Below are 57671 nucleotides of genomic sequence, written 5' to 3' on the forward strand. Positions count from 1 at the left end.
TTAATTAACACAGGTTTATAATTCGGTTGGTTACTGATCTCAGCCAGCACATGTGTCGCTAATGACGCTTTAGGTTTAACGATAATTTGTCGTATAAGAGCAGTATATGCTTGGCTAAGATTACCAATAGTCGCCTTATTAAATAACCCAGTATCAAACTCCCAGTTGAGTTCAATACTTGAATCATGTTGGATAATATCTAGGGTAAGATCAAACTTAGCAATCCCCACAGGGCTGTCTTGAAGTTGGCTAATCAATTGATTGAACTTCGGTGCTCTATCAGCTTGGTGGCGGAAACTGAACATTATTTGGAATAAAGGATGGTAACTTAAGCTGCGCTCAGGCTTAAGAACCTCTACTAGCTTTTCAAACGGATATTGCTGATTGGCTAACATAGCACTATGTTGTAATTTATCTTGTTCTAATTGAGCGATAAAACTACGAGAAACATCAACTTGAGTGCGTACTACCAACGTATTAACAAGATAACCTACAAGTGACTGCTGCCAACTTTCTGTGCGATTTGCCACCGGAGATCCCATAACAATATCACTCTGTTGGCTATATCTTGCCAACAAAATGGCAAAGCTACTTTGTAATAATTGATATACAGTCGTATTTTGTTGCGCTGCTAATGTGCTAAGTGATGTTAATACACTAGCATCAAGTTCAGTACGAAGGCTATCACCACAAAATTGCTGTTGTGATGGCCTTTGATAATCTGTAGCAATCTGATGCAATAGCGGTAAATCAACTAATTTCTGCTGCCAATAATGCCCTTGTTGCTCTATTGCTGAAGATACATCCTGCTGCTGCAACCATGATGTAAATTGCGCATAATTAACTGCAATAGGTTGCAAAACTTCATCGTTATATAATGCGGCTAACTCTTCAAGCAACAAACCAACCGATTCGCCATCGACAGCTATATGATGAAAACACAATAAAAGCTGATATTGATTCAGACCATAATGTAATAATTTAGCTCTAACCGGATAATCAGCAGCTAAATTAAATGGCAGCAATGCCATTTTATCAATCTCGGCTTCCAGCCATACAAAAACATCACACTTTTCTGGTAATTCGTCGTATTTCAACACAGTTTTGGGTACTGACAGTTTACTAACAGTCAGCATATCTTGTTGTTGATACACAGTTCGTAAAATAGCATGACGTTCAATTAGTTGGCATAAAGCCCAATCCAACTTATTCTGATCAACCACTCCCTTTAAGTCTAGGGTCAGTGGAATATGATACGCCGTTGATTGTTGCTCTAATTGACATAATAACCACATCTGTCTCTGTGCTGCAGATGCCAAGCTCGACTCGGTTAAACTAGATGCAGAAACAGATGTTAGTGTTTGCCCCTGTTCGTCTAACCAAGCTGATAATTTCTCTATCGTCGGATTATCAAATAAATGGCGAATAGTACACTGAACACCCCTTTGTTGTGTAATAGCACTAACCACTCTAGCGGCTAGTAACGAATGACCACCTAAAGCGAAAAAATTACTATCAATTGATGTTTGCTCTATTTCCAGCTGTAAATACTCGGCCCAAATTTGCTGTAATAAAATTTCAGTACTCGTTGAGGCTGCTTTAAACTCAGTATTAATATACTGCCAGTCTGGTAACGGTAAAGCATTACGATTAAGCTTACCGTTAACACTACGTGGTAGTTCTGAAACAGTAACAAAATACCCTGGCACCATAAAAGCAGGCAGTTGTTTAGCTAAAATTTGCCTTAATTCATATTCGGCTAGTGCATTGGCCTGTTGTAAAACATAATAAGCGACCAATACAGGCTGATCTGCGCGATCTTGTAGCAATAATACCGCTGCTTCTTTAATTTGTGGTTGTTGACACAAACAAGCTTCAATCTCAGCCAGCTCAACTCGATAGCCTCGAATTTTTACCTGATGATCTTTTCGGCCAATAAACTGATAATCCGATTCAGAAGTTAAACGAACCAAGTCACCCGTTTTGTACAATCTCTCATTGGCAATAAAAGGATTATTAATAAAGTTTTGTTCTGTTAACTCAGGACGATTTAAATAACCTCGGCCGACAGCCATACCTCCTATATATAACTCACCAACGGCACCTACTGGTAATGGTTGCAAGGCATCATCAAGCACATAGAGTCTGACAGTTGGTAATACTTGGCCTAGCGTAATGCGCTGTTTGGGCATGATACGGCCTAAAGTAGCCGCGATTGTGCATTCTGACGGCCCATAAGCATTATATAACGCATAACGCTCAGCCCATTTCCACGCCTGCTGCTCATTACATGCCTCTCCCGCAACTAATAACGTCTGTAAGCTATAATCATCGCGACAAAGTAAATGTGGTAATATGGCCGGAGGTAGTACTGCGTGTGAAATCTGCTCTTGCAACAATTTCTTCTCGAGAGCTAGCATATCTAGTCTTTGCGTCTCATCACATATATGTAATGAAGCACCACTACAAAATGCCATTATCAACTCAAAAGTCGCAGCATCAAAACTCACAGTAGCGAATTGTAATACTCTAGATACTGCGGTTATCTGTAAAGGTTCCCGAAGTGATAAACCTAACTCCAATAAGGCGCCACGCTGTAATAATGTGCCTTTCGGCTTGCCTGTAGAACCAGAGGTAAAAATAACATAGGCAAGTTGTTCAGAATGAAACATGATATCTGGCGTATCAATGGAGTAATTTGCTAAATTAAGGTGGTCTAACGCTATCGTATCAATAGTCGTTGGTAGTTGAGCTTGTAAACTTTGTTGAGTTAATACTAGCTGACAATCACTATCGGTGAGCATATGTTCAATACGCTCTTCTGGATAAGTTGGATCAATAGGTAAATAAGCACCACCAGCTTTAAGTACAGCCAAAATTGCAACCATAGTTGCAATGGACCGTTCAGTACAAACCGCAACAATTTGTTCTGGCTGCACTCCTTTATTAATTAAATAATGCGCTAACTGTGAAGATTGTTGATCTAATTCTCTGTAGGTTAATTGCTTTGAATTAAACTGGATAGCGACTTTATCTGCATAAGTAGCAGCCACTTTGGTTAAATGTTGGCCAAGCTCAATACCACTGCTAATAAAGTGTTCTGTACTTGGTTTAGCACAGCTAGTATTTGCAATCATCGCTAGCTCTGCCAGTGGTCTATTCAACTGTTCAGCCAAGGTGTCTAATAAATAACAATAGCTATCAGCAAGTGCTTGAATGGTCTTTTCTTCAAAGAGATCCGTGGCGTAAGTCCAACAACATCTAAAGCCCGCTTTACCAGATACTACTTCTAAAGTCAGATCAAACTTAGCTTCTTCGCTGGCATTTTCAGCCAAGGTGGCGGTTACATCATCAAATAACGTTAATTCATTATTGAATCCGGCATCGCGAAAACTAAACATTAACTGAAACAAAGGATGATAGCTTAAGCTGCGTTCTGGGTTGGTTAAATCTACAATGTCATCAAAAGGTAGGTCTTGATTATCCAGCACCTTCAACAAATAATTTCTAGCTTGCTGTAAAGTCGTAACCAAACTTTGCTGCATAGATAATGGCAAACGAAGAGGCAAACTATTAACAAAGAAGCCTGCAATATCTTCAAACTCGGGTAATAGACGATTAGCAACAGCTGTCCCCACTACTACATCGTCGGTAGCACTAAATCTAGCAACAAGTATTGTAAATAATGTTTGTAAAACACAAAACGGGCTTAATTCTAATTCAGTACACAATTTATTAAGAGTATCTGAAGCATTAATAGATAAAGCGCTATGCAACTGACGTCCAGCATAACTTTGATGCTGTGGTCGAACATAATCGGTCATTAAACTATGTAATGACGGAGCCCCTAGCAACTGACTCGACCAAAATTCTCTTTGCTTATCAGCTGCGTCGGTTTGAAGCCATTGCTGTTGCCACTGAACATAATTAGCATAATGCCATGGAGCTTCGGTTAACTCTGATACAATACCTGCACAATGCTGATTGTAATAATGTGCCAATTGTTCAAGTAACAGGTCCATACTCCAACCATCAGTTATAATATGGTGACAAGTTAGAATTAACACCTTTTTCTCTGAGAAATGAATCAATTCAGCTGCGAACAAAGCTTGATTAGATAAGTCAAAAGCTATTTGACTTTTCAATGTAATGTACTCATTTAACACTGTTTCAGTGTTTGTTTTATCAGTCCAGTCTTGTTGTTGCAGTATCGTTGTAGGTACCGGTAAGGTTTCTTGCCATAATTGATTACTTGCACTATCCATTAAAAACCGAGTACGTAATTGTGGCTGACTATATACTAGTGATGTTAATGCTTGCTCAAGCGCAATTAGCTGCAAAGAGCCCTCGAAATAAATAACCGACTGGACATTATTTATTTCTTTTTGCGAAGATAAGCTGTTGCTAAGCCACATACGCTGCTGGCCGGACGACGCTAAAAACCTTTCGGGCACAGGCATTTTTTGCAATATACTCTGATTCTTCTTTGAATTTTGCTCCAACCATTTAGCTAGTTTTCTTACGCTGTTACATTCAGAGAACTGAGCAAAACTTAACTCAACACCATATTGTTGTGTCAAACGGCCCAACATTTTAGTTAATTGAATTGAGTGGCCACCTAATTCAGAAAAACTATGGACAACACTGACTAGCTCAACTTGTAGTATATCTTGCCAAATCTTTGCTAGCTCGGTTTCGAGCTCTGTTGCAGCATATTCTTGCTGAACTAATATTGGTGTAGCCATTTCGTGCGTAAGCAAATGTTTTCTATCAACTTTACCGCTACTCAATAATGGGAACTCTTTCAACCAATAGCCTTGCTCAGGTAGCATATAACGCGGCAACTTAGTTGATAACCAAGTACGTACCTCTAACCATCCAGGTTGAAGCGAACCAGCCGGTCGAATAAAAGCAATTAAACTATCCTGTTTAGAATGTTTAACAATAGCTGTTTCCGCGATTGCTGGATGACTATTAAGCTGGTTTTCAATTTCACTAACCTCTACCCTAAAACCACGTACTTTCACTTGTTGATCGCGTCTACAAATAAATCTAAGCAATCCTGAAGCATCACGCGTGACAATATCTCCTGTACGATACCAGCGCCCTTGTTCGTCTTCATAGAACACGTCTTTAGTTTGTTCCGGCCTATTAATATACCCCTCAGCAAGACAATCCCCACCAAGGTGTAACTCTCCTTCGTGTGCCGCAAAACCATCAACAGGTACGACTCTACACAACCTAGGTTGTAAAACTTTACCTATAGCTACCGCAGTAGCTTGCAAATCCTTTGCGCTAATATTATGGTAACAAGCAGAAATAACTGCTTCAGTCGGACCATAAGCATTTAATAAATGACAACGTCCAAACAAATGATATTCTTGCCAAAAGTCAATAATTTGCCTTGGTAATACATCTCCCCCTACAACAATTGTTTTTAACGAAGTAGATGCCCAATAAGCTTTGGCGCCATCTCCTTCAAGTAATAACCCTAAATAAGCAGGTGGAATATCAGTCATAGTGACCTGATACTTCTGAGTATAGCGGTAAAAATCAGCCACACTAAATTGTTGCAAATGTTGTAAATGTAAATTGCAACCATGAAGTAAACTTAACCAAAGTAATTCCAGCGAAGCATCAAAGGTTAAAGAGTTTAAATGCAGTAATACATCAGAAGATGATAAAGAAAATTGTCGCGAGATCTGTTGCACATGCTTCAGTAATGCTGCGTTACTAACTAAGACTCCTTTAGGTGTACCAGTACTACCTGATGTATAGATTATATACCCTGCAACATCTAAATTTTTCCATTCATTATCAATAAGATAATCACAACCATTAAGATTAGTTGTGGATACTTTAAATAACTTACAATGCTGTTCTGGCTGGTCTGAGATAAGAAGCTTTAATCCTGCATCTTGAATAATGAATCGTGTTCGTTCAGCTGGCGCTTGAGGATCTATAGGAACAAAAATCGCATCTAATCTGCATATAGCTAAGTAAACTACAATGTAATCAATAGATTTTTCTAAAACTAAACCAACTGTACTTCCTGGCGTAATACCTAGTTTCTGCAGCTTTTCTACAAATAAACTCACTCTTTGAGTTAACTTTTCATAACTTATAGAATCACTTTCAGAACTTATCGCAATACAATCGGCAAATTTAGTACTTGTTGCCATAAAAGTAGGATATATAGTTAATTTTATTTCATTACCCACAATTAATTCCCTTGATAATACATTTTATAATTATAATTATGTAAACATCATCAGTTAACTTAACTACATTTTCAATCGCAAATTAACAAAACAACGACACACCAACCACCATAAGAACAATACAGTAACAAAATCCAATAAAAAATACACCGATTAACATCTGTTGACTAAAAATTCTTTTTTAATTACAGTTCCCACCGTACTTTGTAAACAAACGTGCAATTTTGAGTTAAATGTTAGCTCATTGTGCTCAGTTAAAAGCAATGTTGGTAGCAACAAGGGAGCGCAGTGCAAACACGCTGCTAAGAAGTAATACAATGAATATTGAGTATTTGATCGGCAAAGCAGAAAAACATGATATCGAATTATTTTTAGATAACGGTAAGCTAGGGTATCGAGCTTATAAGGCACAGCCAAGTAAGGGTTTGCTGCAAGAGTTATCAGAGAATAAAGTGGCAATTTTGCAGTATTTGCAGCAGCAGGCTGTAAGTACAGCGGATTACAGCCAGCCTATACCAGTTTCAACTAGTCAACAAAGAATTTGGACGATTGATCAGCTTGAGCAGGGTAGCACCGAATTTCATATACCAACTGTCTTCTTACGTTCCAGCTCGACTGATTTATTAGTATTAATTGAAAGATTAAAATCTATTGTTGAACAACATTACGTATTACGTTGTAACTTCATGGAAAAGGATGGGGAATTATATCAACAAGTTGAAAGTGTTAATAAATTAAAAATTACTCAAGAAGACCTGAGCCATCTTGAGTACCAAGATGCTATCACTCAAGCTAAAGTACACATAGAGGAAGATAACCAGCTAGCATTTAATTTAGCAGATGACCTTCCGTTGCGAGCAATATTTTTTCGTCTACCACAGCAGCATGCTATTATTTATATTAATATTCATCATATTGCAGTAGATGAAAACTCAGTTAATTTATTACTTAACCAGTTATTTTCTGAAGAGTCTGCTGAAAAATCAAACTCACTTTCCTATCAATATGCAGATTACGTCTATTGGCAACAAGCACATTTGCGTTCATATCCATTTAAACAGAAATTAGCAGCTTATGCAGAACAGTTAACTGGGGCTCCTGCTTTGCATAGTTTGACACTTGATTTCCCATATAGTACCCAAACCACTAATGCAGCGGCTCAACATAAAATTAAACTCAACCCAGTCTTAACTCTCGCTGCTTTTAAATTATGTCATCAACAACAAATCACCCCCTTTATGTTATTGCAAGGCGCACTATCGGCATTTCTTAGTGTTTGGACTCGTTGTGATGATATTGTTCTTGGTACACCGAGCATATTGCGACCACAAGATAAGTTTGAACAGGTAATTGGTTGTTTTTTAAATTTATCAGTACTTCGCAGCCAGTTTAACGAGGGAATGACAGCGTTAGATGTGATAAAGCAAGCTAAGAAAGTAAGCCTTAATTTACTAGATTGGCAATCTATCCCCTTTGAAACCTTGCTAGAAAAGTTAAAACCTGAACGTAGTCCTTTGTATAGCCCGTTATTTCAAATTTTGTTTTCTATGCATATGCTAGAACAACCTAAGAATGGAAGTGAAAATAACAGCATAAGCGCTATCGGGGTTAATAGATTCACAACTAAATATGATCTGACCGTTCACGCCAATGTAAGAAAACAACATATTGAATTTAATTTTGATTACAAAACAGACTTATTTTCTGCCAGCAGTATCGCTCAGCTAGCAAATGCTTTTAACTTGTTTTTAGATACTTTTATCCAAGCTCCAGCTACAGAGATAACAAAAATTAATTTGGTATCTACAAATGACGCCGTAAAAATTAGCCAGTTTAATGCGACGCAAATTGATTACCCAAGGCAGAAACGGATCGATCAACTTATTAGCCAACAGGCCAAAGCTACCCCTAATAAAATTGCAATAGAAGCAGAGCAATGCCTTACATATCACGAGTTAGAACAATATAGCCAGCGTATTGCGCAAGCTTTGGCGCTTCAAGGTGTCAGATCAGGTGAGCATATAGGAATTATGCTGGAACGTTCTGCTTTAATGGTTTGTACCATGCTGGCATTGATGAAACTTGAAGCTGCCTATGTACCGCTGGATCCTGCTTATCCAGCACAACGATTACAGTATATTTTTCAAAGTGCTCAATGCTCTATTTTAATTAGCGACATTCCAGGCGCATCGTCAATAGTAGGTGCTACAACATGCATTTCTCCAGAGACTTTATTACATAATGCATCACCTTTGACCTTACCAAATAGCGTATTAGGTAGCGAGGCTCCGGCATATCTCATTTTTACATCAGGCTCTACAGGTCTGCCCAAAGGCATCGCTATACAACATCACAATGTTGTAAATCTATTAGTTTCGATGCAGAAAAAGCCCGGTATCACTAATCAAGATAAATTACTTGCCATTACTCCCATATCCTTTGACATTTCAGTCTTAGAGTTGTTTTTGCCTTTAATCAGTGGTGCTTGTTTAGTGATCGCTTCTCAAGATGCTAGGGATGGTTTTAGTTTACGACAACGTTTAGAGCAAGGTGATATTAATCTAATGCAAGCAACTCCTGCAGGCTGGCAAAGTTTAATTGACGCCGGTTGGCAAGGTAATACTCAACTAACCGCTCTTTGTGGCGGCGAGATATTATCCGCACAACTTGCCAATGAGCTTTGTCGTAGGACAGCGTCTCTCTGGAATATGTATGGTCCAACAGAAACGACGGTATGGTCCAGTGTAGCAGAAGTTAATGCAACCGATCACAAAAATATAACTATCGGTCAGCCTATTGCTAATACGGGTATTTATATAGTTAGCACTAAGCTTCAGCAATGCGCATTAAATCAAACGGGTGAGATTGCAATTACAGGTGAAGGTGTTTGTTTAGGCTACGTTTCACGACCTGAATTAACACAAAGTCGCTTTGTAAACTTAAAAACAGCAGATGGAGAAAAACGGGCTTATTTAACAGGTGATTTAGGCCGCATGACAATAGAGGGAAAATTACACTGTTTAGGCCGTACTGATGATCAGGTGAAACTCAGAGGCTTTAGAATTGAGCTCACTGAAATTGATGCAGTTATGTTATTGCAACCCAATATTAAACAGGCTGCCACGGTGATCCATCAACACAATAACGGCGCTACACTTGTCTGCTATTATTGTCCGGAGCAACAAGATATAGCTAATAACGAACAGCTATTATTACAACAGCTCAAGCAAAAACTGCCGAATTATATGGTACCTGATCGCATTGTCAGGATGTCACAGTTTCCGCTAACTCCAAGTGGTAAAGTTGATCGTAAGGCGCTTAGTACATTAACGTTAGAGCAACAGCAAACTCAACAGTTCCCGCCTGAAACCGAATTACAGCGTGAACTGGTTACCTTATGGCAGCAATTAACCGGCGAAACCGAAATAGGCATTACTGACAACTTTTTTGCTATAGGTGGTGATTCTATTTCTTCAGTAAAAGTCGTTCGCTTTTTGCGGGATCACGGCTATGACATGAATAATAAATTATTATTCAGTCATCAAACAATTCAAGAACTTACAGCGCATTTGCCTCCGCTTATAGCAACAAACACAAGCAAAATATCTGAAATACAAGTCGACGGTATTGATATGTTGTTATCTGCAGATGACGACGATAGCGATCTTGCTGCTATTTTAAAAGAATTTTCAACACATTAATTTAAACAATAATAATAATAATCAGGATATTGGTAATGACATCTACAGAAAATATTGCAGCAATCTACCCCATGTCTCCGACACAAGCAGGTTTATTATACTACTTGTTAAATGCCGATAAAAATGACTTGAGTTACCGCGAGCAATTAAAATTTACTGTCGATAAAAATTTATGCTTATCTAAATTAAAACTTGCTTGGCAACATGTCATCGGTCGTCATCCTGTATTAAGATCAATATACAGCTGGCAAGATAAGTCAAAACCATTTCAAATTGTACTTAAACATGCTTCTTTAGACTGGAAGCAGCATGATTTAAGTCAGCTGAGTAATGATGATGCCCAACAATGCATACAAGAAATAGCCCGGCGTTCTAGGCAAAATCCATTACAACTCGACCAAATCCCACCGTTACAGATGGACTACTTCATACTAGCTGATGGTAGTGCAGAATTAATTTTTAGCTTTACTCATTTACAATTAGATGGCTGGTCAATGGCGCTAATTAGTAACGAAGTAGAAGCTGTTTTAACCCAGTTATTAACTTCCGATGAACCAAGACTACCAGAAGTTGGCGAGTACAAAGAATACGTAAAATGGCTACTTTCTCGTGATCAGACTGCCTCATTGCAGTACTGGCAACAACAGCTAAATGGATGCGATCCTACACCGCCTATACATGTAAAACATCAAACTGGACAAAATGAAGAGATCAACCATGAGCAATCAGTACTTAAACAGCAATTAGATGCCGTACAAAGTGAAAAAATACAACAATTTTGTCGCCAAAATGGCGTAACAGTAAATGCGTTTATGCTAGGTGTATTCGGTTATCTCAATAATCTAACAAGTAACCAATCACAAAGTATTATTGGATCGGTTGTATCTGGTCGCCCAGCAGAAGTTGAAACGATCGAACGCACAGCTGGCTTCTTTAGTAATGCTTTGCCTACAGTTATAAAAACAAATGAATTAGATGTTATAAATTGGATCCAACAGTTGCAACAACAGTTAGTAGAAGGCCGCGAGCATTCGTTTGTATCACAGGAGCAAATTAAAACAGCTGTTAATATTGCTGTCACTGAGCCTTTATTCTCAACTTTATTTATATTTCAAAACTACCCTAAAAACATAATCAGTGGTGATGGAGATCAGAAACCCAGTGTAATTCAACAACAGCAAGGTGTCGAACAGAGCCATTATCCATTAACCTTATATATTAGTGTAAAAGACACTATTAATATTTGGGCTAGCTTTGACAATCAGCAGTATCAACAGCATGAAATCTTGATGTTACTTAATTACTATCAAGAATTAATGTTACAGTTTATTGAACAAGCACAAAAACCTCTCTCTGCTTTAAATTTGCTTACCGACTATCGTAGAGAACAACTGGAGAAAGTTGCGAACGGTCCAGATAAGCCTGAGTTTATACAACAAAGCTTATCGTCAAGACTATTTCAAATACACGCTAAACCCCAACAAGTCGCTCTTATCGATGGTAGCCGTCGTTTTACTTATCAACAACTTGCCCAGCAAATCGAAACTGTGCGCCAGCATTTTTTATCTCGTGGAATTGGACCAGGTAAACGCATAGCTTTATGTCTACCCCGCAGTGCCGAATTTATTATCTCGAGCTTAGCTTGCCTGCAAGCTGGGGCGAGTTACGTCCCTATCGATCCCGCTATGCCCCCAGAACGCCAGCAGTTTATTTTTGAAGATGCTGGTGTTGCATTAATTATCAGTGATAGTCCCCCGGTTACTGAGCAATTTCCAATTTTACTAACAACGAATTTATTAACGGGTCCTCTTTGCCCTGTTCCTTCTACAGAATATTCTTTTGAAAACTCTTCAGAAGCCTATGTAATTTATACGTCAGGCTCTACAGGCACACCAAAAGGCGTCGCCGTTTCTCGAGCGTCTTTATGTCATTATGCGCTATCTGCAGCAGAATATTATCAATTAAACACGGACGATAATGCACTGCAATTTGCCTCGATAAGTTTCGATACTGCAATTGAAGAGATTTATCCGACTTTATTTAGTCATGCACGTTTGATTCTACGTGATGATTCAGTGCTTGGTACCGCAAAGGGTTTTAATCAGTTTTTACAGCAACAGCAAGTTTCTATTCTTAATCTACCAACAGCATACTGGATGCATCTAGTCACCATGCTTGAAGAAGAGCAAATTACACTTAGTCCGCAAATTCACACAGTAATTATAGGTGGTGAAGAAGCTTTACCTGGGGTTTTAAAGAAATGGCAACAATATTGTCGGCTACATAGTTTAACAACTAAGTTATATAACACCTACGGGCCAACAGAAACTACTGTCATTTGTAGTCGTACTGAGTTAAGTCAATATCAAGCTAATAACACGGCATTACCGATAGGTCGAGCCATTGATAATAGCAGCTTATATATTATAAATAACCATCTACAACTTCTTGCGCCTGGCTGTGTTGGAGAAATTGCTATTTCGGGCCCAGGATTAGCATTAGGTTATTTAAACCATCCTGCGCTTACTGCGGAAAAGTTTGTTCAATTACCCCAAGCGGGACCTGCCTACCTTAGCGGGGATTTAGGCTACTATCAAGATGGCCAATTGTTTTATTTAGGGCGTAAAGATTTTCAAGTTAAAATACGAGGATATCGCGTTGAGCTTGGTGAAATCGAACAAGTTTTGTCTACTCACCCCCAAATTAGCGAATGTGTTCTAACAAGTTTTACTGACCAAAATGACATTCGGCAGCTTGCAGCTTATTTTGTTGCTGCAGTTTCCCTATCGCATCAGCAAATCAGGCAGTTTTTAGCTGATTTATTACCTGATTACATGTTGCCATCTGCTTCGGTGCAATTAAAAAGTTTACCCAAAACCTTAACCGGAAAATATGATCGGAAACAATTGCCAACACCCCAGCTAGACTCTAGCCAGATAAATAACTTTTCTGATCCTTTCCAAGATTTGTTAGCGCAAATATGGCTAAAACTGCTTGGCGATCAGCCTTTAGCTACTGATAGCCATTTCTTCCGTCTTGGTGGGCACTCTATTCTAGTAACAAAACTCATTGCTGAAATACGTAATAATTTAGAGGTAAATCTAAGTTTTTCCGATGTGTTTCAACATCCGGAACTTGGACAACAAGCAAAGTTACTTCAACTTCAGCAAGCAAAAGCGCAGCAAACATATACATTGCCGACTATTCAATCTTATCCTGCACAACAGGATATACCATTATCATTCCAACAAGAGCGTGTATGGTTTTTACAACAACTGCAACCCGAAAATACAGCGTATAACTTTCAGATCAGTTTTTGGTTAAAAGGGCCATTACAACCTAAATTATTAGAAGAAAGTCTGACTGAAATAGTAGCTCGACAGCAACTGTGGCATACCAGCTTTCACCAACACTCGGGAATTCCCCACCAACGTGTTTGTCAGCCATTTTCAGTTGATTTACAACTTGAATCTTTGGTGCATTTAGCAGCAGATGATAAAGATAAGTATGCTAAACAAATTCTTGAGGAGCTAAGTCAAACTGCATTTGATGTTAGTCAACTTCCCCTAATTAGATGGAAGCTTCTACAGTTAGATACCGATCATTACCAATTAATTCAGGTTGAGCACCATCTGGTCCACGACGGTTGGTCTGTTGGTTTATTTTTAAAAGAGTTGCAAAGTATTTATCAAGCTAAATTAAACCGTACCGAGCATTCATTACCCAACTTGCAAGTTAGCTATGCTGATTTCTGTTTATGGCAACGTGAAGTATTATCAGGGCCTTACTTCAATCAGATGGAACAGTACTGGTTAACAAAGCTAGCTGATTGCCCAACCCAATTAGCATTGCCTTATGATTATTCTCGTCCTACTACGCCTAGCTTTCGTGGCGACTCTGAAATGTTTCATTTACCCGACTCACTTTATAGTCAATTACGCCATTTTAGTAAACAACAAGGCTACACACTGTATATGACTATGCTAGCGGCTTATTATGTTATGTTGTATCGCTACTCTCAGCAAACAGACATTTGTGTTGGTGCCGGTGCCGCATCTAGAAACTTACCAGAGTTACAACCTATCATAGGCATGATGGTTAATAGTATCGTGCTTCGTACTGATTTAAGTGGCAACCCCAGCTTTTTAGAGTTATTAGATAGGGTTAAAACTACCTGTTTAGGCGGCTACTCCCACCAAGATATGCCTTTCGAACAACTAGTTAAAAAATTATGTCCCAACCGTATTGGTCATGCTAACCCGCTATTTCAAACCATGTTCAGTTTTCATGATTCAGAAGTACCTGATTTAAATTTCGGTGGACTTGAAGTAAAAGCACAGGTGAAAACCAACAAGTCAGCTAAGTTAGATTTAAATATTATTGTTGCACCACAGGCTGAGCAGAGGGTAGGAAAAATAAGCTCTCGTCCTGATTACGCGGTGGTGACATGGGAATACAGTACTGAGTTATTTAATCGTAAAACTATACTAGATATGATTGATACTTACTTGCAACTGTTAGATACACTAACGAAACAACCGCAAGAAGCAATCAACCAGATTAATGCCGTTAGTCCTGAATCAATGCAAGAGCAAATATTCTCTTTAAATAAGACTGAGCGAGTACTACCTGATGCATCTATTCCTACATTATTTGACCAGCAGGTAGCATTAACACCAAACAAAATAGCAGTATTTTGCCCTTTAGCAGGTGAGGTAAGTTTTCAACAGCTTCAGCAACGCTCATTACAATTAGCGACTTATTTACAACAAAAAAATGTTAAATCAGAACAAATTATTGGCTTAGCTATTCCTGCTGGTATGGACTTATATGCTGCTATGCTTGCGTGTCTTCGTATAGGCGCTAGCTATATGCCTATTGATTTAACCGCGGGAGAGCTACGTTTAAACGCTATGTACTCTGATTTACAGCTGCAACAGCATTCCGTTATTTTATCGCATCAGCCCCAACTTGAGCACTGCCCTGAAAAAATTAGCATACTGAGTGTACCAGAGACTTGTCCCGCCAAAGTATCAATATTTGATGCATCAAGCCCACAACAACAAGCTTACGTACTTTATACTTCAGGCACTTCAGGTCGACCTAAAGGAGTATGTGTTCCGCAACAAGCGATTATTCGTTTAGTTAAAAATAATCAATACATAACCATTACCGAACAAGATCGTATATTGCAGCATTCATCAGTGTACTTTGATGCTTCAGTACTAGAGATTTGGGGAGCCTTACTAAATGGTGCTTGTCTTATAGTTCCAGCTCAACCTAAATTAACATTAGAAGAGCTTGAGCGGTGTATAACCCAAGATAATATAAGTATTTTGTGGCTTACTGCCGGTTTATTCCATGCTTTTTCTGACTATATAAATGATCGTCCCTTGCCTAGTCTTCATACACTGTTAGCCGGTGGTGATGTTTTATCTGCAGATAAAGTGAGATCCATGTTACAACGATATCCAGATTTAACACTGATCAATGGTTATGGCCCAACTGAAAATACAACATTCTCATATTGTTATGCAATGCAAGCTGACAACCTACACCAATGGCAACACCTACCATCAGTGCCGCTAGGCTATGCTATCAGCAATAGTCGGGGTTATATCTTAGATCAACAACAGCAATTACTACCCTATGGCGCTACAGGTGAGTTATACCTTGCAGGAGAAGGACTAGCTACAGGCTACCTTGGGTTAAACTATGCTACTAACGATAGCTTTATCGACTTAGAGCTAGGTGAAGCTGAGTATAAACGTACTGAACGTTTATACCGCACCGGTGATTTAGTACGGTACAGCAAAGATGGTCTATTATGCTTTATTGGCCGACAGGATAGCCAAGTTAAAATTCGTGGCTTTAGGGTTGAGCCATTGGAAGTCGAAGAAGTGCTTCGGCAGCATCCTAATGTTAAACAAGCTGCAGTTGCAGTTGAAGATGATGTTCAACTTGGTAAGTCTCTATTAGCATTTGTTAGTATTGATGGCCAGGTCACTCATGCTGAGCTCATGTTATATTGTCAGCAAAAATTACAACCTTTCCAGCAACCTGCCACTATTACTTTGTTGACTGAGTTACCATTAACCGCTGTTGGGAAAATTGATAAAGCCGCATTATTAAACTTAACACGTTCAGAACCTGTTGCTGAAAACCTACAACTAGCGACCACTGATACTGAGATCCGCCTCCAACAAATTTGGTCTCAAATTCTAGGGAAAAATAATATTACCTTACAGCAAAACTTTTTCAGTTTAGGTGGTCATTCCTTAGTCGCTGTAAAAGTTATAGCCGATATTCAGCAACAATTCGGTGTCCGATTAAGCTTACTTGATTTTTTTCACCGCCCAACTATTGCTGCGCTAGCGACTTTGATAGAGCAACAACCAAAAACAGAATCGATAACCTCTAGCCCAGTTAGCCAAGCTGAAGTTGAACCAACGCCTGATGAGTTAGCTAATTTATCAGACGAACAGCTCGATGCAATGTTAGCTGCACTTACGGAGCAAGAGTAATCATGACGTCATCAATGACTCGTGCAGAAAAACTGCAAAAACTAGCAAACGCCAAAAGACAACTTGGGCCATTATTGCCGTTGACTACAAGCCAGCAAAGGTTTTGGTTTATAGAACAACTTGAACAAAACAGTGGCTTGAATAATATTTTCAAAGCTATGTTTGTCATTGAACCGCTGAATATTACTAATTTGCAACAGGCACTGTATTTAGTCACTCAGCGTCACCCTATAATGTGCAGTCGCTTTATCAATACCAAAAATGGGCCTAGGCAGCATACTGTTCCAACTTCAACGGCATTACTGACGATAATTAATGCATCAACGTTAGAAGAAGCAAAAACGCTAGCTAGTAAAGATTCTCGACGTGGATTTGCTTTATCTTCTGAGTTGCCATTTCGTGCAACGCTTTATGTTTTACCACAACAACAATATCTGATAACGCTTTGTATCCATCATATCATTGCAGATGGCTACGCTTTAAATTTAATTTTATCTGAATGGCGGCTACTATATCGTCAGCAGCAAGATGAAGAAGTTGCGATATTAGCCTCTCCTACTATAAATATGCAGCAGTTTTTACAACAAGAAAAACTGACTGAGCCTGAGGCTTTAGAACAGTTCTGGCAAGAGACTCTTAAGGATTGCGAGCAGCAACTGCAAATTAGCCGTAAATCTAATCCCTTGAATAATGAAGGGGACTACTATTATTTTAACTTACCAACCGAATTATCAGTTCAGCTGACACAATTCTGTCAAAGCCAGCATATTACCCCTTTCAATCTATTATTAGCTGTTTTTAATCTTTTATTGTACAAACTCAGTGAGCAACGAAACTTCATTATAGCTACACCAATATTAAACCGCGATCAACCACAGTTAAAACATTTTGTTGCACCTGTTGCTAATACCTTATTAATTCCTGCTTGTATAGATAGCAAATTGGGGGCGAGTCAGTATGTGCATCAATTACGTGAGCGGTTTTATCAATGCCTAGCACATCAGCAACTTAGCTATGCACAGATCTTGGAACTACTAAAGCCTGAGCGAAATATTAATCGTAACCCTCTTTTTCAAGTCATGTTTTCTTATAATGCATTACATGATGCTTTAGCGGATTCTGATAATACTTGGCAAAGTAGTGCTATTAAACGCCATTATGCAAAACTTGATTTAACCTTAGAGGTTAGCTGTCAACACGGTGAGTACCAAGGCTATTTTGAATATAATAAAGCTCTATTCGAACAAAAAGATATCAATAAATATACTGAACACTTTGTCAATTTATTACAGCAACTTATAGCAACACCTGAAAAACCGATAAGCCAATTTGCGCTCAGCTCGTTAGCACAACAACAAAAACTATTAAGTCATTTACCTAAGGTAGACTGTGGCCAGCAAGATATCTTACAGTTGCTGGCTCGAACCGTAGAACGTCAGCCACAAAAAGAAGCGCTTACCCAAACTGAAGATGAATATGTAGTTAACTACGCTGAATTATGGCAACTAGTCTTACACCATAATGCGGTATTACAACAACAGGGGGTTCAACCTGGAGATGTCATTGCTATTAGCTGTGAACATAGACTGACAACCATTATAGCAATGCTATCCGTACTGGCTGCAGGTGGCTGTTTTGTTATCCTTGATACTGATATTAGCAATGAACGTAAACAATTTTTATATCAAGATAGTCAGGCACGCTTGACACTGTCGGATCAACCCAATAGTGCTGATATCTTAATAACATTGCAACCTACTCTTCTTCTTGATTCTACCGTGCTAGCAAGCCAAGCTAATCATTCGGCTTATATCGTTTACACTTCAGGCACAACTGGCACCCCAAAAGGGGTAATGATAAAGCGTCAAGCGCTGAATAATCACGCTTTTAGTATGGTGCAACATTATCAACTTACACAGTATCGTACTAGCTTGCAAAGTTCTGCTTTATCTTTTGATTTAGCCTTAGAAGAAATTTTTCCTAGTTTACTCGCAGGCTGTCATTTGTTACTTCCACCTCAGAAAAACACATTAACTTTTACCGAGTTAATGCAACTTATTAACCAATACAAGATTGAGCACTTAAGCTTGTCCACGGCCTACTGGCAAAGCTGGGTTAATAGTCTACTAGAATCTAAACAGCATTTACCGACATGTATCCGACAAATTGTGGTTGGAACAGAGCAGTTAACCGGCCCAGGAGTGTCAAACTGGTTTGAGCTTAACTCCCAAGCAACGTTATTCAATGCCTACGGCCCCAGTGAAGCTACCATCAGTTGTAGTATTCATAAGGTATGCCCTGAAGATAAAGCAGCTTTTGAAGTACCAATAGGTAAAGCCATTGCGCCAAACCAATTATATATATTAGATACAGATTTAATGCCAGTACCAGCCAATGTTAAGGGACAATTATATATTGGCGGTGAAAATCTAGCCTTAGGCTACCAAAACCAAGCCAGCCTTACCGCTAGTAAATTTATTTATCATCCACAAAGTGGCAATCGATTGTACGCTAGCGGTGATATCGTATATTTTCGCGATGATGGCAATATATGCTTTGCTGGACGTAACGATCAACAAGTTAAGCTTCGTGGCTACAGAATAGAATTAGAAGGTATTCGCCAGCAAATCTTACGAGCAGGTACTGTCGCAGAGTGCTATGTCATGATTATTGAGCCTCAGCAGCTCGTTGCCTATATTGTTCCCCGTAGCCAGAGGTTTGACTTAGCCGAATTACGTCAATACCTAGAATTACAACTTGCTGAATATATGCTACCACAACAGTTGGTGGTACTTGACTCTTTGCCGCTAACTAGCAGAGGTAAGATAGATAGAACCAAACTACCACTACCTCATACTCATGGTGAGTCAGCAACAGCAGAAGATAGCGATGATATAATCGAACACGCTATCTTAGAAATTTGGCAACACATATTACCTAGCACACCATTGCATATGACGCAGAATTTTTTCAATGCAGGAGGCCACTCCCTACTTGCGTTATCTGTGCTTGCTAGAATTAAAGATAATCTACAAACGAGTATCAGCTTACGCCAATTTTTTCAGCAACCGACGATCCGCGCACTTGCAAAATTAGTTCGTGAACAAAGTGAACAACAGCCTGTAATTCCAGTTTTAAGACAACCAAAACAAAAAGTTTTCCCACTAACAGCAAGCCAACAACAAATGTGGGTTTTACATCAACTGGATAGCAGTGCTGCAGCATATAATATGCCTATGCTATTGTTATTAACCGGTGAGCTTGATATAGCTTGCTTACAGCTAGTTTTACAAAAAATAACTCAACAACAAGCTGCCTTTCATACAACTTATTTTGAAGATGACGGCACAATACTTCAGCGTATTGATAATAAAATCCCTTTACAGTTTACGAAACAAGACATCAGCCACTCAGCCGATAATTTAGCAGAACATTTTGCCTCAGATTCTAATTTACCTTTTGCTTTAACCGATAAACCAGCATATCGATTTATATTGTATCGACTCGCTGCCAATCGCCATGCCTTAGGTGTCGTTATACATCATATAAATGCCGATGGTAGTAGCTTCCAGTTACTGACTCGTCAACTAATTCAAGGATATCAGCAGCTAATACAAAACCAAGATTGGCAAGCTGCACAACCTCAGTTACAAATATCAGATCTTGCTTTATGGCAACAACAGCAAGATTATCAACAATGGCAACAACAGCAGCAGAGTTATTGGCTACGGCAATTAAAAGATGTACCACAATTAATTGAACTAGCAACAGACTTCTCTCGCCCACCTCAACCTAGCTTTCAGGGAGGCCGCTGCCGTTTTAATTTAAATGCAGACATTGTTAATAATTTAAAATCTCAAGCAGAACAACTTGGTTCTTCTTTGTATATGCTTAGTTTTGCAATTTGTGCTCAACTACTGCATGAATTTTCACGCCAAGATGATTTTGTTATCGGGATCCCAGTATCAGGACGAGACAATTCGCAATACAGTGAGTTAATAGGCTTACTATTAAATACGTTGCCTATTCGAATGAAATGGCAACCTGGCATGACATGCAGCCAATTGGTAGCTCAAGCAAAACAACACATTTTAAGCGGATTTGAACATCAACAGTTTCAACTACCTGAATTATTACAACAGTTAAATATAGAAAGAAGCACCAGCCATAACCCACTTTTTCAAGTGCTGTTTAATTTTAATCACAGTACATCATCAGGCCAAGAAGGGTTTGCTATAACTGACCAATTAGCTCTAACTATGCCTAATTCTGACAATCACAGCGCACGATTTGATTTAAGTTTTAGTTTGACCCTAAAAAATAATCAACTATCTGGCTTTATTGAGTACAGTCAGGATTTATTTCTAGCCGATTCAGTTCAATTAATGGTAACTAGATTAGTTCAGCTATTTAGCCAGTTTGCTCAAAATACAGATAGACCTTTAGTGCAATTAGAGCAAGAACTACAAGCTGTATTCCTAGAACAGTTACCTAAATTCAATACCAATTGTGAGCCTAAGTTTAAAGATCTATATAGCTGGTTTACTAATACAGCAAAATGTTATCCAAATAAACTCGCTGTGTTTGGTTCAGATCGTCAATTAAGCTACCAGCAACTGCTACAAGAGGCTGACTCTTTGGCTGCTAAGCTTTATAGCAATGGCGTCCGTCCCGGCGATTTAGTTGCTGTTTGTCTACCCAGAAATAGCGAATTGGTAATTACTCTTTTGGCTATTTTCCGCTGCCAAGCAGCTTACTTACCTCTGGATCCTGAATATCCACAAGAAAGGTTACAATATATTGTTTCGGATGCGGCTGTCTGTGCCATTATCACTACAGAATCGTTGCAACAACAGCTTGCTTTGCAAGGTGCCCCTATATGGTTGTTATCGCAGTTACAGCAACAAGCTGTAACTTTTTTTCCTTTATTACAAAATCAGCCACAACATTTAGCTTACTGTATTTATACTTCAGGTAGTACTGGGTTACCAAAAGGCGTTGAGGTTAGCCAACATAGTATGCTGAATTTCCTGGCTGCCATGGCAACAGAGCCGGGTATAACAGATAAAGATAAAGTACTTGCCATAACACCTATTTCTTTCGACATATCAGTATTAGAACTGTTTTTACCCCTATTATACGGTGCCAGTATGGTGCTGTTACCACATCAAAAAAATCGTGATGGTTATGCTATTGCACAGTATTTAGATGAACATCAAATCAGCATAATGCAAGCGACCCCCGCTGGTTGGCGCTTGCTACTCGAGTCTGGCTGGGCTGGTCAGTCAAACTTAACCATGCTAACCGGAGGTGAAGCTTTACCTAAAGTGTTAGCCGAGCGGCTTCTAAATAAGGGCCGCGAGCTTTGGAATATGTATGGACCAACTGAAGCAACTGTCTGGATTTCATGTCAGCGTATAACAGTTGATTCACTCGAATTAATAAGCACGGGTAAGGCGATCAGCAATAACCGACTCTATGTGATGAATCCATCTGGAGATCTGGCTGCCATTGGCAGTAAAGGTGAACTATTTATCGCTGGCGATAACCTAGCCTTAGGTTATCGTGGTAAAGCGGAGTTAACAGCCGATCGCTTTATTACCAAACAATGGCTTAATGGTAGTCAAGAACGATTGTACCGCACTGGAGATCTTGTTAAACAGTTAGCTGATGGCCGTTTACTCTATTTACAGCGGCTAGATGAACAAGTAAAACTACACGGATATCGAATTGAACTAACTGAAATAGAAGCCATCGTTGAACGTCATCCAAAAGTAAAGTCTTGTGCTGCCGTCTTGAGTAAAGCCAGCAATGGTGAACCTATACTAACTACGTTTTACACCGCTGATATACCTTTAGCTATTTCTGATTTAACAGAATATGCAGCAAAATGGCTGCCATCTTATATGCAACCCACCTCATGGCAGCAACTAGAAACACTTCCTACTACACCTAGTGGTAAGGTTGATAAAAAACAATTAAGTCAGCTTGAGCAGATTGAACAATTACCACACCAAGAACTGAGCTCCTCTACAGAGCACAAATTAGCAACGCTATGGCAAAAATTACTGGGTATAAATGTCAATAATAGTAACAGCAACTTTTTCCGCTTAGGTGGTAACTCTGTACTTGCCATGAAACTACTTGCACTAATCCGACAAGATTTTGGTGAACATTTAACACTTACACTGGGTGACTTATTTGTATATCAACAATTAGATCAACTTGCAAAACGGTTAGATGAGTTGCAATTGCAATCAGTTGATGAAGATGAACTATTGGCCCTGATGGCTGAGATAACCGGATAATTATAATTAAAAATGGATATCCCTATGGACCTAGAAGCAAAACTTAAAGCACTCTCTCCTGAACAACGAGAGCTGTTAATACAACGCTTGGCGCAACGAAAAACTAGTGCGGCGCCAGCGAACTTAAAGTTGCCCAAAGCAAAAGAAGCAGAGTATTACCCGCTATCACATGAGCAACAACGGATCTGGTTTATGTCGCAATTTGATCCCAGCAGCCCTGAATATAATATTCCAATTGTCTACTCAGTAAATGGTGAATTAGATAGTGCTCGGCTTGGTGAAGCTATGCTTCGCACCATAGAGTTTCACCCAATACTTCGTAGCCAGTACCGTGAAGTTGATGGTATAGCAAAGCAAAAAGTATTGAGCGTAACTGACTTTATCAAAAATATGGGACACTCAATTTTACCGCAAGTTGATTTTACAGAGCGAAGTGAAGAGCAAGCTAAAAACGACGCATTACGTGAAATAAAAGAAGATGGACACACACCTTTTGATCTGCAAAGTGAGGGTGTTTTTCGTAGCCGATTATTTAAGATAGGTGCTTCACATTATCTTTGGTATCTCAATGTACACCATATTGCTTTTGATGCTTGGTCTCACTCATTACTGATTCAACAAATTTTTCAATGTTACGAACAATTATCAGAACAAAGTTCTATTAGCAGTATTACGGATTATAATTATCTTGATTATGCCTGTTGGCAACGTTCTGAAGCACAAGAAAAGCTTCTATTAAACAAGTTAGCATATTGGAAAGATAAGTTAGCAGATGTACCACCACTCGAGCTTTATACCGATAGACCAAGGCCTTCCGAGAGAACTTTTAATGGTGCCTCTGTAGCAATAAAAATTGCTCCTCAACTTAGTAATCAATTAAAGCAACTTAGCCATAATACGGGAACGACGCCTTTCACAGTGATGCTTGCTGCACTGCGAGTATTATTACATAAATACAGTCGACAGGATGATTTTGCGCTAGGTACTTTAATAGCAAACCGTAACCGAAGTGAACTAGAAAATGTAATTGGTTTTTTTACAAACACTTTGGCCTTTCGCACCCATATTGATCCACAAGTTAATTTTCTACAACAATTAGAGCAAGAGAAAAATACTGTTTTTGATGCCTTTGCTAATCAGGATGTCTCTTTCGAAAAATTAGTGGAGGAATTAAATCCACCACGTGACATGAGTCGTGCAGCCATCTTCCAAGTAATGTTAATTCTTAACAATACTCAAAGTACTACTGAGGATAATCAAGCTCCTACAATGTCAGTAAACCAGGCTTTACAAATAAAGCCTCTAAATACAGAAAATCAGACCGCTAAATACGATCTGACATTTTATTTTAATGATACCGGTGCTTTAGACGGATTTATTGAGTACAACACCGATTTATTCAATAGCGATACCATATATAGAATGGCAGAGCATCTAACTCTATTGCTTGAGCGCTTATTAGCTCAACCTCAGCAAAAAATTGCTAATGTCAGCCTACTTAGTAAACAAGAAAATCTGCAGATAATACAGCAATGGAGTAAAGGCGAGTCTTATCCTATATCGGAATCTACTTTAGACCAAATGCTTCATAAACAAGCGCTTGAAACTCCAGACTTAGCTGCTGTTATCTGTCAAGATAAAACTTTAAATTACCGGCAGCTAGATACGCAAAGCACTGAATTAGCAAAATACTTAGTAACAAAAGGTATAGGTAGAGGTAGTTATGTTGCTATCGCGACTGAGCGTAGTCTCGCTATGATTGTTGCGATGATCGGCACCTTAAAAGCTGGCGCGGCATATATTCCTATTGATCTGAATTACCCTAAAGATCGGGTACAATATATGTTCGATACTGCTAGCATTGCGGCAGTGATCACCCAAGAACAACTCATTAATGCATTACCAGAAATAAAATCTGAGGTGGTACAACTTAATTCTGAAGGCCAGATTCAAAATGTTCATGTTTCATCTAATTCCTTGCAATGGCCCAAAGCACAATTAACTGATCAAGCATATGTTATTTTCACTTCAGGTTCGACTGGTTTACCAAAAGGTGTCATGCTTAATCACAAGACCGTTGTAAACTTCCTTCAAGCAATGAGTCGCTCGCCAGGAGTCAATCAAGGTGAGAAATTATTAGCAGTAACCACTATTAGTTTTGATATAGCTGTCTTAGAGATCTTTCTACCTCTAATCAATGGCGGCACAGTTGTACTTGCAGATAAAGAGCAACTTCAAGATGTAAATTGCATCTTACAGATGATCCAACAGCATGATATCAGCGTAATGCAAGCGACTCCCTCCATGTGGCGTATGTTCTTAGATTTAGGCTGGCAGGGTAAGCGGGATATGCGTATTCTCTGTGGTGGAGAAGCTTTACCCCCTGAACTTGCTGAAACTTTATTGCTACGCTCGTCTTCATTTTGGAATTTATACGGACCTACTGAAGCAACAGTCTGGTGTAGCAGACATCGTATAGAAAGTGGCGATGGCGAAAACGGAGCTGTTACTATTGGTAAACCCATAGAAAACACCCGTATGTACTTATTAGATGATGAGATGCAGCCCGTTCCTGTCGGAGTGCCAGGTGAAATTTATATCGGTGGTAGCTGTTTAGCCGACGGTTATATGGCCAGAACTGATCTAACAACAGATGCTTTTATTCCTGATCCAGTAAATAGCCAAGGCCTGTTATACCGTACTCGAGACTTAGCCCGCTATAATAATGTAGGTAATATTATCTTTCTTGGTCGAGCAGACTCTCAGGTCAAAGTTCGTGGATTTAGAATTGAGCTTGGTGAGATTGATTCCACATTAAATAAACATCCTCAATTACAGCAAGCGGTATCTGTAGTACATGAGCTAGTACCTGGTGATAAACGTATTGTTTGCTACTTCACTGCCAATGAAGTCTCTCTTGATCACGATAAACTTCGTCTTTACCTAAAAAAGCATATTCCTGAATATATGGTTCCGGCTATTTTTGTGCAGTTACAAAGCCTCCCCCAAACACCTAATGGTAAGATAAATCGTCGTGCTTTGCCTAAGCCTTCTGCCGAGCTCATTAAAAGCGGAGTACCCTATCTTGCACCTACTAACGATATAGAAACCAAATTATGTCAACTATTTCAACAAATTCTACGTGTAGAGCGCGTCGGGATTGATGATGACTTTTTTAGCTTAGGTGGAGACTCTCTGCTGGTTATTCAATTAGTATCTAAAGCAAAACTATTGGATATCAGCCTTACTGCACGTCAAGTTTTTCAACATAAAACACCGCGTATATTAGCGGAAGCATCATTGACAACACGCATTTTAAGGCAGTTAACGCCCGTAACCGGTATTGTTAATATGACGCCTGCTCAACGTCATTTCTTAAGCTTACAGCATACTAATCCTCAATATCACACCCTTGGGGTCTATCTTCAGCCTAGAGATAATGACTTTGATATTACTGCTATAGAGCAAGCCTTACAACATTTACTCTGTCGGCACGATAGTTTACGGATGAGACTGACTGACGTAGATCCAAACCAGCCATCTTTACTTTGTGATGCGCCAATTAATAAAGTAAAGTTAAAACAGATACTTATTGAAGCAAAAGATGAAGCGAACTACGAGCAACAGCTAGGTCGGCGTATCTACTCTCATGTTACAGAGTTAGATTTACAGCAAGGACCATTATTTCAAGCTTATTTATATCGTTGTAATTTAGCCATTAAACCAACTTTATTTTTATTTGGTCATTTTATGTTGGCTGATATTGGCTCTTGGCACATTATTATAGATGATTTTGAGACTTGCTATCGCCAATTCAGTCGTAATGAACCATTACAATTACCAGAAAAAGGCACTTCATTTAAGCAGTGGGTTGAAAAGCTAATCTCATGGGGTTGTAGCGATGAGATGAAAAAGCAACGCCCTTATTGGCTGCTCCCAGCGAGAAAATATGCAGCAGAGCTTAGCAAAGACTTTCCTGATGGCCAGAATTTAATGTCTAGCTCGCAAAGTGTCTATATAAATTTAGATGAACAGCAAACCTCAATTTTGCTTGACCAAGTTCCAAAAGTTACTGGAGCAAAAATAGATGCCATTTTACTAACAAGTATTGTTTATGCTTTTAAACAAAGCTGTCATTCAAACAGCTTAATGATAGATTTATTAGGGCACGGTAAAGAAGCATTATTTGATGATGTTGATTTATCTCGAACCGTTGGTTGGTTTAATACAATTTATCCAGCTTTTCTCGATTATGGCAACAATAATAACGCTGTCGCAGCCATTAAATCGATTAACGAACAACTACGTTCTATTCCTAATGGCGGGATCGGTTATGGCGTTCTGCGTTATCTCAATCAAGATCAAGAATTAATTGAGCATTTCAATAACACCCCCGAACCACAAGTTTTTTTCAATTACTTTGGCCATGACAACCAAGCCGATTTACGCGTATTACACAAAGTAGATGGTTTTGGTGGCTATGGTTTAGATAATAAAACAAAACGCTTAAGACCATTAGCCGTTGGAGTCTATATCAAAGAAGGCATATTAGCTGTTCGTTGGGAATTTAGTAATACTATTTATAGGGTCGAACGTATTGAAAAACTTGCCGCTGATTGTAAGCAATGTATTTTAGAAATTTTAAATAACTACAATAAATTATAAAAGGATAATGTCAATGTTACTGCAATTTAAGGGTGCCAGCGAAGGTATGAGAAAATACCAATTAATGTGGACTGGTCAACTTTTTTCAATTTTAGGTTCAGGCCTAACTAGCTTTGCGTTAGGACTCTGGATCTTGAGTCAAACTGACTCTGTTACATCATTCACCATGATTGCCGTCATTGCTGGCCTACCAGGAGTGTTATTAGCTCCTTGGATAGGGGCAATTGTAGATCGTTATGATCGAAAATTAGTAATGATCTTATCTGATACGGTATCGGCATTAGTTACCTTATTTATTGCAGTGCAGTATATGAACGACAACCTCGTGTTCTGGCATATTTATGTTTGTGTTCTTATTAGTTCAATTGCTACCGCTTTTCAAGCTCCGGCTAACATAGCAGCGATTACTTCACTTGTAGAACGTAAAGACTACGGCAGAGTTTCAGGCTTAATGCAAATTGCAGACTCCAGCAGTATGATTGTTGCTCCTCTATTAGCTGGTGCTTTATTAGCCTTCACTGACTTAACTACCGTTTTACTTATTGATCTAGCAACATACTCCATTGCCATGATTACGCTAATACTCGTTAAAATTCCTAAGGCTAAAGCTTTTAAAAAAGATACAAAAGGCTCCAGTCTGTGGCAGGAGTTTAAATTAGGCTGGTCATATTTATTTCAACATAAAGACTTAGTTTATTTATTGGTGTTTTTCTGCTTAATTAACTTCGTTGTTAGCATGGGCACCATTTCTGTACTCCCAATGATGTATTTTATCGCAGATGAATCTCAAATCGGTTTAGCTTTATCGATAGGTGGTATAGGAATGCTATTAGGCTCCTTCTATCTTGCTTCCACTGGTGGTCCCGAAAAAAAGATCCACGGTATTTTAGGTAGTGGTTTTCTAATGGGCTTTTGTCTGTTGCTACTAGGCATCTACCCATCAATCTGGTTAATTATGATTGGTCTATTCTGCTTCAAGTTTTTATTACCTATCATCAATGGTAGTAGCCAAGCTATCTGGCAAAGCCGTATTCCACAAGGCGTACAAGGTAGAGTGTTTGCTTTACGACGTATGTTTGCCCAATTTACTATTCCGTTAGGTGATTTTCTTGCAGGTCCGCTTGCCGATTTTGTTTTTGAGCCAGTGATGCGTGGTGAAAATATAGTCTCTAACTCAATCGGTCCTCTAATAGGAACAGGTCCAGGTCGAGGTATTGCTCTAATGTTAATCTGTCTATCTATATTCCCTATTTTATTTGCAATTTGGGGCTACAGTAAAAAACAAATTCGTAATATTAGTGAAGAACCAGATGAAGAAAATGAAGAATCAGAATCTCAAGTTCAGACCGGCACAACGACTGCGGCTTCAAATACTTAAATGAATGCTCAGCAATTAAATAACAGGAATAGTGTATGGATGTAGTTAAACCAAAACCTACACATGCCCGGTATAAAAACAAAGCAATGCTTTTATTAAGCATTGCTGTTATCGGTATCATGGCCTTTTTGCTTATGGGCAAAGAGTCTTATCGTCAGGTTGATCGTAGTCAATTAGTCTTAAGCACTGTTATGCAAGGAGATCTGCGCGTCCAAGTAAAAGGATACGGAGTACTCAGATCTCATCGGCAAAAGCTGTTGACGTCTCTAAGCTCAGCAACAGTAGAGGAAATTATCTTACGCCCAGGTGCCCAAGTAAGTCCTGATAGTGTGATTATGCAGCTCAACAATCCTGAACTTCACGAAGAAGCTGAACGCGCAAGAATGCAGCTTAATCAAGAAAAAGCTAATTTACGTAAGCTTAAATTAAATAATCAACGTGAACTACTAGCTGAAGAATCTAATTTAGCTGATATTTCAGCTAAATTTAATATGATTAAGCTACGTCGCGAAGCTGAGCAAGAATTAGTTGATAAAGGAATTGTATCTAGAATCACTTACAAAACGACTGTATTAGAGCAGGAAGTTTTAGCTAGTAGTATGCAAATCCAAAAAAACCGCATAGCACAACTTAAATTAGTGAGCCAAGAAGCGCTAAATATACAGCAAGAACAAATTAATCAGGCTGAAGCTTTATATCTAACTGTTAAAAATCGTGTTGATGCATTGGCAGTAAAAGCCGGAATACACGGTATATTACAACGATTGCCCGTCGAACTCGGACAAAGTATTCCAGCTGGTCAAGAGTTAGCATTAGTTGGCAGTGAGCAAGATTTACTAGCATTAATTCGTGTCCCCCAAGCTCAAGCAGAAAAAGTTCAGTTAGGACAACTTGCGGAAGTAACCACTCGCAGGGACATGATTCCCGGAGTTGTAAGTCGCATAACACCTGAAGTCCAAGAAGGTACTGTGACAGTAGAAGTTAAATTTACTAGCCCACAGTTACCTGCATCAGCTCGTCCTGAGTTGAATGTTGATGCAATTATTTACACTGCTGAATTAAAAAACACCTTATATATTGAGCGACCTGTCAATGTTCGGGTTAATTCCAAAGATAGCCTGTATAAACTTGATAAAACAGAGCAACTAGCTGAGTACTCTGAAGTACGTTATGGAGAAGATGCCGGAAGATACATTCAGGTACTTAGTGGTGCAGCTGTTAATGACACTTTTATTGTGTCTGATATGACTGGCTTTACTGAACATAAACGCATAAGTATTACAAACTAAATAAAAAAGGAACAAGCTATGCGCGAATTAAAAATCAAAATGACTGGCATTACTAAGGTGTTTAGTACTGATGAGATGGATACACACGCCCTACGAGGTATCGACCTTGAAATTTATGCAGGAGACTTTGTGTCTATTTGTGGTCCATCTGGTTGTGGCAAGTCAACGCTATTATCACTTTTAGGTTTACTTGACATGCCAACTAACGGCCAATATTACATTGAGAATAACGATGTAAGTAACCTATCGTTAGCTCAAGCCGCAGAAATCAGAAATGCCAAAATAGGTTTTATATTTCAATCATTCAATCTAATAGATGAGCTTTCTGTTTTTGATAATGTTGCTTTACCTTTACGTTACGCAAAGCAAGTACCGACAAATAGCGAGCTTGAACAACGTGTAATGCAATGCTTAGAAAAAGTAGACATGGCACACAGAGCTAAACATAAACCTAATCAGTTATCAGGGGGCCAGCAACAACGGGTTGCTATCGCTAGAGCCTTGATTGCAAATCCAGCCATATTATTAGTTGACGAACCTACAGGAAATTTAGATTCTAAAAATGGTGATGCAGTTATGGATATGCTAATGCAACTAAACCAAGAAGGCACAACCTTATGCATGGTAACCCATGATAGCCGCTACGCTGAGATGGCAAAACGTAAACTGCATTTACTCGATGGCCAGATAGTTGACTCAGCCGCCGTGTTGGCGGAGGTAGGTTAACATGTTTAACTATTATATCCGTACGGCAGTTAACAGCTTAAAAAACGTACCAGGTTATGTGTCAACTATTGTATTGACCTTTGGTATCACCCTTGGTGCATTAGTTTGTATGTTTAACCTTAATTACTTATTACTTTACCAGCCATTACCCTACCCTGATCAAGAACGGCTCTATATTAGTAACTGGGCTCATCATGACAACGGCAGACTTCGTTTTAATAATGCTCAGAATATACCTGGTTTAATGGAGTTATATCAACAAGCAGACCAATTTGAACAACGTGCTTTTATTAAATATGAAGAAGCAGTATTAACCAACGATGACGCGAAGCCAAAACTAAAAGCAGGTTATATAACACCCGATTTTTTAACACTATTAGGTAGTCAATATGCCGTAGGCCGAGGTTTTTCAGCTGAAGAAGGGATAAACTCTAATGTGCCTGTCGCTGTAATTAGTTACCAATTATGGCAGAGTTTGTACCAAGGAACCCCTGATATTTTATCTAAAAAGATGACCTTTAACGGGGTTAGTTTTAATATTATCGGGGTTACAGCCAAAGAGTTTATAGAGCCGCAATTACACGAGACTGGTCGCAACACACAAGTATGGCTACCTTGGGACTTTACCCCCCTAGTGCCAGGCGACGAAACAGATTGGACAATGTTTTTGATCGACTTATATCTTGTCGCAAAATTAAATGAAGGCCAATCTGTCAGTCAAACAGAACACAATATGTCCACGCTAATAAATAAGCGTTTCAGTGAAGAAGTCACTGGCAACGCCTATTTTGAAAACCGCACTATCAGCGTAAGCTTACGAAGTTTTAACGAGGTTATTTTAGGAGACTCTCAATCAAGAGCTTTATTAATGTTTGCTGGCGTCTTGGTTTTAATGTTGATTTCTGCGGTTAATATTATCAACTTAATTCTAGCCCGAGCGGCGAATAATCATCGCAAAATCGTTATCCAAATAGCATTAGGCGCAAAGCGTAAACATATTTTCGGCATCATTTTCACAGAAATAATGCTACTCATGTTTACCGCAAGCATATTAGCGCTTATTGTTGCACAGCTTGGTAATAACATGTTGTTTTCAGTAGCTCAAACACAATTACCAAGGGTGGCGGAATTATCTTTGAATCTACCTACATTATTATTCTCAGTATCTGTAGCTATAGTACTAGCGACTATATTTTCTTTAATTACTTCGAGCCAAATTAACTATCGCGAGTTAAATAAAACATTACAAGCTAGTGGTAAAGGCGCTGGTTTACAGATTTCGTCACGTATTCGTAACATCCTAATAATCAGTCAAGTCACTTTGTCGGCAATATTAATTAGTTGTAATGTCCAGGTCTTTAGTTCCGCCATAAAAGCCATTCAAGCTCCGCTAGGTTTCACAACCGAATCTAAAACCTTTCTCGATTTTGATTTAGGTGATTTAGCTAAAGCTTCAGCTGAAGAGCGACGTAACTATATAGAGGCTATTGCAAAGCAACTTAAGGAACATAACGCGATTGAAAGCGTCAGCCTAGCCAGTAACGCACCAATGGCAAGGACAGTCAATATTGAGTGGACCACAGCTGTCACATCAGAGTTTGGTGGAGGCGTATCGATAGGCCCAGGAATAGCAACTATAGATGAAAACTATATCCCTTTAGTTGGTTTACCTTTTATTGCTGGACGTAATGTAACAGCAGAAGAAGTAAATGCTCGTGATAAGGTAGCAATTATCAACGAAAGCATGGCTGCTATGCTTTCGGAAGATGATTCTGCTTTAGGCAAACCGTTTTACTTTACCCGTCAAAAAGACCCCTATCATGTCGTTGGCATTGTTAAAGACTTAACAATACCTAACCAACTAGATATGCCTCGTATTTATGTGCCAATGCTCAGAGCTGCAACCTTTATGGTGGCTTACAAACCCAACCAAGAGCTAACAGCAGTACAATTAAATCAATTAGTCAGCAAAATCAGCTCGCAAATTTACTTATACGATAAATTTTCAATGGATGAAGTACATGAGTTAAAGATATCAATGGAAAAAATCTCTGCCTGGGTAACCGCTACACTTGGCTTATTATCGTTATTTTTAGCCGCAATTGGCGTTTATGGAGTACTTAACTACAGTATGACATTACGTCAATTCGAACTGGGTATACGTATCGCGATTGGCGCTAGCCCTAAACGCATCATGTTACTAATATGCAAAGATACCATGACACCAGTTTTAATAGGCCTAACCATTAGCACAGCTTTTTTACTGGCATTATTATCCTATGCGACAAACAAGGCTTGGTTTTCGGTTTCAGTAGAGCTGTCATCGTTTATAGTACCAATCATATTGATAAGCTGTATTGCTATTTTAACAGCCATATTAGCTGTTTGGAATGTCGCTAATAAACCCGCAATTTACTCACTACGTAATAATTAAAAGGGTATAGAGTTTAAAAAAATATGCTAAAGCCATCATCAAACATTTGGTGATGGCTTTTTATTTGGCGTCTACTCAGTCTAAAGCTGACGTTGTCAGTTTAGGGTTCAAGAAAAACTTGCTTTTTGTCTAACTTACAACTACTGTATACCTATACACTGTATGGATATACAGACATCAAGTTGAGGTTAGCATGAATTATTTATTAGAAACCCCTACGATAGCAATCGATAAGTCCTGTAATAAAGATAAAAGCTTAATGCCTAGTTCTGCAGAACTTAATTCGCAAACAAATCAATTTATTAACTTACAGCAAAAAATGTTGGTGCAATTAATAAAGCAACATCAAAACCAATCTGGCTGGATAGTTCTTTTAGCACCAACTGCATTTATGATTAAGTTGCTCGCTAGCAATAATCAATTACCACTTCATAAAATACTCGTAATACACAAAAGCCAGCTAACTAAGTTAAATGCTGTCATTAATGCCGCTTTAACTTCTGGAAAATGTAAAGTAGTTATTAACTGTAGCCAGCCTTTAACTGATAGTGTCAATCATGGTTATCAAAAATTAGCTGCACAACATCAAGCTTGGTTTTATCCATTAGATAACTTGCGCCCTAGTCTGAAGTCACATTAAACTACATACTTATAATGTTAGGCTGTTAGAGTAGTTTATTAAGGAGTTTTTGTGCTTTGTTATTGTGGATCATTGTCTGCATATGCAGAATGTTGCCGGCCGTTTATTATACAATTAAAGCAACCTGAAACTTGTGAGCAGTTAATGCGCTCTCGCTATAGTGCTTATTGTATAAAAAACGCTGACTACATATATATGACCTATCATCCCACTCAGCGCTTAGCTAATTCGATACAGCAAATCGCAGATTTTGCCAATAATAGCCATTGTATAAAGTTAGATATTATGGCTAGCCAACAAACAGATAATCAGGGTAGCGTGAGATTTAGCGTAAGTTACCTACAAAATAATTTATTATTTGAGTTTCTGGAAACGTCTGAATTTATCTTTGAAGATAGCTGGCTATATACAACTGGACGTTTAATAGAGTCACCAACGCTAAAAGTTGGCCGTAATGATAAGTGCCCTTGCGGGAGTAACAAAAAATTTAAACAATGTGTTGAGCATTTACCGTCAGGAAGCCAGGGCTAATTAAACTTTAGGCATAGCGATTCCCCCTGTTAAGCCGCTTCGGGTTGGTGCAGTTTTTCTAATACTTCATATAGTGCAGCAGGATTAGCTTTTGCTTTTTCGATTGGCTGTTTGGTATTTATTCTTCTTTTAGTGTGTAAGTCTAAGCTTTGCCATAATTCAGATGGCAACTTTAGCTTATTATCTTCATAAACAATTGGTTCAGGATTTAAGTAGCTTAATAATTTTTGCTCAGCTAAACCGGATCGTTGTAAGGCTTCTCCATAGCTTGTGATTAAACCCTGATCTTGCGCTTGCCAGCCAAAAGGCCGCGCAACTCTGACACTAAGCTGCTGTGCTACTGTTTTTGTACTCGAAGCGGTTTGCAAGCTATCCGGGGTGAAAAACTCAGCATTTTCTTCAACTGCTTTAGACAGTAGAGCTAAAAATAATGAAAAATCACCTTGATGATTCTTTTGCAACGCGACATTTAACCGAGTGTCGAGCTGCCATTCGTTAATAATTGCTGTCATATTATACAATGATTAGAAAGATTGTCCTTTTTATCGGCAGTTGAATAAAAAACTTTAGTATTTTACTTTACATCAAAAATAAATTTGATAAGATGCTGCCCAGTTGTGGAGGGGTTCCCGAGTGGCCAAAGGGATCAGACTGTAAATCTGCTGGCACTGCCTTCGAAGGTTCGAATCCTTCCCCCTCCACCACTTCTACTCTTGCTAGCCTAACTACACCATTCAGAATAGATTTATATAAATCTAGCGCAAGTTAACTCACAATATATTCTTAGTTATAGCCTGTTCAAACTCTAGTATATCTATATACACTTTCACTCGCTACAATAACTCTACTCGCTTAGCGTCCTTGCTTGGGAGTTTAAAGCTTAGAAAGCATATCTAGTCAGTTATTTTCTCTAATTGCTGGTTTAACTCTTCTGCTAGACTACTGGCTCCAATCCGCATCGTCTCTTTCGTCGCTATTTTGCCAGTGATCTCTTCATACAACTGAATTAACTGAAAAGCTTGCTCAACGCTGCGCACTCCTCCTGATGCTTTAAAACCAACCTCTCTATCAGCTGCTGCAATAACAGTTAGAATGATTCGTGCAGCTTCTTCACTAACACCAAAAGGAACCTTACCCGTTGATGTTTTAATAAAATCAGCCCCACACTCAATAGCAAGCTCAGTTGCTTTTGCTACCTGCTGGGCTGTAATTAACTCTCCAGACTCAATAATTATTTTTAAGCAACAACTGGTAGCGGCTTGTCTAACATCATATAAAAAACTGGTTACAGCGCCATGCTCACCACGCATCAATGTTTTGTATGGCAGAACACAATCAATCTCTGTAGCACCTAAATCAATCGCTTGCTGGATTTGTTCACATACAATATCGGTAGCTATGTCACCGCTTGGAAAGTTTACTACCGTTGCTATTTGTGCCTGCTCAGAGCGACCTTCGTGCTGCAATAGTGCTGATATAAAGTCTGGGTAGACACAATAAGCCGCATAAGTAAGCTTTGGTAAAGCTGTCACCCAATCATTAAATGCCGTTGGTGTATCGTTATCATCTAATCTTGTAATATCAATTAACTTAACCAATTGTTGTAACCGCAGTGAATTTGTCATTTTATATATCCAAGTAGTAGGCAGCACTGCTGGCTGTCTTATTATTAAGTCCGTAAATTAAAACGCAGAGCAGCTTAAAATAAACCTCAGGGAAAAGCAAAAAGCGTATAAACATAAACTAAGTAAAAATAAATTGAATCTTTTGCTATTAACCAAGTCTATTTACAAGTAGTAATACATAATCTCCCTTTTGATGTCATTATTTGTCGCCAATACCTAGTTGGCGACTTTTTTTATCTTTTTTTATCTCAGTTATAAAGTCAATTTATGTTGATGTTGCTTTAACCACTGTTTAGCAGCTGAAACATGTTCACAATACGCTGCGACTAGTGACCAAAAATCAGTAGAATGATTCATATGTTTCAAATGACAAACTTCATGAACGACCACATAGTCTGCCACCCAGGATGGCGCCATTAACAAGCGCCAATTAAAACCTAAGCGACCATCTGAGCGACAATAGCCCCATTTGCTTGACCAGCAACCAATAATAATAGAGTTTGATTTGACATTTATCAGAGCCTGCCAATGTTGTACTCTAACTGTAAACCAACTCAGGGCTTCTTGTTTATACCAATCAGTAACTAATTTTTGCTGCATCAGATGTACCCGTTCAGGTTTAACTCTAGAAGAGATACTAAGAACAAGCTTATCTTGTTGGCGTCGTATCTGACTGTGCTTAGCTCGTTGTACTTCCAGTTGCAGTCTTTGCTCAAATAGAGGTAAACGTTTTTGCTCTAGCCAATTAGGGCTAGTTTGTGCTGCACTAAGCTGAAGTTTTTCAAGGATCCATCGTTGTTTGTTTTGTAATAAAGCCTCTATTTCACATTGAGTTAAGGAAAGAGGAGCCCTGACGATAACCTTGCCAGACTTTATTTGAATAGCAAGGCTTCTTCTTTTGCTGTAATACAATTCATAGTCAAAAGCTCCTGCTTGGAGCAATAATCCAGACATCTTTGGCCTCAAATCGTTACCGCTTAATATCGGCAGTTAATGCATTGTGCCATAGCGCAACATAAAGTGTTATTATCCTTATTATTTTGTATTATTTTAATAAGTAGGAACAACGTAAACATGAAAGTAATATCGTTTAACATCAATGGAATACGAGCAAGACTTCATCAGCTGCAAGCACTTATAACTAAACATCAGCCAGATGTAATTGGCCTGCAAGAGATAAAAGTGCATGATGATGTATTTCCGTTAGCTGATGTAGAAGCGATGGGCTACCATGTCTATCATCATGGTCAAAAAGGCCATTATGGTGTCGCAATATTAAGTAAAGAGCCAGCACTGGCAATGCAATATGGCTTCCCTACTGATGAAGAGGATGCCCAGCGCCGAATGATTATTGGTCGTTTTTCTATGCCGGATGGTCAAACTGTAACAATTTTGAATGGTTACTTTCCACAGGGCGAGAACCGCGCCCATCCAACCAAGTTTCCAGCCAAAGAAAAGTTTTATCACGATTTGCAAAATTACCTTAACAGCCACCATACTCCTGATGAGTTATTGGCTGTCATAGGTGATATTAATATTTCTTCAATAGATCTAGATATTGGTATTGGTGAAGCCAATGCAAAACGTTGGCTTCGTGAAGGCAAGACTTCTTTTTTACCTGAAGAGCGCGAATGGCTTAAACGTTTAAAAGATTGGGGGCTTAGCGATACTTATAGAAACTTACACCCAGATGTAGCTGATAAATATAGTTGGTTTGATTACCGTTCAAAAGGCTTTTTAGATAACCGAGGTTTAAGAATTGATGTCATTCTAGCAACAGAGTCACTAGCAAAACGTTGTATTGAAAGTGATATAGACTATGAATTACGAGGTATAGATAAACCCTCTGATCATGCCCCTATTTGGTCCGTATTTAAGTAGTAGCCAAATATGATAAAGCCTTTATTTATATCCATTCACGAATAAAGGCTTTATCTAATTGAGCATAAGCTTGCTGCAGCACTTTAGCTAAGTCACTATATTTACCAGGCTGTTTAAAAGTAGGTAAGTCGAGACCATGTTGACTCATCGCATGACAAATTTGTTTTAACCAAGCCGAATGAGAAGACACTAACTTCGTTTTAGAGCGCACTCCTAACCAATATAATCCCTGTAAAGGCACACTTGCAATAAGTAGCATCATAGCTAAAATCTGTGGCAAAAAATCACTACCAAGCAAGTTATACTGAATATAAGCTGTGGCGACTGCTAATATAGGTAAATAGCGTCGACTAAAATTAGTAAGTAAGATAACTTTATTTTCAGGAAACAAACTGTTTAACTCAGGCTTAACTGGCCATTGTTTGCTGTAAAAGTGGCCCCGCTTAAGTATTGAGAATATCGACATTATCATAACAACTCCATTAATTTTGCTTTTAACATACTAGGATGTAACTTTAGACAAAGTGTCATTTTAACTATAGATAACATGACACATGAACATAGCCATTTATCAGAAAAAAACAGCACTTTAACAATATCTTTTACAAATCAGCAAATATAAAACTGACTAAGTACTGCTTTTAAGGCTTATTTAGCTTAAAACAGAACTAACAAATATTGTGCCACAAGCACTATATTTTAATAAACAACAACTTAAATAACTTAAACATTCTTACTAACAAACTTATCCACAGAAATTGTGGACAAGTTAAAGCTAGTAGATATCGCTAACTAGCTTTTTTCACTCAGATTTAACTTATTAAAATACTGCTTTTAAAAAGTTTACAGCATCAAACAAGTAAATAAGTACATTTTCTGAAGCCATAGCAATGAATGTCGCTGAAAAATGATTAAGACTTCATGAAGACAACTGATCTACAGTATTGTACAGTAACTAGCAATAAAGAAGGAAAGTCTGAATTATGGTTACGACGCAATTACAGTGGCTGCCTCATTTAAGGGAAACCCGCGGAATAGGTATTAAAAGCCCCGTTGGTGGTGATATTTGTTCGCTAACAGAGCACCCAGATCCCTTATATAGTGCTATGTACTTAGAGCAAGCGTTGTGTATAAAGTTGCAACAAACTAGTATTAAAGCACCATTTAAAGGGAATTTAAGCTTTAGCCTACAAGGTAACCGCAGATTGTGTTTTAAACATAAATCAGGCATTAGCGTGCAATTAGACTTACCCCTTGCTTTATTTGAGCAACATGCCAACGCACTAAGGCGCTTGAGTATAAGCCCTCTGGAGGTTACAGCAGGCCAAGAGGTAATATATATAGAGCCGCACTGGCTTAATTCACAGCAACCTTTATATTGCACTTTAGCGCTATTACCCCACCCTATGATTAAAGCATTATTTTGCTCTGAACGTAGGGTGATCGCAGCACAAAATGCGGTAATGATTATTCAAACTCACTAAAACTGGAATTTATGGCAATTATGACGACTAAAACAATAATGTATGGCATCAAAAACTGCGACACCATAAGAAAAGCTCGTAATTGGTTAACAGAGCACAATATAGATTTTGATTTTTTTGATTATAGAAAAGATGAATTAACTCTGGAACAACTAAAAGCATTTTCTGCAGCCTGCGGTTGGAGTAATTTACTTAATACCAGGGGCACAACTTATCGTCAGTTAGCTGCGCAAGACAAAGAAAACTTAGATGAAAACAAAGCACTGGCATTAATGTTAGCACAACCCGCTATGATTAAACGGCCATTGGTACACCATAAGGGTCAATACCACCTTGGTTTCAAGCCCGATCAATATCAGGATATTTTCAGCATTTAACATGAAATCGGAAGATAGTTTAATAGCCTGTATAACGGGACTGTCAGAGCAGCATTTAGTCCCTCGGCCAGATGGGTTTAAGTTACACGCTAAAGCCTCTGAGCAATTTGATGCCATGGCCACAGCAGCAGCAAAAGAGGGAATTAAATTAACAATAGTCTCAGCGTTTCGCTCATATCAGCGTCAGGCACAAATTTGGCAAGCTAAGCTTTCAGGGCAGCGCACAGTATATGATTTAAACAACCAGCCCGTTTGTCTTGAGAGTTTAGATACCAAAGCGAAACTTGATGCTGTATTGCTGTTTTCAGCTTTACCTGGCGCAAGCCGACATCATTGGGGAACAGATATTGATCTCTTCGATGCACACGCAGTAGCGAATGATTATCAACCTCGCCTTGAACCAGCAGAATATCAAATTGGTGGACCATTTTTTGCCATGACTAAATGGCTAGAGCAACATGCCAGTTGCTTTGGTTTCTTCATGCCCTATAAGCATTACCAGCAAGGTGTCGCAGCTGAAGCTTGGCATATCAGTTATGCCCCTGTTGCTGATCAATATCAGCAACAGTTAAGTTGTCAATTACTCGCTGAGTGCATTAAACAAAACCCAATTGCAGAACAAGAGGCTGTATTAACGCATTTAGCCGAAATTTATAAACACTATGTCCAGAATATTTGCCGTTAATCTTTATTCATCTTTTGTTTTATGTTCAAAAGATGAATACCCCTGAACAAAGCGTTGTAGTTGATCTCGTAAATTTGGTGGGGTACCTTTTATTAATAACGTATCACTATGTGCGTCATACTGAACTCTATCGCCTAGCAGCTTCTGCTCAAAACTAAGCGATACTCCGCCCCCTTGCCCTGCAAATTTGACTAAATTTTTTAACTCTTTAACTTCTACAGGAAATTTTTCTTCTACAGTAAGCTGCTGCTCTTGGCAGTAACGCATAAAACCTTGTTGTTCTTGCTCATCAACAACGGCAGATAGCTCCGATAACACAACCTCTTGGCCGGACTTAGCCCGCTCTTCACAGTAGGCATAAACTTGTTTTCGAGTATCATTTTTTTCAGCCTCATCAAACTCAGCTGCACTAAAGTACTCTTCAACAGACGCCAGCACCACTTTGCTATTTGCCTTAGCATCGGCACCTTCTTCACAACCTAAAAAGTCTAAGAAAAAATCAGCAACTTTGCGCCCTGCTCTGCCACGTATAAAACTTAAGTAATTACCACTTTGAGCAGAAGTTTGATAAGCCGTTAAATCAATTCGAGCGGCTAATTGCATTCTAGCAATATCAAGATGACGAGAAGTAGCAAGCTCTAACTCATCACTTAAAGCAAAGTGATCTTTACTGCCTAATAAGCAAAACAGTAGATAATCGCTAGCTAAATAGCGGTAATGACAAATTAAAAAGTAGCCATGCTCTGGTAATTTGTGAGTCATTAACTGCTGCTCTAACTCGGCAGTTGCTGCATTAGCTAATAAAGTAAAGTCGCTGGTTTGCTGTAGCCAATCATTTAATGCCGTAACAACTTGCTGGGGATTTTCAGCATTAAATACCGCATAGCCTTTTGCCGGTTTACCATTATAAGCTAGATGTAACTGCTCGATTAAATGGCTAACTGCGATGGTCGGCTCGACTAAAGAAGCACGGTAATGCGCCTTACTTTGCGCTTGATCATCCAGTTCAATATGATTTATAGCCAACTGTTTTACTTCGATTGACATAACTTTTCCTGTTTAAATTGAATTCTGTTACTATTCTATCTGTTTAATCATTAAAACTTCAGGTAATTCATGGCAATTGTATCAAAGTATTCCACAGCTAAAATCGAAACTTTAGTAAATCAACTGTTAGACGTGTTACATGCAGAAAATGCGACGACTGAATTAAGCTTAATGTGCTTAGGAAATGCGATAAGTCATGTTGTAAATAGCAGTGTGCCGTCAGCCCAACGTGAAACAGTAGTAAAGCATTTTAACCAGGCTCTGGTTGATTCTATCACCAGCAAAAGTAAGTAAATCATTATGGTGTTAGAGCAAAATGTATCTTTAGTAAAAAAAGTAAACCGACTACTTAATTGGGGTCACTGGTTTAGTTTTTTTAATATTCTCCTGGCATTAGCCATAACGTCAGTTTATTGGCTTGCTGAGCCTGCTCCAACATCTGTGATCGGCTGGGCCTATTTAGTACTGAACTGGATTGGCCATACAGCCTTTCTTTGTTTTATGTTTTTTATATTAACAATTTTCCCCGTATCCCTTGTATTTCCCTACCAAAGACACGTGCGAGGAATTGCTGCCGCCATTGCAACTACAGCATTTGTGGCACTCATTTTTGATGCTTATGTCTATAAAAGTCTAGGCTACCATATTGGAGCAGCCTCACTTGAACAAACAATCGATTTATTAAGACAACAAGTTGTTACTAACTTAAGAAATTTTATTATTATTGTTATTGCTGTCGGCGCTTTATTATTTGCTTTACAATTAACTCTCAGTAACTTTTGTTGGAAAAAAATAGAGCGTTTAAAGCAGTCAGGTTTTGCTCAGCCATTGATGCTGCTATTGGTCGGCAATTTTATGCTAAGCCATATAATCCATATCTATGCTGACGCTAACCTTAAGTGGGATGTGACAAAACAAGATAATGTCTTACCTTTGTCTTACCCAGCTACGGCTAAAACATTTTTAGCCCGCTATCAGCTAGTTGATTTAACCAAGCGTGCCCAACGTCAACTAGATAAAATGACAGTACCGGATACCTATCCAACCAACCAAGCTTTGCAGTGCTCAGCCTCAAAGGCAAAGAAAAGTGCTGTTTTAGTTATTAGCCAAAGCCTTGGTTTGTCACAGCAACAGTTTTTAAAATCACAGCAGCTAAAGCCTATTGAACAGCATTATGCACCGGTAAAAACGACTGAAGCTTTAGTAAATTTATTATATGGTCAGTTCTATTATAATCAAAACCAAGTTATCAGCTTAGCTTCAAAGCCGGCATGGTTAACACAGCTACCTGCTAATACATTAACGATAAATAGACAAAAAAGTACAGAAATCACCACATTACCTTGGTTAACTACATTCTCTACAATGACTGATTTTGCAATAGTATTCGATAACCACTTTGAGAAAAACTGGGAAGATTATCAAAAATTTGCAAATATAATCGTATTACAGTTAACAGCTGAGCACGAAAAATTTAGCCCTGCGCCATCACCTGTCTGGACCAATTGGAAGCAGCTAATTAAGTTACAACACCATGAAGTTTCACAACATCTAGATTGGCTTCCTACCTTGCTTACTCAAGCTGGATGTAATAGCGATCACAGTTGGCTTGGTGATAATTTACTGCAACCGAGCAAACTGCCTAAACTATTAATTAGCGATCAGAAGATTATAAGTTTTAAAAAAGATAAAATGGTAATTCTGCGTGAAGATGGCAGTTATGGTGTCTGGTCGGCAGGCACGCTATTACCCTTAAATGAAAAGCTTGATTTACCTATGTTAACCGATGCACTAAAACGAATTGAACATGATAATTAAGCAAGCTAATAAAAAAAACGTTACAATAGCTAATATTACCAACGCCTGTAATTAGGCTTTTAATTGGATGCAATATGTTAGCTCTTGGAAAAATAAATCGCCTTAGTGTTAAGAAGCAAGTTAAGTTTGGCTATTACCTTGATGGCTTAAGCTGGGGCGAGATTTTACTCCCCAATAACGTTGTACCGGCTAACTTAGAAGTTGGTCAGGAACTAGACGTTTTTCTATATTTAGATTCAGAAGATCAATTAATAGCGACAACTGAAAGACCGAAAATTAAAGCAGGTGAAGTTGCTTATTTACCCGTAGTCGCGGTAACGAAAGTGGGTGCTTTTGTTGATTGGGGCTTAAAGAAAGATTTACTAGTGCCGTTTAGTGAACAACAAATCCCTCTGAAGGAAGGCCAAAAATATCTGCTCTATTGTTATGTTGATGTCAGCAATAGAATCGTCGCCTCGACTAAATTAGATCGTCATTTGCATAAAACCCCTGCTAATTATAAAGTTGGTGATCGAGTTGATATTATTATTAGCGAGCAAACTGATTTAGGTTATAAAGCCGTTGTTAATCAAACCCATTGGGGTGTGCTATATAAAAATGAAGTTTTTAAACCGTTACAACGCGGTGATAAAATGTCAGCTTATATCGTTAAAGTTCGCGATGATGACAAAATCGATTTACGCTTATCCTCAGCTACCTTTAAGCAAGCCCAACAATTAACTGACAAAATTTTGCATCGTTTACACCAGAATAATGGCAAGCTTGCTTTAACTGATAAAAGTTCGCCAGAACTCATTTACGAAGCTTTTGGTGTAAGTAAAAAAGCTTATAAGCAAGCTATAGGTGTACTATATAAAGCCAAGAAAATTGTTATTTTTGAGCAAGGCATTATTCTTACGCCAAAAGATAACTAAATTTATATTAGTGCTAGTCACTGCGCTAAACTAACTTTAGCGCAGTGTTAATCTTTACCCTGTTTAACTTCGGCAAATAGCGCTAAGGTAACTTTACGTGCTTGCGCATGATCCACAATCGGTTTTACATACCCAGCATCAGCAACAAGCTGACTATATTTATGTGGCCAATGGATCGTTTTAGCATCAAACTTAGCAAGTTCAGGAATGTATGCACGAATAAAGTCACCGTTATGATCGAATCTTTGACTTTGAGTAACCGGATTAAAAATTCTAAAGTAAGGAACGGCATCGGTCCCTGTTGAAGCTGCCCACTGCCAGCCACCATTGTTAGCTGAGAAATCACCATCAATCAGTTTTGACATAAAATAACGCTCCCCCCAGCGCCAATCGATATGTAAATCTTTAACTAAAAAGCTTGCTGTAATCATCCGCAGCCTATTATGCATCCAACCTGTTTGATTAAGCTGCCGCATAGCCGCATCGACAATGGGGTAGCCAGTATTCCCCGAGCACCAAGCATGAAAAGCGCCTTTATCTTTTGACCAAGATATAGCATCTGTTTCAGCTTGGAAGGCTTGATGCTTAATTAAATTTGGATAAGCCACTAAGATATGTTTATAAAATTCACGCCAAACTAATTCTGACAACCACACCTCTGCGCCTGTTTTATCAAGCGCCCAGGCATCTGGAGCTTCAAGCTGTAAGCGGGCAACGCATTGTGCAGCAGAAATCGCCCCTACCGCTAAATAAGCTGATAGTTTGGAGGTGCCTAAAACGGCCGGATAATCTCGTAGCTTTGCGTAATCAGCCACGGTTTGCTGACAAAAACTGCGTAACTGCTGAATAATAGCAGCCTGCTCTACAGGCCAAGCTTTTGAGCAAAGATCACCAGCATTCATTGCTTTAAATCCTTTTAATGTCAAGGATTTAACGGGGAATACATTCTGTGTAATAACCGCTGGCTTAGCTAAACACTGCACCCCTTGCTGAAAAAGTACTGACAACCATTTTCGTTTAAAAGGCGTAAAGACTTTATATACCGCTCCTTGTTGATTCAAAATACTGCCTGGTGGCATAATACATTGACTATCAAAACGAATAAGTTCACTATCGGCTTGAGTTAAACAAGCTTCAACTTGGTTGTCACGCTGGATTTCATCAATCTCATAGTCAGTTTGAATAAACACTTTTAATTTATATTGCTGAGTTAACTGATTAAAAATTTCAACCACAGCGTGATAGTCAGTTCCCTCAACCGCCAGCATTGTAAGGTTTATCTCAGCAGATTCTTGCTGTAAACAACTCACACGGCGCCGGATAAAGTCTTGCTTAATATCTGCCATATTATGCTGCTGCCAAGTAACAGGCGTAGCAATAAATAACCCTAGAACAGCTGCATCCTGCTGCTTAGCATCCTCGATAGCACTGCTTAGCGCTTTGTTATCAACTAGCCGTAGATCGTTTCTAAACCAAATAACATTTAATTTTTTCATTTTAAGCCCGTAAACCTAAACTCTCAGGGTAAGGGTCAAAATATCGCTGCTCTAACAAATACTGATTCGGGTGCAAAGTTAAGTAATGTTTTAATAAAGTAATAGGCGCTAATAGCGGCACATAGCCTAAGCGATATTTAGTAATGGTCTCTGATAATTCTTTTTTTGCTTGTTCATTTAAAACGTGTTTTAAAAAGCCTTGTAAATGCTGCAACACATTAGTGTGATTTTTACGGCTAGATAACTTTTTAAGTGCATTCATAAAATCAGTTAAATAGCGTAACTCTAATTCTTTTGCCGAAAACAACTTAGCTTGTGCTACCAAACGCCCTAGCTCTCTGTAAGCGACTGGATGATGCGCTAAAACTAAAAACTTATACTTAGTATGAAACTTAACTAGCTTACCCACAGTAAAGCCATCGAGCATTGTTTGCTGGTAATCATGACAAGCAAATAATCGCGTTATAAAATTTTCTTTAAGTTCGGCATCAAATAAACGGCCATCCTCTTCAACTGGTAGCCAAGGGTAACGTTGCATAAGCGCCTTTGTGTACATGCCAACGCCAATTTTGCCTAACTGATGGCCATTGGCATCAAATAAACGCACTCGTTCCATGCCGCAACTAGGTGATTTAGCACAAACAATATAACCACTTAAAGCTGTCAATTGTGGTAGTTTTTGCTCAATAAATGTCTGCATTTTTTGGGTATGATCAATACTTGGCTCTTTGCTACGCACTAAGTGAACTTGCTCTTGATGATCTAACTGTAAACGAATAGCAGGACGAGGAACAGGCATCCCAATAGCCACCTCTGGACAAACTGGAATATACTGAACATGATCAGATAATACACTAGTACAAAAAGCAGACGCTTTATGGCCACCGTCAAAACGGACTTTATCGCCTAAAACACAAGCGCTAATACCAACTTTTATTGTCATATCTATCTCTTAATTTATTTGCTTAGCTTTTATATGGTTAAAAGCAGAACTTGGATCAAATAGCATAGCAAAAAGATTATAATTCTTTTAAAAATAAAAAACGGCAGCATAGATCCCCATGCTGCCGTTTTTATTTTAATTTATAAAGAACTTATTTTTTACTTGTACCAAGCTCAACCCGTGACTTTAATTTTTGCCCTGGGCGAAAAGTAACCACACAACGTGCAGAGATTGGAATATCTTCGCCCGTTTTAGGGTTACGTCCTGGTCGCTCATTTTTGACTCTAAGATCAAAGTTACCAAAGCCCGATAACTTAACCTGCTCACCAGACTCAAGAGCCTGACGAATTTCTTCAAAAAAAGCTTCTACTATAAGTTTAGCATCACGTTTACTAACACCAAACTTTGTGAATAATCGTTCTGATAAATCGGCTTTGGTAAGCGCCATCCTTAATCCCTCAACGTTGCGTTGAACTCTTCACCTAGCGCACTAACTACTTGATTTACAAGCTGTTGGATATCTCTATCCTCCAGAGTACGTGCTAAGTCTTGTAACGTAATAGCAATAGCTAGTGACTTCTCACCGTCTGCTACACCACTACCTGTATAGACGTCAAATAACTTTAGGTCAACTAATTGATTTCCGCCAACTTTTTTTATAGTAGCAGCAATATCAGCAAAACGCACTTTTGAGTCAACAACTATTGCTAAATCGCGACGATTTGCAGGATATTTAGAAAGTTCTTGCGCTTGTACTATGTTGCGTAAACCTAAGGCAGCTATTTCTATTTCAAATAGGAAGGCTTTACCTTTAACGCCAAGTTTACGCTCTATCTCAGGATGTAAAGCACCAAGTTGGCCAACTAAGGTATCACCACGATAGATTGCCGCTGTTTGCCCAGGATGTAACGCGCTAAGCTCACTAGTAACAAAACGGAACTCAGCAGCTGCAGAAGTTAGCGACAATAAAGCTTCAACATCCGCTTTTATGTCATAGAAATCTGCAGCACGTTGCTCAATATTCCAGTGTTCATCATTTAATGCACCAACAATTACACCACCTAAGACTTCTGTTTGACGCACTCCGCCTTCAGCTGTGGCGTCAGGAGTAAATTTCAATCCATATTCAAATAAACGGATCCGACTTTGTTGACGGTTCTGATTATATAATACGGTTTGCAATAAGCCTGGCCATAAGTTTAAGCGCATTGCCGACATATCGGCTGAAATAGGGTTAGGTAATACCAAAGCGGCCTGCTCTGGAAATAATCGCTGTTGTATTTTCGGGTCAACAAAGCTATAAGTTATCGCTTCTTGATAGCCACGATCGACTAATAAGCTACGCAACCTATCAATATTCATTTCAGCTTCGTTAAAACGACGCATTTTTAGTGCAGCTTGCGGCGCAACATTAGGAATATTGTTATAGCCATAAACGCGGGCCACTTCTTCAATTAAATCTTCAGCAATTTTCAAATCAAAGCGGTAGCCTGGTATAGTTACCAGCCAGCCATGCTCGGTAACAGTAACGTCTAAGCCTAATCGAGTAAATATAGCTGTAACATCACTATTATCTAGGCTAATACCTAAAATACGCTCAAGCTTAGCTGATGTTAATTCAATTGCTGGACGATTAGGTAACTTGTCTTCTGCTACGGTTTCGACAACCGGCCCGGCTTCACCACCACAAATTTGCAGTAACAACTCCGTTGCACGCTCTATAGCGACTCTTTGTAGCTCTGGGTCAACACCTCGCTCATAACGGTGTGATGCATCTGTATGCAATCCATATTGACGCGCTTTTCCAGCTATGGCTAAAGGTGCAAAAAAGGCGCTTTCTAAAAACACATGTTTGGTACTATTCGTGACACCGCTATGTAAGCCGCCAAAAATACCCGCCATTGCGAGTGCTTTTTCACTATCGGAAATAACTAAAGTATTGGCATTTAGCGCCACTTCCGTTTCATCTAATAAAACAAGCTTTTCATCTGTATTAGCCATTCTTACATTAATATCACCGCTGATATTATCAAGATCAAAGGCATGCATCGGCTGGCCTAACTCGAGTAATACATAATTAGTAATATCAACAACAGCATCAATGCTGCGAATTCCACAGCGGCGTAATTTTTCAGCTAACCAAAGCGGCGTAGCAACAGTCACATCCACATTACGAACCACTCGACCTAAATAACGTGGACAAGCGTCAGAGGCACTTAAAGTAATGGCTTTAGTTTCTGTAATTGTAGCTGCTACTGTAGACCATTTTGGCTCGGTAACAGACATCTTATTTAATACAGCTACTTCGCGTGCCAAACCTTTAATGCCTAAACAGTCAGCACGGTTTGGTGTTAAATCAACCTCAATGGTTTTATCATTAAGTTGTAAATATTGACGAATGTCTTGACCTAAAGGCGCATCAGTAGGTAATTCTAAAATACCATCAAAATCATCATTAATACCTAGCTCAGAAAATGAGCACAGCATGCCATTTGACGGTTGACCACGTAACTTGGCTTTTTTAATTTTAAAATCACCAGGTAATACAGCCCCTACTGTCGCAACGGCCACTTTTAAGCCTAAACGACAGTTTTTAGCACCACAAACGATATCTAATAATTCATCACTACCAATATTTACTTTAGTAACTTGTAGTTTATCGGCATCGGGATGTGGACCACACTCTACAACCTCACCGACAACTACACCGATAAAATCACCCGCAACAGGCTCTACACCGTCAACTTCTAATCCTGCCATAGATAACTGTTCAGATAAGGTTTCGGTATCAATAGCTGGGTTAACCCATTCGCGTAACCAGGCTTCACTGAATTTCATTTATACTCGCTCCACTTATCTAAACTGTTTTAAAAAGCGTAAATCATTTTCGAAAAAGGCACGTAAGTCTGTTACGCCATAACGCAACATAGTTAAGCGCTCAACACCCATACCAAAAGCGAAGCCACTATACACTTCAGGATCAATACCTACAGAGCGTAAAACATTTGGGTGTACCATGCCGCAGCCTAACACTTCTAACCATTTACCATTTTTACCCATGACGTCGACTTCAGCTGAAGGCTCGGTAAAAGGAAAAAAAGACGGCCTAAAGCGGACTTGCAAGTCTTCCTCAAAAAAGTTTTGTAAGAAATCATGCAAAATACCTTTTAACTCAGCAAAGTTAACATTGGTATCAACCATTAAACCTTCAACCTGATGGAACATCGGCGTATGGGTTTGGTCGTAATCATTACGATAAACACGCCCTGGTGAAATAATGCGTAGTGGCGGTTGCTGCTGCTCCATAGTACGAATTTGCACACCTGAAGTTTGAGTGCGCAGCATCAGTTTCGGATTAAAATAAAATGTATCATGATCAGCGCGTGCGGGGTGATGCTCAGGAATATTTAATGCATCGAAATTATGAAAATCATCCTCAATTTCTGGACCGTGCTTAATATCAAAACCTAACTCAGAAAAGAATGCTGATATACGCTCAATTGTTCGCGTTACAGGGTGTAATCCACCCGCTTGCATCATACGGCCAGGTAAGGTGACATCAATTTGTTCTTCTGCTAACTTTTGTGCTAACAAAGCATTTTGTAATGCATCACGCTGCTGATTTAATGCAGCTTGCACCTGTTGCTTAACGTCATTAATTTCTGCTCCGGCCTGCTTACGCTGTTCAGGTTCCATTGCACCAAGTGATTTTAATAATTCAGTAATGCTGCCTTTTTTGCCCAGAAAATCGACTCGGATCTGTTCCAACTGTGCGATATCTTTAGCGCCGGCAACGGCCTGTAAGGCGTTTTCCAAAATTGCTGTTAGGTTCATTTATATCCTCAGAGCAGCGAGTGTGTTCAATTAGTATAAAACCGCCAATTATACACCAGAATAACTACTAAGCGCAGGTTTTAGCAGCATATTATCGCTTTATTGATTAATTAACTTAGAATTTCTTTAATAAATGGGATAGTCAACTTTCGTTGATGGATTAAATTAGCTTTATCGAGCCGATCTAATATTGCAACTAAGGCTCTAATATCACGACTTTGGTGATTTAATAAATACCGAGTTACTTCAGCGGGCAGCTCCATACCACGAAGACGCGCTTTTTGTTGTAGCAATTTTTGCTTATCTTCATCAGTTAGCAACCGAAGCTGGAAACTAGTGCAGGCCTGTAAGCGCGAAACTAAATCTGCCAGATTAATTCCTAGCTGCTGGGGTGGAACATTCCCGACAATAATCAAGGCCTTTCCTTGCTCAACCATCCGATTATATAAATCAAAAATTGCCGTTTGCCAGTTCATATCACCAGCAATTGCCTGAATATTATCTAGGCAAACTAAATCTAATTGCTCCAAGTCATCTAAAAGTCGCGGGCTTAACGAGCGATAATCTTCTAAGGTCAATAATTGACTGGTTAAGCCCTGCTCTTGTGCTTGTACACAAGCGGCATAAAGTAAGTGCGATTTACCACTGCCACTGGCACCGAACAAATAGATTGGCGGCTGACCAGCCGCTTGTTGTAAGTAACGCTTTAAGAACACAACGGCAGCAGTTTGCTCTGCAGCATAGAAGCTGTCTAGCGTTTCATCATCCGGTAGTGTTACTGCTAAGGTATACTGTAAAGGGGGTATCAAGGTCGTATATATCTGAAAGTTGCTAAAGTAGGCATAGCACCGTTATTAAGTGCTAATTGTACTTCTGTAGGTTGTAATTTAAATTGTTTATTAAACTTTAATGCATTTAATAAACGCTCATTTTCAATAGAAGTATTTAAGCTAAATTTTGCTTTACCTTGATAATAATGACTTATAGTTACTTGCGACACACCTATAATTTTTTGCAGCAATTGCTGAACGTTCACGGCATCGGCTATTGAAGCTACTGACTCAACCTCGATAACCACTTCACTCGCTGCTTGCTCTGATAAAACGCTAGCATATTTTTCCGCCAGTTGTTGTGCCAGCTTAATTGCAAACTCTTGCATTAAAACAGCTTCATTTTGCCCAACAATATGCTCTCGAATAATACGACCATTATCTTGACGCTGCCAAGTTAACCGCCACTGAGCTAAGTTTTCTTCGTGAACTTTATCTATAGTCGCCGCAATAACAATATCCGCATTGTATCTATTACTTGCCTGATTAATTTGCTGCCAAAATCCTGCCCAAACATCTGAGACTGAAATATTGATTAAGTCATCCATGTCGTAAAGAGGCAGCATAAAAGGTAAGCCCGCTTGCTTAAAAGCTGAACTTAACTGTTTAATTAATTCATTATTCGCATCCGTAATAAACTCGCGTTGGCCGCTATTTTGTTCTACTAACCAAATTAGTGTATCCGGGCGTAACTCGCCCCAAATAGCCACATCAGCTTGTTGCAATAATCGATTAACTCGAGTTGCATCTAAAACCACTCGAGTCAAATTTTCATCATTTAAACGTACTGATGTAAACTGTTTTATATAAGGTGAAACCTGATTAAATTCAGCTTTAATAACTGGATGCTCCGCAACATCTGCGCGGCCACTTACTCTTATTAATACTTGCTCAAGAGCTAATTGCTGCCAATTAGACGCTGAACTTCTGACATCGGCTTGATATAAATTCTCTACTTTCGCAGCATTAGCCACGGAGCTATAGCTACAAAAAAACAACATAAGGCCAAGCCATAGACCATTAGTTTTCATTAATTTTATCATCTAATATTTTCCATTTAAGCTAATACTGGAAATATTCCTTTTAAGCCGGCGCTAATAAACTCAATAGCAATAGCCGCTAATATTAACCCCATAACACGAGTAATAATATTCATACCAGTTTGACCTAATCGAATAGCAATTTTAGCAGCCAAGCGCATTAACAACCATAGAATTAAACCTATTACACATAATTCTGCTGACATAATAGCGTAGTGTAAAACACCATCACTGCGATTAGCATATAAAATCGTGGTACTAATTGCACCGGGTCCAGCTAACATAGGCATGGCTAATGGCACTATTGCTACTGACTTACGATGCTCTGCTTCTTCACGCTCTTCATCTGTATTTTTTGCATTACTGGTTTGCGCATACAGCATTGAAATTGCCATCAATAGGATTAAAATACCGCCGCCGACACGGAAGGAGTTAACCGAAATACCAAAAAAGCTTAAAATGACCTCACCAAAAAATAGCGTGATAAGTAAAATAATTGTTGCTGCTTTAGCTGCATTAGCAGCCACCGCACGGCGTACATGCTTAGTGTCATTTTGGGTTAATGATAAATATAAAGGCAATGCACCAAGTGGGTTCATTACAGCGAAAATACCGATAAAAATTTTCAAATAGTCTTGAAGCTCGAGCATAGATAGTCCTTTCATTTAACCAAGCTCTGTTTGCTATAGCCAAGCTTGTATTATTCACGCTTATAATTACTGCTAAAAATAAAGCCACCTTAAGGTGGCTTTATTTCAAGTTTAGCTAGTCTATACGGACACCTAAGCGTTGAGCAACCTCTTCATAGGCTTCAACTACACCACCTAAACCTTGGCGAAAGCGGTCTTTATCTAGTTTTTTACGCGTTTCTTTATCCCACAGACGACAGCCATCAGGAGAAAACTCATCACCTAGCACTACTTCACCATTATATAAGCCAAATTCTAGCTTAAAATCAACAAGTAACATGCCTGCTGCATCGAATAGCTCAAGTAAAACTTGATTTGCTTTCATGGTTAATTGTTTCATGGCTGCTAATTGTTGTTCAGTTGCCCAGCCAAAAGAAACCGCTAATGATTCATTAACCATAGGATCATGTAATGCATCATTTTTTAAAAACAACTCAAAAGTAGCCGGTTTTAACTCTTCACCTTCGGTAACACCTAAACGTCGCACTAGTGAACCCGCAGCATAATTTCTTACTACGCATTCAACAGGGATCATATCTAGTTTTTTAACTACAACCTCATCATCGCTTAGTAACTTTTCAACTTGAGTAGGGATCCCTGCAGCTTCAAGCTTTTGCATAATGAAATAATTAAATTTATTATTTATCATTCCTTTACGATCAAGCTGCTCTATACGTTCACCATCAAAAGCAGATGTATCATTACGAAAGTGTAAAATTAATAGGTTTTCAGCAGTGGTGTTATACACTGTTTTAGCCTTACCACGGTATAACTCGGTTGTCTTTTGAACCATTTTAAACTCCAGCCGTGCAGCACAAAATTAAGCCGCAAAGTATAAAGATCTTTACTCGTTATTCAACTGACATTTACTGTCAATTACAATTTATAATTCAATTCTCGTATTTTTGATTGCAGTAACAAAAGATGGATACAAGCCCAAAACTGCATCAGCACTTAAAACTTCACCATCTTTATCTTTAAACACTATTGCGGTTCCTTGATCTTGCTTGGCTAAAACCACTTGATACTCACCTGCATTAAGAGGCAGTTTTATCTCAGCTTTACTATTCCATAATGAAGACCAAAAACTTGGTTTCTCATTTTCATAACGAACAAAGTAGGTAGATTTAGACCGGTCTTTATCAGTGACATTTAACTGCAGAGCTTCAAAAATTCCTTCTAATTGCGACCAGGTTACATCAAGCTTTTGCGGGGTAATTAAAGCTGCATTACCTAGCTTATCTATACCAGGTTCTAAATTAACCTCAGGCGCTTTAGCTCTATTTTTTTGGCTAATAATGATTTCTTCTTTGCTAACTCGATCAATTATACTGTTTAATAACGCAACTTCTTGAGTCTTGCGAATATGATCAGTTAACTTCGCTTTAGAGCTAAAATACTCGTGTTCAAGCATTTTCACTTCTAAGTTTGCAGAGCGGCCGTGGGGCTTAGCATCAATAGTAATGGTATATCGTGCTCGCTCCGCCACACTATTATTAGACCAAAACCAGAATCCCTCCTCCACATGTGTATTTATCCAGCCAGTAGTATAAATTAAATTAGCATCATCTACCGCTGTAAGATCCACATTTTGCTCGGCAAACTGTTTTTGTAACACCTGTTGTAAAAATGAAATTAAATCGCCGGTTACATCAGTGCGGTCGAAACGAACTCGTGCTTGCTTTTCGCCTTCGTCCACTCTACTACTTTGTGCTGTGGGTAAAATAAGTGAGGGTGAGCGATCGCTTATAGTCGAAGCTGTGTTGCTCCCCATTGGCACATCGTACTTTCCAGGCTTAGCTGGAGGAGTTAGATCTTCAGGAACTTTTAACTCTGCAACTTCTATGATCGTATTTGTATTATGTTCTTGCTCCGATGAAAACATTGAACATCCACTTAAACATAATGCTAACGCTAAACTACTTTTGGCCAAATAATGCACTTAACGACTCCTGCGTATTAATTAAGGTGCTACAGCTGGATACCAGCTAAATTTAATGCTTGTTCGATAACAGCACCATGAATAGGTTCAAGTGGCGTTAATGGTAATCGCATCGTATCAAATTTAATTAGCCCCATTTTATGCAACGCCCACTTTGTTGGAATTGGATTTGCCTCAATAAATAATTGCCGATGCAAACCTTGTAAGGTTTTATCTAAAGTGTAAGCTGCTTCAGCCTCATTAGCAGTAGCGAGTTTACACAACTGAGCCATTTGTTTCGGCACTATATTCGCCGTAACAGAAATAACACCATGGCCACCTTGAAGCATAAATTCGGCAGAAGTCTCATCATCGCCTGATAACAAAGCAAAATCATTAGGACATAATGATTTTAACTCAGTTAAACGACTGATAGATCCAGTTGCTTCTTTGATGCCAACTATATTTTTAGTCTCAGATAAAGCTGCAACTGTTTTTGCTTGTAAATCTGTGCCAGTACGACCAGGTACATTATAAAGTAAAATAGGTTTATCAGTTACTGCTGCAATAGCATTAAAATGCAATATCATACCATGCTGCATAGGCTTATTATAAAACGGAGTTACAGATAAAAAACCATCTATTTTAAGTTTATCTAGGGCTTTAGTTCGCTCAATCGCCTCTGAAGTCGCATTTGCACCATTACCAGCAATAATAGGAATTCTGCCCTTAACTTGCTGACACACGTGCTCGATAACCTTTACTTGATCAGCAAAAGAAATCGTTGCAGCTTCACCTGTTGTGCCCATAATAACAAGGCCATCAGTACCATTCTCTAAATGAAAATCCACTAGCCTTTCTATGCTGACATAATCGATATTTCCTTGCTGATCCATTGGTGTGATCAGTGCAACCCAACTACCCTTAAACATACTTTATGTTGCCCTAGTATAATAACAAGTTGCCTATGTTAAAGAGACACTGCTCCAAACACAAGAATACAAGTTTGGTTCTACGAACTTGATAGAAACAGATGAAATTTTATTGCCCTATGTTACACTCTTCAGCTGCATTTATCCCTGTCTTTTTTGGTTTGTAGCAAAGGTTTTAGAAACATGGCCCAACAATTAGTTGTTACCGCTATTGGAGCGGATCGTACAGGTATTGTCAGTAAAATCGCCCGTTTAGTAACGGATTGCCAATGTAATATTATAGATAGCCGCATGGCCATTTTCGGCGCTGAGTTTACATTTATACTGCTTATTTCTGGTGATCTTAGTGGTATCAACCGCGTTGAGCATTTATTGCCTAACTTGGGCTTTGAGTTAGATATTACAACAATGACCAAGCGCACAAGTGCTCATCAACAGCGTCCTGTCGCTGCTTATTATATCCTTGACTACAGCGGCCCAAACAAAGTTGGCACTCTTGGCACAATAACGGGATTTTTAGCCAGCCGTGAGGTGTATATTGGCTCTCTACAATCAGAGGTACGTACACATCAACAAAACAATGCTGAAATGACTCATACCGTTATGACATTAGAGTTACCAACCAGCGAATCTCCAGAAAAGATTATTGAAGATTTAATGGCGCTACTTGAACAGATGAGTTTAACAGGTACAGTACAAGCACAAACTTAATAGGAGTAAGCATGTCACCACTAAAAGCTGGCGAGAAAGTGAATGATTTTTGTTTGATAGATCAACAGCAACAAGAAGTAAGGTTATCAGAGCTTTTAAATAAACAACGGGTTTTAATTTATTTCTACCCTAAAGCCATGACCCCAGGTTGCACGGTACAAGCTGGTGCTTTACGTGATCACATAAAGCAATTACAGCAATATAATGTTGTACCCGTCGGCATCAGTCCTGACTCAAGCGAACGCTTAGCTAAGTTTACCAAACGTGATGAATTAAATTTCACCTTACTTTCAGACGAAGACCACGCGATAGCTGATGCCTTTGGCGTTTGGGGTGAGAAAAAATTTATGGGCAAAGTGTATGACGGTATCCACCGCATGAGCTTTTTAATTACACAAGATGGTACTGTTGAGAAGGTATTTAATAAATTTAAAACAAAAGAACACCATCAAGTCGTTCTTGATTACCTTGCAGATTAATCAATAAAGGTTTCAAACTACTTGAGCAATTCGCTAATGTACAAATGAGCATTAGCGAATTTAGCTTAACTCTGAGCAGTTTCTTCAATAACATTTATTCGTGTTGACCAAGCTTTTATGGTTGCTTTAACCAATGACGCCAAAGGAATTGCAAAGAAAATCCCCCAAAAACCAAACAAGCCACCAAAAAATAGTACTGCAACAATAATAAATACCGGATTTAAATCAACAGCCTCAGAAAACAACAAGGGAACTAATAAATTACCGTCTAATGCCTGTACTATGCCATAAGCTAACATCAAATAGCCAAATTCTGGCGTAAGCCCCCATTGAAATAATGCTACTAACGCTACCGGTAAAGTGACTACTGCAGCACCGACATAAGGAATTAAAACTGACACTCCCACTAATACGCCAAGTAATAGCGGATAATTTAAACCAAAAAATGCAAATACAGCGTAGCTAGCTGCACCTACAATTAATAGCTCTAACATTTTGCCTCGAATGTAATTCATAATTTGCACATTCATTTCATGCCAGACTTGGCT

General features: G+C 38.8%; 37 protein-coding genes and 1 tRNA gene (1 of these 38 running past the window's edge). 20 read left to right on the top strand and 18 right to left on the bottom strand.

Going from position 1 to position 57671, the window contains the following annotated elements; genetic code table 11:
* Window positions 1-6221 (bottom strand): amino acid adenylation domain-containing protein (locus ACRCA4_RS08015; RefSeq protein WP_433186642.1); only part of this gene is annotated, 6221 nt, incomplete at its 3' end.
* Between the two features lie 317 nt (window positions 6222-6538).
* On the opposite strand from ACRCA4_RS08015, the gene ACRCA4_RS08020 reads away from it, so the two are divergent.
* The 10 genes from ACRCA4_RS08020 to ACRCA4_RS08065 all read left to right on the top strand — a co-directional run bounded on the left by ACRCA4_RS08020 (window position 6539) and on the right by ACRCA4_RS08065 (window position 34417).
* Window positions 6539-9922, top strand: a complete 3384-nt coding sequence (locus tag ACRCA4_RS08020) for an amino acid adenylation domain-containing protein (protein ID WP_433186645.1) — start codon at window positions 6539-6541, stop codon at window positions 9920-9922.
* 35 nt (window positions 9923-9957) lie between these two features.
* Entirely contained in the window at window positions 9958-16446 is a 6489-nt protein-coding gene (locus tag ACRCA4_RS08025) for an amino acid adenylation domain-containing protein (RefSeq protein WP_433186648.1), read from the top strand.
* A 2-nt stretch (window positions 16447-16448) separates the two neighbouring features.
* A complete protein-coding gene (locus ACRCA4_RS08030; RefSeq protein ID WP_433186651.1) occupies window positions 16449-22754 on the top strand; it encodes an amino acid adenylation domain-containing protein in 6306 nt (2101 codons plus the stop codon).
* A gap of 24 nt (window positions 22755-22778) precedes the next feature.
* Entirely contained in the window at window positions 22779-27419 is a 4641-nt protein-coding gene (locus ACRCA4_RS08035) for an amino acid adenylation domain-containing protein (protein ID WP_433186654.1), read from the top strand.
* A 13-nt stretch (window positions 27420-27432) separates the two neighbouring features.
* The gene (locus ACRCA4_RS08040) at window positions 27433-28797 is read left to right on the top strand and encodes an MFS transporter (RefSeq protein WP_433186657.1); all 1365 of its coding nucleotides are present in this window, start codon (window positions 27433-27435) and stop codon (window positions 28795-28797) included.
* A gap of 35 nt (window positions 28798-28832) precedes the next feature.
* Entirely contained in the window at window positions 28833-30086 is a 1254-nt protein-coding gene (locus tag ACRCA4_RS08045; protein WP_433186660.1) for an efflux RND transporter periplasmic adaptor subunit, read from the top strand.
* Window positions 30087-30104: 18 nt separating this feature from the next.
* Window positions 30105-30812 carry an ABC transporter ATP-binding protein gene (locus ACRCA4_RS08050; RefSeq protein WP_433186663.1) on the top strand — a complete coding sequence of 236 codons (708 nt, stop codon included), beginning with the start codon at window positions 30105-30107 and terminating at the stop codon, window positions 30810-30812.
* 1 nt (window position 30813) lies between these two features.
* Window positions 30814-33246, top strand: a complete 2433-nt coding sequence (locus ACRCA4_RS08055) for an ABC transporter permease (RefSeq protein ID WP_433186665.1) — start codon at window positions 30814-30816, stop codon at window positions 33244-33246.
* 193 nt (window positions 33247-33439) lie between these two features.
* Window positions 33440-33886 carry a SulA-like leucine-rich domain-containing protein gene (locus ACRCA4_RS08060; RefSeq protein WP_433186667.1) on the top strand — a complete coding sequence of 149 codons (447 nt, stop codon included), beginning with the start codon at window positions 33440-33442 and terminating at the stop codon, window positions 33884-33886.
* Between the two features lie 51 nt (window positions 33887-33937).
* On the top strand, window positions 33938-34417 hold the full coding sequence (locus tag ACRCA4_RS08065; protein WP_433186670.1) for a YchJ family protein: 480 nt from the start codon (window positions 33938-33940) through the stop codon (window positions 34415-34417).
* A gap of 29 nt (window positions 34418-34446) precedes the next feature.
* Here ACRCA4_RS08065 and ACRCA4_RS08070 read toward each other — a convergent pair whose 3' ends face one another.
* Window positions 34447-34929 (bottom strand): VC2046/SO_2500 family protein, encoded by a 483-nt coding sequence (locus tag ACRCA4_RS08070; protein ID WP_433186673.1) that lies wholly within the window; start codon window positions 34927-34929, stop codon window positions 34447-34449.
* 107 nt (window positions 34930-35036) lie between these two features.
* Here ACRCA4_RS08070 and ACRCA4_RS08075 point away from each other — a divergent pair.
* Window positions 35037-35121: transfer RNA gene (locus ACRCA4_RS08075), tRNA-Tyr, on the top strand.
* A gap of 189 nt (window positions 35122-35310) precedes the next feature.
* Here ACRCA4_RS08075 and deoC read toward each other — a convergent pair.
* Together deoC and ACRCA4_RS08085 are read right to left on the bottom strand one after the other, a co-directional pair.
* Complete coding sequence (gene deoC, locus ACRCA4_RS08080) at window positions 35311-36042, bottom strand: deoxyribose-phosphate aldolase (protein WP_433186676.1); 732 nt, start codon at window positions 36040-36042, stop codon at window positions 35311-35313.
* Window positions 36043-36294: 252 nt separating this feature from the next.
* On the bottom strand, window positions 36295-36996 hold the full coding sequence (locus ACRCA4_RS08085) for a M48 family metallopeptidase (RefSeq protein WP_433186679.1): 702 nt from the start codon (window positions 36994-36996) through the stop codon (window positions 36295-36297).
* Between the two features lie 120 nt (window positions 36997-37116).
* On the opposite strand from ACRCA4_RS08085, the gene xthA reads away from it, so the two are divergent.
* The gene (gene xthA, locus ACRCA4_RS08090; RefSeq protein ID WP_433186682.1) at window positions 37117-37923 is read left to right on the top strand and encodes an exodeoxyribonuclease III; all 807 of its coding nucleotides are present in this window, start codon (window positions 37117-37119) and stop codon (window positions 37921-37923) included.
* Between the two features lie 25 nt (window positions 37924-37948).
* Here xthA and yfbV read toward each other — a convergent pair whose 3' ends face one another.
* Complete coding sequence (gene yfbV, locus ACRCA4_RS08095; RefSeq protein ID WP_433186684.1) at window positions 37949-38395, bottom strand: terminus macrodomain insulation protein YfbV; 447 nt, start codon at window positions 38393-38395, stop codon at window positions 37949-37951.
* A gap of 511 nt (window positions 38396-38906) precedes the next feature.
* Between yfbV and ACRCA4_RS08100 the strand changes: the two genes are divergently transcribed.
* The 3 genes from ACRCA4_RS08100 to ACRCA4_RS08110 are packed head-to-tail and all read left to right on the top strand — an operon-like array spanning window position 38907 to window position 40469.
* A complete protein-coding gene (locus ACRCA4_RS08100) occupies window positions 38907-39407 on the top strand; it encodes a PTS glucose transporter subunit IIA (RefSeq protein ID WP_433186687.1) in 501 nt (166 codons plus the stop codon).
* Window positions 39408-39427: 20 nt separating this feature from the next.
* Entirely contained in the window at window positions 39428-39784 is a 357-nt protein-coding gene (locus ACRCA4_RS08105; protein WP_433186690.1) for an ArsC family reductase, read from the top strand.
* 1 nt (window position 39785) lies between these two features.
* Window positions 39786-40469, top strand: a complete 684-nt coding sequence (locus tag ACRCA4_RS08110) for a M15 family metallopeptidase (protein ID WP_433186693.1) — start codon at window positions 39786-39788, stop codon at window positions 40467-40469.
* A gap of 3 nt (window positions 40470-40472) precedes the next feature.
* On the opposite strand, the gene yejK is transcribed toward ACRCA4_RS08110, so the two are convergent.
* Window positions 40473-41516: a nucleoid-associated protein YejK gene (yejK, locus tag ACRCA4_RS08115; protein WP_433186696.1), complete on the bottom strand. Its 1044-nt coding sequence runs from the start codon at window positions 41514-41516 to the stop codon at window positions 40473-40475.
* Between the two features lie 69 nt (window positions 41517-41585).
* On the opposite strand from yejK, the gene ACRCA4_RS08120 reads away from it, so the two are divergent.
* From ACRCA4_RS08120 to ACRCA4_RS08130, 3 genes are all read left to right on the top strand, one after another.
* Window positions 41586-41810 (top strand): DUF1414 domain-containing protein, encoded by a 225-nt coding sequence (locus tag ACRCA4_RS08120; RefSeq protein ID WP_433186699.1) that lies wholly within the window; start codon window positions 41586-41588, stop codon window positions 41808-41810.
* Window positions 41811-41816: 6 nt separating this feature from the next.
* The gene (locus ACRCA4_RS08125; protein ID WP_433186702.1) at window positions 41817-43334 is read left to right on the top strand and encodes a DUF3413 domain-containing protein; all 1518 of its coding nucleotides are present in this window, start codon (window positions 41817-41819) and stop codon (window positions 43332-43334) included.
* A gap of 74 nt (window positions 43335-43408) precedes the next feature.
* Window positions 43409-44248, top strand: a complete 840-nt coding sequence (locus ACRCA4_RS08130; RefSeq protein WP_433186705.1) for a CvfB family protein — start codon at window positions 43409-43411, stop codon at window positions 44246-44248.
* A 47-nt stretch (window positions 44249-44295) separates the two neighbouring features.
* On the opposite strand, the gene phrB is transcribed toward ACRCA4_RS08130, so the two are convergent.
* The 11 genes from phrB to dapA all read right to left on the bottom strand — a co-directional run bounded on the left by phrB (window position 44296) and on the right by dapA (window position 55933).
* Window positions 44296-45744 carry a deoxyribodipyrimidine photo-lyase gene (gene phrB, locus ACRCA4_RS08135; protein ID WP_433186708.1) on the bottom strand — a complete coding sequence of 483 codons (1449 nt, stop codon included), beginning with the start codon at window positions 45742-45744 and terminating at the stop codon, window positions 44296-44298.
* 1 nt (window position 45745) lies between these two features.
* Window positions 45746-46687, bottom strand: coding sequence for a YbgA family protein (locus ACRCA4_RS08140; RefSeq protein WP_433186711.1), 942 nt, complete (start codon window positions 46685-46687; stop codon window positions 45746-45748).
* Between the two features lie 151 nt (window positions 46688-46838).
* A complete protein-coding gene (gene ihfA / locus ACRCA4_RS08145; protein WP_433186714.1) occupies window positions 46839-47135 on the bottom strand; it encodes an integration host factor subunit alpha in 297 nt (98 codons plus the stop codon).
* Window positions 47136-47137: 2 nt separating this feature from the next.
* A complete protein-coding gene (gene pheT, locus ACRCA4_RS08150; RefSeq protein WP_433186717.1) occupies window positions 47138-49525 on the bottom strand; it encodes a phenylalanine--tRNA ligase subunit beta in 2388 nt (795 codons plus the stop codon).
* Between the two features lie 15 nt (window positions 49526-49540).
* A complete protein-coding gene (pheS, locus tag ACRCA4_RS08155) occupies window positions 49541-50521 on the bottom strand; it encodes a phenylalanine--tRNA ligase subunit alpha (RefSeq protein ID WP_433186720.1) in 981 nt (326 codons plus the stop codon).
* A 110-nt stretch (window positions 50522-50631) separates the two neighbouring features.
* Window positions 50632-51330, bottom strand: coding sequence for a DnaA regulatory inactivator Hda (gene hda / locus ACRCA4_RS08160; RefSeq protein WP_433186722.1), 699 nt, complete (start codon window positions 51328-51330; stop codon window positions 50632-50634).
* Window positions 51327-52394: a DUF2066 domain-containing protein gene (locus ACRCA4_RS08165; protein ID WP_433186725.1), complete on the bottom strand. Its 1068-nt coding sequence runs from the start codon at window positions 52392-52394 to the stop codon at window positions 51327-51329. Before ACRCA4_RS08165 ends, hda begins: the two co-directional genes overlap by 4 nt.
* Before the next feature lie 14 nt (window positions 52395-52408).
* Window positions 52409-53041, bottom strand: coding sequence for a YchE family NAAT transporter (locus ACRCA4_RS08170; protein WP_433186728.1), 633 nt, complete (start codon window positions 53039-53041; stop codon window positions 52409-52411).
* A 115-nt stretch (window positions 53042-53156) separates the two neighbouring features.
* On the bottom strand, window positions 53157-53873 hold the full coding sequence (gene purC / locus ACRCA4_RS08175; RefSeq protein ID WP_433186731.1) for a phosphoribosylaminoimidazolesuccinocarboxamide synthase: 717 nt from the start codon (window positions 53871-53873) through the stop codon (window positions 53157-53159).
* 90 nt (window positions 53874-53963) lie between these two features.
* Window positions 53964-54965, bottom strand: a complete 1002-nt coding sequence (gene bamC / locus ACRCA4_RS08180; RefSeq protein WP_433186734.1) for an outer membrane protein assembly factor BamC — start codon at window positions 54963-54965, stop codon at window positions 53964-53966.
* An 86-nt stretch (window positions 54966-55051) separates the two neighbouring features.
* Complete coding sequence (dapA, locus tag ACRCA4_RS08185; protein WP_433186737.1) at window positions 55052-55933, bottom strand: 4-hydroxy-tetrahydrodipicolinate synthase; 882 nt, start codon at window positions 55931-55933, stop codon at window positions 55052-55054.
* Between the two features lie 183 nt (window positions 55934-56116).
* On the opposite strand from dapA, the gene ACRCA4_RS08190 reads away from it, so the two are divergent.
* Both ACRCA4_RS08190 and bcp read left to right on the top strand, forming a co-directional pair.
* The gene (locus tag ACRCA4_RS08190) at window positions 56117-56644 is read left to right on the top strand and encodes a glycine cleavage system protein R (RefSeq protein ID WP_433186740.1); all 528 of its coding nucleotides are present in this window, start codon (window positions 56117-56119) and stop codon (window positions 56642-56644) included.
* 11 nt (window positions 56645-56655) lie between these two features.
* Window positions 56656-57123, top strand: a complete 468-nt coding sequence (bcp, locus tag ACRCA4_RS08195; RefSeq protein ID WP_433186743.1) for a thioredoxin-dependent thiol peroxidase — start codon at window positions 56656-56658, stop codon at window positions 57121-57123.
* A 65-nt stretch (window positions 57124-57188) separates the two neighbouring features.
* Here the strand turns inward: bcp and ACRCA4_RS08200 are convergent, their stop codons facing one another.
* A protein-coding gene (locus ACRCA4_RS08200) for an AI-2E family transporter (protein WP_433186746.1) crosses the window boundary here: on the bottom strand, window positions 57189-57671 show its end. It continues 594 nt past the right edge of the window; 483 of the gene's 1077 nt are visible here — the last part of the coding sequence; its start codon lies beyond the right edge, outside the window; its stop codon occupies window positions 57189-57191.

The sequence above is a fragment of the Rheinheimera sp. WS51 genome (assembly GCF_050936095.1).
Taxonomy (GTDB): Bacteria; Pseudomonadota; Gammaproteobacteria; order Enterobacterales; family Alteromonadaceae; genus Alishewanella.

What these genes read in the sequence shown, in the direction of transcription:
- dapA (WP_433186737.1), bottom strand. Translation starts at nt 55,933, where the DNA reads ATGTTTAAGGGTAGTTGGGTTGCACTGATCACACCAATGGATCAGCAA.
- ACRCA4_RS08055 (WP_433186665.1), top strand. Translation starts at nt 30,814, where the DNA reads ATGTTTAACTATTATATCCGTACGGCAGTTAACAGCTTAAAAAACGTA.
- ACRCA4_RS08130 (WP_433186705.1), top strand. Translation starts at nt 43,409, where the DNA reads ATGTTAGCTCTTGGAAAAATAAATCGCCTTAGTGTTAAGAAGCAAGTT.
- yejK (WP_433186696.1), bottom strand. Translation starts at nt 41,516, where the DNA reads ATGTCAATCGAAGTAAAACAGTTGGCTATAAATCATATTGAACTGGAT.
- xthA (WP_433186682.1), top strand. Translation starts at nt 37,117, where the DNA reads ATGAAAGTAATATCGTTTAACATCAATGGAATACGAGCAAGACTTCAT.
- ACRCA4_RS08110 (WP_433186693.1), top strand. Translation starts at nt 39,786, where the DNA reads ATGAAATCGGAAGATAGTTTAATAGCCTGTATAACGGGACTGTCAGAG.
- ACRCA4_RS08085 (WP_433186679.1), bottom strand. Translation starts at nt 36,996, where the DNA reads ATGTCTGGATTATTGCTCCAAGCAGGAGCTTTTGACTATGAATTGTAT.
- purC (WP_433186731.1), bottom strand. Translation starts at nt 53,873, where the DNA reads ATGGTTCAAAAGACAACCGAGTTATACCGTGGTAAGGCTAAAACAGTG.
- pheT (WP_433186717.1), bottom strand. Translation starts at nt 49,525, where the DNA reads ATGAAATTCAGTGAAGCCTGGTTACGCGAATGGGTTAACCCAGCTATT.
- ACRCA4_RS08105 (WP_433186690.1), top strand. Translation starts at nt 39,428, where the DNA reads ATGACGACTAAAACAATAATGTATGGCATCAAAAACTGCGACACCATA.
- ACRCA4_RS08050 (WP_433186663.1), top strand. Translation starts at nt 30,105, where the DNA reads ATGCGCGAATTAAAAATCAAAATGACTGGCATTACTAAGGTGTTTAGT.
- bamC (WP_433186734.1), bottom strand. Translation starts at nt 54,965, where the DNA reads ATGTTTTCATCGGAGCAAGAACATAATACAAATACGATCATAGAAGTT.
- phrB (WP_433186708.1), bottom strand. Translation starts at nt 45,744, where the DNA reads ATGAAAAAATTAAATGTTATTTGGTTTAGAAACGATCTACGGCTAGTT.
- ACRCA4_RS08030 (WP_433186651.1), top strand. Translation starts at nt 16,449, where the DNA reads ATGACGTCATCAATGACTCGTGCAGAAAAACTGCAAAAACTAGCAAAC.
- ACRCA4_RS08190 (WP_433186740.1), top strand. Translation starts at nt 56,117, where the DNA reads ATGGCCCAACAATTAGTTGTTACCGCTATTGGAGCGGATCGTACAGGT.
- ACRCA4_RS08045 (WP_433186660.1), top strand. Translation starts at nt 28,833, where the DNA reads ATGGATGTAGTTAAACCAAAACCTACACATGCCCGGTATAAAAACAAA.
- bcp (WP_433186743.1), top strand. Translation starts at nt 56,656, where the DNA reads ATGTCACCACTAAAAGCTGGCGAGAAAGTGAATGATTTTTGTTTGATA.
- ACRCA4_RS08025 (WP_433186648.1), top strand. Translation starts at nt 9,958, where the DNA reads ATGACATCTACAGAAAATATTGCAGCAATCTACCCCATGTCTCCGACA.
- ACRCA4_RS08035 (WP_433186654.1), top strand. Translation starts at nt 22,779, where the DNA reads ATGGACCTAGAAGCAAAACTTAAAGCACTCTCTCCTGAACAACGAGAG.
- pheS (WP_433186720.1), bottom strand. Translation starts at nt 50,521, where the DNA reads ATGAACCTAACAGCAATTTTGGAAAACGCCTTACAGGCCGTTGCCGGC.
- ACRCA4_RS08120 (WP_433186699.1), top strand. Translation starts at nt 41,586, where the DNA reads ATGGCAATTGTATCAAAGTATTCCACAGCTAAAATCGAAACTTTAGTA.
- yfbV (WP_433186684.1), bottom strand. Translation starts at nt 38,395, where the DNA reads ATGATAATGTCGATATTCTCAATACTTAAGCGGGGCCACTTTTACAGC.
- ACRCA4_RS08060 (WP_433186667.1), top strand. Translation starts at nt 33,440, where the DNA reads ATGAATTATTTATTAGAAACCCCTACGATAGCAATCGATAAGTCCTGT.
- ACRCA4_RS08170 (WP_433186728.1), bottom strand. Translation starts at nt 53,041, where the DNA reads ATGCTCGAGCTTCAAGACTATTTGAAAATTTTTATCGGTATTTTCGCT.
- ACRCA4_RS08070 (WP_433186673.1), bottom strand. Translation starts at nt 34,929, where the DNA reads ATGACAGCAATTATTAACGAATGGCAGCTCGACACTCGGTTAAATGTC.
- ihfA (WP_433186714.1), bottom strand. Translation starts at nt 47,135, where the DNA reads ATGGCGCTTACCAAAGCCGATTTATCAGAACGATTATTCACAAAGTTT.
- ACRCA4_RS08125 (WP_433186702.1), top strand. Translation starts at nt 41,817, where the DNA reads ATGGTGTTAGAGCAAAATGTATCTTTAGTAAAAAAAGTAAACCGACTA.
- ACRCA4_RS08100 (WP_433186687.1), top strand. Translation starts at nt 38,907, where the DNA reads ATGGTTACGACGCAATTACAGTGGCTGCCTCATTTAAGGGAAACCCGC.
- ACRCA4_RS08020 (WP_433186645.1), top strand. Translation starts at nt 6,539, where the DNA reads ATGAATATTGAGTATTTGATCGGCAAAGCAGAAAAACATGATATCGAA.
- deoC (WP_433186676.1), bottom strand. Translation starts at nt 36,042, where the DNA reads ATGACAAATTCACTGCGGTTACAACAATTGGTTAAGTTAATTGATATT.
- ACRCA4_RS08140 (WP_433186711.1), bottom strand. Translation starts at nt 46,687, where the DNA reads ATGACAATAAAAGTTGGTATTAGCGCTTGTGTTTTAGGCGATAAAGTC.
- ACRCA4_RS08040 (WP_433186657.1), top strand. Translation starts at nt 27,433, where the DNA reads ATGTTACTGCAATTTAAGGGTGCCAGCGAAGGTATGAGAAAATACCAA.
- ACRCA4_RS08165 (WP_433186725.1), bottom strand. Translation starts at nt 52,394, where the DNA reads ATGATAAAATTAATGAAAACTAATGGTCTATGGCTTGGCCTTATGTTG.